Annotated in this window: 42 protein-coding genes, 1 tRNA gene and 2 pseudogenes; 9 read left to right on the plus strand and 36 right to left on the minus strand. The window is 38.1% G+C overall.

The features are described 5' to 3' along the window. The first annotated feature begins 178 nt into the window (after positions 1–178). A complete protein-coding gene (locus tag AB7942_RS12655; RefSeq protein ID WP_369447107.1) occupies positions 179–1,015 on the plus strand; it encodes an SDR family oxidoreductase in 837 nt (278 codons plus the stop codon). Here AB7942_RS12655 and AB7942_RS12660 read toward each other — a convergent pair. Beyond that, on the minus strand, positions 1,012–1,584 hold the full coding sequence (locus tag AB7942_RS12660) for a DUF2062 domain-containing protein (RefSeq protein WP_369447108.1): 573 nt from the start codon (positions 1,582–1,584) through the stop codon (positions 1,012–1,014). The genes AB7942_RS12655 and AB7942_RS12660 overlap by 4 nt on opposite strands. Before the next feature lie 248 nt (positions 1,585–1,832). Continuing rightward, the gene (locus AB7942_RS12665) at positions 1,833–2,471 is read right to left on the minus strand and encodes a hypothetical protein (RefSeq protein ID WP_369447109.1); all 639 of its coding nucleotides are present in this window, start codon (positions 2,469–2,471) and stop codon (positions 1,833–1,835) included. A gap of 182 nt (positions 2,472–2,653) precedes the next feature. Between AB7942_RS12665 and AB7942_RS12670 the strand changes: the two genes are divergently transcribed. Next, positions 2,654–4,249: an acetolactate synthase large subunit gene (locus tag AB7942_RS12670; protein ID WP_369447110.1), complete on the plus strand. Its 1,596-nt coding sequence runs from the start codon at positions 2,654–2,656 to the stop codon at positions 4,247–4,249. 142 nt (positions 4,250–4,391) lie between these two features. Here AB7942_RS12670 and AB7942_RS12675 read toward each other — a convergent pair whose 3' ends face one another. From AB7942_RS12675 to AB7942_RS12705, 7 genes and pseudogenes are all read right to left on the minus strand, one after another. Continuing rightward, entirely contained in the window at positions 4,392–4,952 is a 561-nt protein-coding gene (locus tag AB7942_RS12675; protein ID WP_369447111.1) for a hypothetical protein, read from the minus strand. A gap of 103 nt (positions 4,953–5,055) precedes the next feature. Further along, positions 5,056–5,358, minus strand: a pseudogene (locus AB7942_RS12680) (isocitrate/isopropylmalate family dehydrogenase); the annotation flags it as partial. 30 nt (positions 5,359–5,388) lie between these two features. Beyond that, entirely contained in the window at positions 5,389–7,329 is a 1,941-nt protein-coding gene (locus AB7942_RS12685; protein WP_369447112.1) for an FUSC family protein, read from the minus strand. Positions 7,330–7,401: 72 nt separating this feature from the next. Then, positions 7,402–8,112: a purine-nucleoside phosphorylase gene (gene deoD / locus AB7942_RS12690; RefSeq protein ID WP_369447273.1), complete on the minus strand. Its 711-nt coding sequence runs from the start codon at positions 8,110–8,112 to the stop codon at positions 7,402–7,404. Between the two features lie 128 nt (positions 8,113–8,240). Continuing rightward, complete coding sequence (locus tag AB7942_RS12695) at positions 8,241–10,424, minus strand: malate synthase G (protein ID WP_369447113.1); 2,184 nt, start codon at positions 10,422–10,424, stop codon at positions 8,241–8,243. Positions 10,425–10,707: 283 nt separating this feature from the next. Next, positions 10,708–10,881, minus strand: a complete 174-nt coding sequence (locus AB7942_RS12700; protein WP_168244294.1) for a hypothetical protein — start codon at positions 10,879–10,881, stop codon at positions 10,708–10,710. 139 nt (positions 10,882–11,020) lie between these two features. After that, complete coding sequence (locus AB7942_RS12705; RefSeq protein WP_369447114.1) at positions 11,021–11,743, minus strand: DUF2161 domain-containing phosphodiesterase; 723 nt, start codon at positions 11,741–11,743, stop codon at positions 11,021–11,023. Positions 11,744–11,961: 218 nt separating this feature from the next. Between AB7942_RS12705 and AB7942_RS12710 the strand changes: the two genes are divergently transcribed. Continuing rightward, complete coding sequence (locus AB7942_RS12710) at positions 11,962–12,474, plus strand: CBO0543 family protein (protein WP_369447115.1); 513 nt, start codon at positions 11,962–11,964, stop codon at positions 12,472–12,474. Positions 12,475–12,535: 61 nt separating this feature from the next. Here AB7942_RS12710 and AB7942_RS12715 read toward each other — a convergent pair whose 3' ends face one another. Further along, positions 12,536–13,045: a hypothetical protein gene (locus AB7942_RS12715; protein WP_369447116.1), complete on the minus strand. Its 510-nt coding sequence runs from the start codon at positions 13,043–13,045 to the stop codon at positions 12,536–12,538. 207 nt (positions 13,046–13,252) lie between these two features. Here AB7942_RS12715 and AB7942_RS12720 point away from each other — a divergent pair, with 207 nt between their 5' ends. Further along, entirely contained in the window at positions 13,253–13,546 is a 294-nt protein-coding gene (locus AB7942_RS12720) for a hypothetical protein (RefSeq protein ID WP_369447117.1), read from the plus strand. Positions 13,547–13,673: 127 nt separating this feature from the next. Here AB7942_RS12720 and AB7942_RS12725 read toward each other — a convergent pair whose 3' ends face one another. The 7 genes from AB7942_RS12725 to AB7942_RS12755 all read right to left on the minus strand — a co-directional run bounded on the left by AB7942_RS12725 (position 13,674) and on the right by AB7942_RS12755 (position 21,615). Continuing rightward, entirely contained in the window at positions 13,674–14,273 is a 600-nt protein-coding gene (locus tag AB7942_RS12725; protein WP_369447118.1) for a class I SAM-dependent methyltransferase, read from the minus strand. 250 nt (positions 14,274–14,523) lie between these two features. Beyond that, positions 14,524–15,846 carry an aspartate aminotransferase family protein gene (locus AB7942_RS12730; protein ID WP_369447119.1) on the minus strand — a complete coding sequence of 441 codons (1,323 nt, stop codon included), beginning with the start codon at positions 15,844–15,846 and terminating at the stop codon, positions 14,524–14,526. A gap of 78 nt (positions 15,847–15,924) precedes the next feature. After that, positions 15,925–16,782: an ABC transporter ATP-binding protein gene (locus AB7942_RS12735; protein WP_369447120.1), complete on the minus strand. Its 858-nt coding sequence runs from the start codon at positions 16,780–16,782 to the stop codon at positions 15,925–15,927. After that, positions 16,783–17,580 (minus strand): ABC transporter permease, encoded by a 798-nt coding sequence (locus AB7942_RS12740; protein WP_098934136.1) that lies wholly within the window; start codon positions 17,578–17,580, stop codon positions 16,783–16,785. Between the two features lie 125 nt (positions 17,581–17,705). Further along, positions 17,706–18,698, minus strand: a complete 993-nt coding sequence (locus tag AB7942_RS12745) for an aliphatic sulfonate ABC transporter substrate-binding protein (RefSeq protein ID WP_369447121.1) — start codon at positions 18,696–18,698, stop codon at positions 17,706–17,708. A 120-nt stretch (positions 18,699–18,818) separates the two neighbouring features. Next, positions 18,819–19,928, minus strand: a complete 1,110-nt coding sequence (locus AB7942_RS12750; protein ID WP_369447122.1) for an iron-containing alcohol dehydrogenase family protein — start codon at positions 19,926–19,928, stop codon at positions 18,819–18,821. A 307-nt stretch (positions 19,929–20,235) separates the two neighbouring features. Next, complete coding sequence (locus AB7942_RS12755; protein WP_369447123.1) at positions 20,236–21,615, minus strand: sigma-54 interaction domain-containing protein; 1,380 nt, start codon at positions 21,613–21,615, stop codon at positions 20,236–20,238. A gap of 271 nt (positions 21,616–21,886) precedes the next feature. Here AB7942_RS12755 and AB7942_RS12760 point away from each other — a divergent pair, with 271 nt between their 5' ends. Next, on the plus strand, positions 21,887–22,558 hold the full coding sequence (locus tag AB7942_RS12760) for a Dph6-related ATP pyrophosphatase (RefSeq protein ID WP_369447124.1): 672 nt from the start codon (positions 21,887–21,889) through the stop codon (positions 22,556–22,558). Positions 22,559–22,665: 107 nt separating this feature from the next. Here the strand turns inward: AB7942_RS12760 and AB7942_RS12765 are convergent, their stop codons facing one another. The 5 genes from AB7942_RS12765 to purU all read right to left on the minus strand — a co-directional run bounded on the left by AB7942_RS12765 (position 22,666) and on the right by purU (position 26,666). After that, positions 22,666–24,234, minus strand: a complete 1,569-nt coding sequence (locus AB7942_RS12765; RefSeq protein ID WP_369447125.1) for a catalase — start codon at positions 24,232–24,234, stop codon at positions 22,666–22,668. A gap of 145 nt (positions 24,235–24,379) precedes the next feature. Beyond that, positions 24,380–24,562, minus strand: a complete 183-nt coding sequence (locus AB7942_RS12770; protein ID WP_369447126.1) for a hypothetical protein — start codon at positions 24,560–24,562, stop codon at positions 24,380–24,382. Between the two features lie 161 nt (positions 24,563–24,723). Next, on the minus strand, positions 24,724–25,146 hold the full coding sequence (locus AB7942_RS12775) for an SRPBCC family protein (protein ID WP_369447127.1): 423 nt from the start codon (positions 25,144–25,146) through the stop codon (positions 24,724–24,726). Between the two features lie 259 nt (positions 25,147–25,405). Beyond that, positions 25,406–25,606 carry a CDGSH iron-sulfur domain-containing protein gene (locus tag AB7942_RS12780; protein ID WP_369447128.1) on the minus strand — a complete coding sequence of 67 codons (201 nt, stop codon included), beginning with the start codon at positions 25,604–25,606 and terminating at the stop codon, positions 25,406–25,408. A 160-nt stretch (positions 25,607–25,766) separates the two neighbouring features. After that, on the minus strand, positions 25,767–26,666 hold the full coding sequence (purU, locus tag AB7942_RS12785; RefSeq protein ID WP_369447129.1) for a formyltetrahydrofolate deformylase: 900 nt from the start codon (positions 26,664–26,666) through the stop codon (positions 25,767–25,769). Between the two features lie 162 nt (positions 26,667–26,828). Between purU and AB7942_RS12790 the strand changes: the two genes are divergently transcribed. Next, positions 26,829–26,915: transfer RNA gene (locus tag AB7942_RS12790), tRNA-OTHER, on the plus strand. A gap of 183 nt (positions 26,916–27,098) precedes the next feature. On the opposite strand, the gene AB7942_RS12795 is transcribed toward AB7942_RS12790, so the two are convergent. The 4 genes from AB7942_RS12795 to AB7942_RS12810 all read right to left on the minus strand — a co-directional run bounded on the left by AB7942_RS12795 (position 27,099) and on the right by AB7942_RS12810 (position 32,134). Then, positions 27,099–28,019, minus strand: a complete 921-nt coding sequence (locus AB7942_RS12795; protein WP_369447130.1) for a carbohydrate kinase family protein — start codon at positions 28,017–28,019, stop codon at positions 27,099–27,101. A gap of 112 nt (positions 28,020–28,131) precedes the next feature. Next, positions 28,132–29,694 (minus strand): acetate--CoA ligase, encoded by a 1,563-nt coding sequence (locus tag AB7942_RS12800; RefSeq protein WP_369447131.1) that lies wholly within the window; start codon positions 29,692–29,694, stop codon positions 28,132–28,134. Between the two features lie 271 nt (positions 29,695–29,965). Next, the gene (locus AB7942_RS12805) at positions 29,966–30,916 is read right to left on the minus strand and encodes a ribose-phosphate diphosphokinase (protein WP_369447132.1); all 951 of its coding nucleotides are present in this window, start codon (positions 30,914–30,916) and stop codon (positions 29,966–29,968) included. A 144-nt stretch (positions 30,917–31,060) separates the two neighbouring features. Next, on the minus strand, positions 31,061–32,134 hold the full coding sequence (locus tag AB7942_RS12810) for an NAD(P)H-dependent flavin oxidoreductase (RefSeq protein ID WP_369447133.1): 1,074 nt from the start codon (positions 32,132–32,134) through the stop codon (positions 31,061–31,063). 245 nt (positions 32,135–32,379) lie between these two features. Between AB7942_RS12810 and AB7942_RS12815 the strand changes: the two genes are divergently transcribed. Continuing rightward, positions 32,380–32,613: an ABC transporter gene (locus tag AB7942_RS12815; RefSeq protein WP_369447134.1), complete on the plus strand. Its 234-nt coding sequence runs from the start codon at positions 32,380–32,382 to the stop codon at positions 32,611–32,613. Between the two features lie 158 nt (positions 32,614–32,771). Here the strand turns inward: AB7942_RS12815 and glnA are convergent, their stop codons facing one another. Then, the gene (gene glnA / locus AB7942_RS12820; protein WP_369447135.1) at positions 32,772–34,136 is read right to left on the minus strand and encodes a type I glutamate--ammonia ligase; all 1,365 of its coding nucleotides are present in this window, start codon (positions 34,134–34,136) and stop codon (positions 32,772–32,774) included. A gap of 455 nt (positions 34,137–34,591) precedes the next feature. Between glnA and AB7942_RS12825 the strand changes: the two genes are divergently transcribed. Next, complete coding sequence (locus AB7942_RS12825) at positions 34,592–34,834, plus strand: glutaredoxin family protein (RefSeq protein WP_369447136.1); 243 nt, start codon at positions 34,592–34,594, stop codon at positions 34,832–34,834. A gap of 147 nt (positions 34,835–34,981) precedes the next feature. On the opposite strand, the gene AB7942_RS12830 is transcribed toward AB7942_RS12825, so the two are convergent. The 6 genes from AB7942_RS12830 to fdhF form a co-directional block, all read right to left on the minus strand. Continuing rightward, positions 34,982–35,986 carry an ABC transporter substrate-binding protein gene (locus tag AB7942_RS12830; RefSeq protein WP_369447137.1) on the minus strand — a complete coding sequence of 335 codons (1,005 nt, stop codon included), beginning with the start codon at positions 35,984–35,986 and terminating at the stop codon, positions 34,982–34,984. A 679-nt stretch (positions 35,987–36,665) separates the two neighbouring features. Beyond that, positions 36,666–37,454 carry a formate dehydrogenase accessory sulfurtransferase FdhD gene (gene fdhD / locus AB7942_RS12835; RefSeq protein ID WP_256942577.1) on the minus strand — a complete coding sequence of 263 codons (789 nt, stop codon included), beginning with the start codon at positions 37,452–37,454 and terminating at the stop codon, positions 36,666–36,668. Between the two features lie 11 nt (positions 37,455–37,465). Next, positions 37,466–37,813: a Na-translocating system protein MpsC family protein gene (locus tag AB7942_RS12840; RefSeq protein WP_088088177.1), complete on the minus strand. Its 348-nt coding sequence runs from the start codon at positions 37,811–37,813 to the stop codon at positions 37,466–37,468. Beyond that, complete coding sequence (locus AB7942_RS12845; RefSeq protein WP_369447138.1) at positions 37,785–38,303, minus strand: phosphate-starvation-inducible protein PsiE; 519 nt, start codon at positions 38,301–38,303, stop codon at positions 37,785–37,787. The genes AB7942_RS12840 and AB7942_RS12845 overlap by 29 nt, the downstream gene beginning before the upstream one ends. Beyond that, on the minus strand, positions 38,300–38,779 hold the full coding sequence (locus AB7942_RS12850) for a helical membrane plugin domain-containing protein (RefSeq protein WP_088088178.1): 480 nt from the start codon (positions 38,777–38,779) through the stop codon (positions 38,300–38,302). The genes AB7942_RS12845 and AB7942_RS12850 overlap by 4 nt, the downstream gene beginning before the upstream one ends. Before the next feature lie 15 nt (positions 38,780–38,794). After that, entirely contained in the window at positions 38,795–41,752 is a 2,958-nt protein-coding gene (gene fdhF / locus AB7942_RS12855; RefSeq protein WP_483310872.1) for a formate dehydrogenase subunit alpha, read from the minus strand. Between the two features lie 381 nt (positions 41,753–42,133). On the opposite strand from fdhF, the gene AB7942_RS12860 reads away from it, so the two are divergent. After that, positions 42,134–43,345: an MFS transporter gene (locus AB7942_RS12860; protein ID WP_369447139.1), complete on the plus strand. Its 1,212-nt coding sequence runs from the start codon at positions 42,134–42,136 to the stop codon at positions 43,343–43,345. Positions 43,346–43,544: 199 nt separating this feature from the next. Here the strand turns inward: AB7942_RS12860 and AB7942_RS12865 are convergent, their stop codons facing one another. From AB7942_RS12865 to AB7942_RS12875, 3 genes and pseudogenes are all read right to left on the minus strand, one after another. Then, positions 43,545–43,994 (minus strand): DinB family protein, encoded by a 450-nt coding sequence (locus AB7942_RS12865; RefSeq protein ID WP_369447140.1) that lies wholly within the window; start codon positions 43,992–43,994, stop codon positions 43,545–43,547. Positions 43,995–44,117: 123 nt separating this feature from the next. Next, positions 44,118–45,113, minus strand: a complete 996-nt coding sequence (locus AB7942_RS12870; RefSeq protein ID WP_369447141.1) for a hypothetical protein — start codon at positions 45,111–45,113, stop codon at positions 44,118–44,120. A gap of 791 nt (positions 45,114–45,904) precedes the next feature. Further along, a pseudogene (locus AB7942_RS12875) lies at positions 45,905–46,161 on the minus strand (hypothetical protein); the annotation flags it as partial.

A 46,161-nucleotide genomic window follows, 5' to 3' on the forward strand; every position in this document is an offset into this window, starting at 1 on the left:
GGCTAATGGTTCGCATATCCCAACGCCCATAGCGGACTTGCACCGCCTAGTTAATGAACATGCCTGGCACACAAAAAGGCTGTCCCAAGTATTTTGGGACAGCCTTTTTTCCATTTAAGCTATACAAACTTCTCTATTTTAAGTTTAAATAGAAGAAAAGGTAGGAAAGGAGAACATCATGACACAAAAAACAGCCATCGTTACAGGATCTTCTAGCGGCTTCGGATTATTAACCGTGATTGAACTGGCATTAAAAGGATTTACGGTGATTGCAACGATGAGAGATGTAAACAAAGCACAGCCCCTACTCGAACTTGCAAAAGAAAACCAGGTAGAAAATTTCATTCATGTCCTCCCACTTGATGTTACCTCCACGGAATCCATTCTTCTATTTCGAGGCAAACTAGAGGATTATCCCTCTATAGATGTGTTAGTCAACAATGCGGGTTATGCACTTGGAGGTTTTAGTGAAGAGCTCTCAATAGAGGATTATCGGCTTCAATTTGAAACCAACTTTTTCGGATTGATCGCCGTAACCCAGGCAGTCCTTCCATTGATGCGGGCAAAGAAACAGGGCAGGATTATTAATATGAGCAGTATCAGCGGAAAATTTGGATTCCCCGGATTGTCTGCATATGTCGCATCCAAGCACGCGCTTGAGGGCTATAGCGAGAGCTTACGACTGGAGCTGAAACCATTTGGGATTGATGTTTCTTTAATTGAGCCTGGATCTTTTTCAACCAATATTTGGGCAAGTGTTAATGGGATGGAGGTCAATGCTGAATCACCCTACTCAGCCTATATTGGTAGCTTACTAAATGAAATTGAAGGTGGAAAAGCCGGCCATGGCAATCCAATCGATGTAGCCAAACTGGCTGCACAAATTGCTTCGCAATCGAAATCACCTGACCTCCGGTATCCAATCGGGGCTGGTGTAAAGAATATGCTTACCATTAAAAATTTCCTGCCGTGGAAGCTTGTAGAATCAATCATCTTAAAGAAGCTAAAACCTTAGTTATTAGCAGCATCGATGATAACAAGAGGATTTTTTCGAGATGCTTGTTTATCACGAATTCTCGTAAGTCTTTTCGTTTTTTCTTTTTCGTAAAAATAATGAACAAAGAAATACGAGATGACACCAAGTATGATCCCAAAAATAGTCATTCCAATTAACACATGGACTCCGCCATGAAGAAGACTGACTACGCCACGGAAATCCCCTTGCAATAATTGTTCAAACGAAAATGGTGTCTTATGCCCGATTTGCCCGTTAAATGGATAGATTAGTTTACCAATTTTCTTGGCAAAAGGTAAGAGAAGAACAGGAAGAAAGGATAGTTTTCCAATGACATTTCCGATGATTGCTGCAGGTAATGAACCTTTAGCTATCCGAACCATCGGTAAAAACACAATATAAATAAGGGATGCAGACGATAGAACGACCATTTCCAAACCAAAGCCAATCGCAAATCCCAAGGAAACTTTTTTCGCTCCTCCGGGAGAACGTAACAGTTTGATAAAATTCAACTTAAAAGCTCGTCCAATTCGTTGAATAATATTATGCTTTTTATGTTTTAAGTTCATAGGAATACTTCCTTTTTTTTTCAGATTTTCATCCACAGCTTCCAAGTAATTCGAGGTCTCAATTCGTTAGTACCATTATCATTATCATAACACTAAAAACAGAATAATTAAGGTCTAAATTGTGAACTGTAAGCGAATTCACAATTTACCAAGGATAAATTTTCCTCTCCTAATCGTTAGGACATTTAAATGAATGTTCTTATTATTCCTTTCTTGATAAAAATAAGCCGTGAAAAGGGAAGAAAAAATCACCCTTCACGGCCTTTTAACAGAAGTGCCAATTCATGATCAGCGAATTGATCTTTAATGCCAGGTTTGCTTTGAAAATAAGCAACAATTTCTTCATTTGAATAATTTTTTGATAATCCCTTAATAATGGTTTTTAAATAGGCAGTGGAAGGCTTCTTCCACTCGACTTCATTAATATCCCATGGGGCTGTAAAGGTGTAAATGGGAAAGCCATTTTCATCTCCCAAATACAGTATATTTCCATACCAGGAATGGCGGTGGAATACTTTTGAACCCTTCTGTTTAACATCATTTAAATCAATCTCAAAATTCAGTCCATTATTTTCTTGTTTGACGACATCTAGAAACTGTTCGCCCGTAATTAGATATTTCTTACTATAGGTATGGTTTCCTTTGTCTTGGTTCAAACCGATAAAGGCTACTCCTTGAGATTCCCATCTAGCCGCTTCTTTGGCGAAGTAAAGGGGCAGGTCTATGGTGAAGATTGACTCGTCTACTGGAAGGGAAGGATCTTTACATCCTATCTCAATTTGTGCTGATCCCTCAGGTTGACCACCTTTTATATAACATAAGAATCGGTCGGCATTAATATTGGAACCATAACTTGCATACCAGACATATTGTTGTTTTTCATGCATTATTTATCACCTATTTACTTCCATTATTTTCTTCTCATTATAACTCTACCATAACCTAACGTCTGCTGCTTCTTTCTTTAGGCAATTTTCCAATCATCTACTATTAGCGGGAGGTTAAAAAATCCTATCAGCGGTAACCATAGAAAACATAGGATAAAAATCAAGTTTTTTTGGAGGATCAGATGAAAGTAACAGATGCACTCGTTCATTGTTTAGAAAACGAAGGTGTGGAATATGTGTTTGGGATCGTAGGCACGGAGACACTCGATCTTGCTGATTCATTATCAAAATCAACACAAATTCAGTATGTGAATGTCAGGCATGAGCAAGGGGCTGCTTTTATGGCCGATGTTTATGGTAGACTATCAAAAAAAGTCGGCGTTTGTTTATCGACGCTGGGTCCAGGAGCAACAAATTTATTAACTGGTATTGCCAGCGCTCAGCTCGATCATTCACCCGTGGTGGCATTAATTGGACAAGCTGGTGTGGAACGTCACCATAATGAATCACATCAATATATAGATATAGCTAAATTGTTTGAGCCGACAACAAAGTGGAGCACTCAAATCAAGGAATCCCAGACTGTACCCGCGATTATTCGAAAAGCATTCAGAGTGGCAAAAATGGAGAAACCGGGTTCGGTCGCTATTACGATACCGGAGAACTTTTCCGCTCAAATGATTCCTGGGAAGCCTTTGCCAGTAACATCTTTGCCTGAAAGTGTCCCAGTTAATGAGGCACTCGTAGCAGCAACCCAGCTTATAAAAAAACAACTAAAACCCTTTATTATCATTGGAAACGGAGTAATCAGGCAGGAGGCATACCCTGAGTTGCTGACCTTTATCAATACCATTCAATCTCCTGTTAGCCACAGTTTTATGGCAAAAGGTGTGCTTCCGAAGGAACACCCGCTGAATTTCTTTACGTTTGGATTTAATGAAAACGATGAAGTCTTACCAGGCATGGAGGAAGCAGATTTACTGATTGTTATCGGCTTCGACTTTGTTGAAAAACTGCCGAAAGACTGGAATCAAAAGAAACTTCCGGTTCTACATATCGATACTTTACCTGCCGAAATAAATGAATATTACCCTATCGGGGGTGAACTGGTCGGGAACATTAAGATGACACTCCAAATGCTTAATCAATCAGATCTCCCAACTAAATCCTGGGTACCTTCTGGGGGACTTAGAGAACAAATAAAGACCGTTTATCAAATCGACCAAGATCAGCCAGACCCCAGCACACTGCCCTATACAATTGAGAATGTTCTCCATTGTATTGAAAGTCTTACTTCAGAGAACACAATTGTGATTTCTGATGTCGGTTCCCATAAGGTTTCAATCGCCCGTACCTATCAGCCCAAAATACCAAACCAGTTAATCATCTCAAACGGTCTAGCTTCAATGGGAATTGCCATACCGGGTGCCATCGGAGCAAAACTGGCTTGTCCAGATGACGACGTTATTTGTATTACTGGTGATGGCGGCGCGCTCATGAATTTTGCAGAATTAGAGACGGCCAAACGTCTAGGACTCTCATTCCTCATTATTGTTTTAAATGACTCAATGTTAAAACTTGAGGTTCAGCAAATGAACAAAATGTTTGGGGAAAACTACGGAGTCACCTTCCAGAACCCGGATTTTGTTAATTTAGCTGCTAGCTTTGGTATTAAAGGAATAAGAGCCAGCACCCTTGGTGAATTTGAAAACATCCTCAAAGAGGAGCTGCAGTCCCTAAAGGAAATCGTTGTAATCGACGTTGCCATGCAAAATTGACCCCTAGACTGGAATATGGACAACTCCTATCTGAATAAGTAGATAGAAAGGCTTATTCCAGGGTGGATACGATGAAACGACCAGAAAAAATTGGGAACAAATATAGGGGCTGCTCCGAACACAGGTGTGATTTGGAGGGGTACTAGGTTAAAAACTTCTTAAACCTTTTTAAAAATGTTAACCCAATAACAACCCAAATCCAGTTATAAAAAAAAGAAAATAAAAAAATACTGCCTGTTGTTAGGATGGAAAAAGAACCAGAAACAGTTGGACCCAGGACTGGAAATTTGAAAACATATAAAAGGTTGATCATTCCAATTGTTAAAAAAGTAGCCCCAAAAGCAACGATGCTTATTCTTTTCTTGAGAAAATTGAAAGCGATTCCGGTCCCCAGCCCTAACAAACCAGTTGTAAATGGGAAGATAATTAATTCACTAGGTTGAAGGATTAATAGCAATAGATTGGTAAGGAAATAAGACATGGCGCCAAGTGGAAGGGAGAGGATCGAACAGAATAGAATAGGTGCGGTAGCAAAAGGGCTGATAAAATAGCCTATTCCAGGTAAAAAACCACCTGCTGCCTGGAGAACAGCTGAGATGCTAGCAAATAGTGCAGCTAGAACAAGACGTTTTGCTTTAGAATTTTGTTTGAAGACTAATTGCGCTAAAGGAATATCATCCGAAATTGATTTGAACAAATACATCGGCTCCACCTCGGTCTTTGCGTTTCTTTTCATACAATATATTATTATTTATTAGTGATGGAACCGATGCGCGATTTAAATTAGAAATTGAAACGATAACATATTAGTTTATTATTAACTTCCTAATAATCTCTTCTGTTACTTCTTCTGTTGTATGACTTCCTCCAAGGTCCGGTGTTAAGATGCCCGCATTGGTGACGTTTTCAATAGCATCTAATAATAAAATCCCTAGTTCCTCTTCTCCAAAATGGTCTAACATCATTTTGGCCGTCCAAATTTGACCAAGCGGATTTGCGATGCCCTTCCCAATAATATCAGGTGCAGACCCATGAACCGGTTCAAACATCGAAGGATATTTTCCATTTACATTAATGTTGGCGGCTGGCGCAACCCCGATACTTCCCATACTTGGCCCTTCTTTTACTTTTACAGAAACTCAACCTTCCATTTGAAGCGACTTTTGCAGGCTGATAATTTCACTTTGAATGCTAGGAAATGCTTCGATGTTAGGTACTGTTTTTAAAGAAGGCGAACGTTTTCGATCGGTGGCATTGGCCATCGCTTCACATATATAAAGCAATTGGGAGAGTGTTTCATCTGATAGAATTGGACGTTCTTCGGTTCTTGAACAATTTTCTAGTAAATATCCTAAATGCTCGATCGAAAAAATTACCGGCCAGTAGTATTCCACTGCTTTTTGATTAACCGGAATCTCGCCTGCAGCAGTAGTATATAGCGTAATTAAATTAATAATATTCGTACGCATTTTTCTTAATTCTCTACTCTCCGAAGCAATAAAACCTTCTCCTTGATCTGAAAAGAGGATGATCAAAAATTGAGCCTGACTTGAGATGGTTTTGGTGATTAAATGTGGCAGTCGACTAGAGGCTGATCGCCTCCCTACTAACCTTACACCGATGAGACCAATACTAATTCCGATCAACACATCGATTAATCTGGCCGAGGCAAAATAGAAAAAGCTAAAACTTCCCTGACTCGTGCTTTCTGCCATTAATAATGCATTCGGTGTAAAAAATAGGGCTGCCAATCCATAATTCTTTACAATAAAAAGTTCCGTAATAAACGTCAATAGTAAAACGAAAAAAGCAATAATGTAACCATCTGGGTGCATAGCAAGAATGAAACTAGCAATTAAAATACCAATGATGGTACCCAATCCTCTTTGAATGGCACGATGATAGGTCGCAACAATGGTAGAGCCTGACAAAACAGCTACACAGGATAAAGGGACCCAATAGGACCGTACAAATGCAAACTGAAAGGCAATAATTGCAGCAATAGTCGTAATAACGCCGAATCGTATCGCCGTAATAAAAACAATCGAGTGTTTATCAAAGGCACCCATAAAAATAGTCTTAAAGGAAGGTTTGGAAATTCGAAGCGTTTGATTTATTTTAGATGTTGGTTCATTCATGATGGCATCCGCATCATAAACGATTGTAAATAATTGAGCCACCTTTTCATCCATATCTGAAGGCTGAAGAATTTTTTTTGAAAAACTTTCTCCCTTTTTCTTATGGTCTAGTGAATGAGCCATTTCCCGGATAGTTTGACCCAATTCAGGTGGGAAGTTGGAATGACTATCTGAAAAATTTTCAAGAACATACAAAAATAGTTGATTGGCATGATTGTTTAATACGTATAAACGATTAAAGAGATCCGTTGTTCGCCAAGGGATATACCCTGCTGCCAATGTTTCTTCTGCTTCTTTCAAAACGGACATAACTCGATGTTTCGAAACAGAAAATTTATTTGTACCAACGGAATCGAGAAACGCAGCCAATTCCAAATAAACTCTTTGGACGACCCCTGTTTCTGGGCCATGTGGATTGAAGAACCAGCCAAACATGGCAATCATCCACGATAGGGTTCCTCCAAGAAAGACAAGAGCGGCGCGTAACGGGGCAAGCTCTGGTTGGATTGGCATCCCTGTAGTCATCGAAAAAACCAACACAAAAAAGATGGCAGAGGGTCCCGTTATTCGTAATGCACCAAATATAAAAATAGCAGCTGCTCCAATGATCCCCATTAAAATGGCGATAGCAAGTGGATATGGAGCAGATAGTGTCCCTAATACTGAGACCAAGCACATGCCAAGAATGACAAATACTAGCTTTTTTGCCCGCTGAGCATAGGGGATATTAAATACATAAAGATAGGTAAAGCCCCCCATCCCGGCTAACAATCCATATTCTAAATTACCAAATAATAATCCAATAATAACAGGGAGTGCTGCAGCAATACCTGCACAAAATGCCTTTAGCCAGGGAAATGGCTTCTTATTCACTGCCATCGATTGCTTTATAATAGTTAGGAATTTAGATTTAGAGGCTCCTGCTTTGTGGCTTTCTTCCATCCTGATCGCTTCTTTCCAACATTAGTAATTCACATGAATAATGAATTCCTTCATTGCCGAGTGATCTCTTATTCAGGCTAGTCCAAGGGCGATTTCCATCATATTAGTAAAAGCTATTTGTCTTTCTTCCGGTGTCGTTTGTTCATTCCTAATAATGTGGTCACTTACCGTCAAAATCGTAAGCGCGTTAACCCCGGCATATGCTGCATTCATATAAAGTCCTGCCGTCTCCATTTCCACAGATAGAATTCCCATTTTCCGCCACTTTTCGATGGCAGTGGGATCCGCATTATAAAAAATATCGCTGGTTAGAACATTTCCTACATGAACCGGAAGACCTTTTTGATCGGCACCTCTCTTCGCTTTTTCCAACAAACTAAACGAAGCAATATTGGAAAACTCTCCAGGAAGGTTGTATTGATGAACATAGCGAGAATCGGTCGAAGCCCCCATCGCCAATACAATATCATACAAATTCATATGATCTTGGATGGCACCACAAGTACCGATCCGGATTAAATTTTTTACACCAAATACATGAATCAGCTCCCATGAATAAAGACTCATACTGGGCATCCCCATACCTGTGCCCATAACTGAGACTTTCTTCCCTTGATAGGTTCCTGTATACCCAAACATGTTGCGGACAGAATTAAATTGTACCGAGTTTTCTAGATAGGTTTCAGCAATAAATTTTGCTCGTAATGGATCACCTGGTAAAAGAATCGTTTCTGCAATTTCTACCCCATTTGGCTTTATATGCGGCGTTTCCTTCTGTTCCATATTACTCATTCCTATTCACTCCTAAAAGGTAATGTATCTAAGGTATTTTTCCTTATGGTGACAGTTTCATTCATCAAAAAAAAGCAACTACATCTGTAACCATGTAGTTGCTTGTGATTTTGGCACTATTAATTGTGGTGCTCGACTCTCCATTTAGCTTTAGCTTCAATACGGCGACGATGCAAAATCGGCTCAGTGTAGCCGTTTGGCTGATCATAGCCTTTAAATACTAAGTCGGACGCTGCTTGAAATGCAACAGAGTGATCATAATCTACAGCCATCGGGCGATAGGCCGGGTCACCTTCATTTTGACGGTCCACTACTTTCGCCATCCGCTTTAACGTTTCTAGAACCTGTTCCTTCGTACAAATACCATGATGCAGCCAGTTAGCGATATGCTGGCTAGAAATCCTTAGCGTGGCACGGTCCTCCATCAAACCCACATGATTAATATCTAGTACTTTCGAACAGCCAACGCCCATTTCTACCCAACGAACGACATAGCCAAGTATGCCCTGGGCATTGTTATCAAGCTCCTGCTGAATTTCCTCACCGGACCAGTTGGTATTTTCGGCAGCCGGAATCGTTAAAATCTGATCTCTTAAATCCTGAATATCCTTTGCTAACTCATGCTGCACCTTTGAAACATCTAACTGATGATAATGAAGGGCATGCAGGGTTGCAGCGGTTGGTGAAGGAACCCATGCAGTCGTCCCGCCCGCTTGCAGGTGGCCGATTTTTTGCTTGAGCATTTCAGCCATCAGATCCGGCATCGCCCACATCCCTTTACCAATCTGGGCCCGACCTTTCAGACCAGCCGCAAGTCCGACATACACATTTGATTTTTCATAGCTTTGCAGCCAAGTCGAAAATTTCATTTCGTTTTTGCGAATAACCGCCCCGATTTCCATAGACGTATGAATTTCATCACCAGTCCGGTCCAAGAAACCAGTATTAATGAAGACAATTCGATCTTTTACTTCACGAATACAATTCTTCAGATTCAAAGACGTCCGGCGCTCTTCGTCCATCACACCAATCTTTAGCGTATTCCGTACAAGACCAAGCATGTCTTCCACACGATTAAACGTTTCGTTGGCAAACGCCGCTTCTTCGGACCCATGCATTTTCGGCTTTACGATATAGATTGATCCATTAGTCGAGTTTTGATATTTTCCATTCGCCAAAAGAGTATGCTTGGCAATTAAACTGGTAAGTACCGTATCCATTAACCCTTCTGGTACCTCGTTCCCATCCTTATCAAGAATGGCATGACTCTTCATTAAATGGCCGACAATACGGACAAACATAAGCGATCGCCCTTTTAAGGCGAATTCTTCACCTGATGGGGATGTATATTGTCGATCAGGCTGGAGAGATCGGGTGATCGTCTTTCCATTCTTAGTTAAAGCAGCTGTCAAGTCCCCCTTCATCAATCCGAGCCAATTTGAATAAACAAGCACCTTATCCTCTGCATCAACGGCAGCAACTGAATCTTCACAGTCCATAATCGTCGTTAATGCCGACTCTATGAAAATATCTTTAACACCAGCTAAGTCTGTTTTGCCAATTGGATGGCTGCGGTCGACTTGGATTTCAAAATAGAGTCCATTATTTTTAAACAAAATGGAGGAAGGTTCTTCTGGATCCCCCTGATACCCGAATAGTTTGGTTTCATCTGAAAGCCCTTTGGTTGAGCCATTGCGGAGTAAAACTGCTAATTTCCCATTCACAATCGAATATTTAACAGCTTCCTTATGGGAAAATTGGTTAAGTGGTATGGCTTGATCAAGAAACTCCCTTGCAAAAACAATTACTTTTTCCCCTCGAACTGGATTATAGCCAGCATTTCGCTGGGCTCCGCCTTCCTCACTTATTGCATCCGTTCCATATAATGCATCGTAAAGGCTTCCCCACCGGGCGTTAGCTGCGTTTAAGGCATAGCGGGCATTATCAACAGGAACGACAAGCTGCGGTCCTGCTTTTAAGGCTACTTCCTCATCGACATTTTCAGTAGTAATTTGAAAGTCTGCTGCTTCAGACTCTAAATAGCCAATTTCCTTTAAAAATGATTTATAATTTTCAAAGTGGAAGGATTTATTTATTCGGTGCCAGGCATTGATTTGATGTTGAATGTCATCCCTTCGAGCTAATAGCTGATTATTTTTCGGTGTCAAATCAGCAAAGAGTGTCTCGAAATCAGCCCAGAACTTTTCGCGTTCCAAGCCAGTTCCAGGTAAAGCGTCCTCGTTAATAAACTGATAAAGTACATCCGCTACTTGAAGATTACCTATTTTTACATAGTTTGACATCGTTCAATTTCCTCCTTATGTAGCTTAACTTTAACATCCACCTATTAATCTGTGATTCTCTTCAAAATGAAAAAATAAGAATCTTATTAAACCTTTCCCCATTTTCTCCTCTCCGCAAAAAATAATGAAGCGCTTCCTTTATTATACAACAATTGAAATAAGAAAAAACCTTGCAGTATGCAAGATTATCTTTTCCTTCAACATCCTTTAAAAATATGAATGATGGCAGCAACAATTACCGTCAGATGCTGCCAGAAGTCTATTTCACTTCAAAAATTTATGATTACTTAGCCGAAAGAATTTTGATTTCATTTTCTGCCTCAACCATTCTGCCAAATCGATATCCTTCAATCAGTACATGCCTCTCATGATCACTTAGTCGACGCTTCCATTTCGTTTCTAAAAAATAGATGACTTCGTTATAGAAGATTTCCTGGTATTCAAAAGGTTTATTCATAAATAAGTCTCCTTCCTATCTTAATCGCCCTCTGCTTAACAGTCTTTACAAATTGCAGAGAAATTAAAACTTGGTGAGCAAAAGTGATTATTCAATTAAAAAAAGGCTGTTCCGTGAAATTCGGACAGCCTTTAATAGCTTAGGTAACTTTCTCGTCGCCTAAACTAGTTATATAATAATTTACTAACTCTGGATATTCCTTGATTTCTTCTTTCCCCTTCTCAGTTATTACATAGATACCTCGTTTGATCCTTTCAAACCAACCATAATAGTTTTTAGTAAGGACCGAGGAAGTATTTTTTCCAGATCCCAATTGAATTAACTTTTTCGGGGATAATGGACCCAAATTTTCTAGGTAACACGCAATTTGGATGCAATTTTCTTTATAAGCTGTCATAATCTTGGTTCGATTACTGCCGCCCACATTATAGTCCGCACTACGGCCGTTAATTTCCTTCATAATAGAATCTCGCTTGCGTTTGTTTTTGCGGCGAATAAATGAAGTGGGCTCGAAAATAATTTCTGCCCTTCCCCGTTTTCCTGGGCTCGAAACAACAATCAATCCCAGCTCCAGCCTGCGAATTAAATGGCATTTTTCTGTCCACCGTTTAGAATTTAAACGATGCTTCGGTTTCGGTATCGCCACATAAACCTTATCCGTAATCCGCTGCCGTTTGGACGCCTGTATTAGTAAATCCACACTTAAGGTGAGTTTTAATTCAATGACAACTAACTCTTCATCTTTCACCGCAACAATATCGCAGTCCTTCACTTCCCCGTAAACCTCATACCCTTCACGTAAAAAATAAGTCTGAATGGGTTTATATAAATCTATCTCTTGCAGCTTTTTTGTTTCCGTCAAACGGTATCACCACCCAATGCCAACCTTTAGAATCATACTTACAAATGTAACCCATTTTTTCTTTTTGGAAAAGGATGTTTCACCGATGATAGAACTTAATTCTTTATATGATTTGTAGAATTTATAACTGAATTTAAAAATTTTATTATTACTCACCCATGGATGGTATATCTATTTTTGGGAAATATAGTATTTATTAACTTCTAGGAGTGTACCTCATGATTGCCATCATCTATTCGGTTATTTGGATAATTGTTGCCTCCAAGTTCGCTGATCGAAATTGGAAGGCCTATTATCCTACGATGCTTTTTGCTTCCCTCGGAGAGGCATTATATGAACTCCTTTGTTATAAATATCAACTTTGGCAAATGGAACCAAATGGGGTACAGTTTGCTATGATTCCGATTTTGTTATTAACTTTAATTGGAATGCCCCTCTCGACATGGGTTTACCTTTCTAAATATCCTTTTAGAAAAGGCGTCCTCTCTCAATCTCTTTACATTGCCTTTTTTACATGCGCCTATATTATTTTGGAATATGTAGCGGTGAAGGGCGGATCTATTACCTACCACCATCATTGGAATTTATTATGGTCCCTATTATTCGTAATTGTTATGTTCTTAATCATTCGAATCCATTTTAAAAGACCTATCCTCGCCCTTATCTTTTCAGCAATCTTTGCTATTTTTCTATGTTTAGTTTTTGATGTTTCCCTTGTCAAAATGAAGTAATTTTATAACGGCTTTCAGCACACTTCCGTCTGTCCTCTTTCAGACGGAAGTGTACCGATTTTCAAAATCCTTTCGATTCTTGTTTTTCCCAAAATTCATAGATCATTTCTTGAAAAATTTCATTTAAGCTTTTCTTTTTTTGCTTTTTTAACCACTCGACCTGGTCAATTGGCAAATTAAGTTTTAAACCAACATCCTCATTTGGCATTTCCACTTTTCTTATTTCTTCTATAGTAATGCCATCTTCTATATTCGGAAACCAAGAATCATTTTCGTTTACCCGATCAAAATCTTGATATTCTTGGATATCATCGAGCGCGCAGAATAAATTAAGTTGTGGCAAGCCGCCACTCAGAATTTTTACATGCATAATGGAATTTATGATTCTATCATCTTCAAATTCTATCTCAACTATTAGGTTTTCCACGTTTTTGTATTTTTTAACAACAACCTCACTGACAATCAGATTTAATTCTAAGGTAATACCCGAACTCGATTCAAAGATGTAGACCGCGTTTCTAAATACAAAGATACTCTCTCCATCGATTGTGACTGATTTTACAACTACCATAAACCTTTCCTCCATACATTTGTTTCATCTATTAGTTAATAGAAACTATGCCTAATTTATAGCGGTAATATTGATTCTCACTCTTTAAATTTACCATATAAATGAAGTGACAGTTGAATTTTTATTTAAACATTTAATACACAATAATTTATATGCCAATGGGGAATATTAGAAGAGGCAATATATTGGAAAGGGGTGAACGAGGAAATGAATCAAGATCTTACAATTGATCCTAACCAAATGCCTAAATTTAATAGTCATGAGGAAGCAAGAGGTTGGTTTAAAGAGCAATTTGGCGACCGATTTTTACTAAGGATGACGGATATGAAAGATGGAAAAAGAGTGAATTTTTATCATCTCGTCAAAGACCCTGAGGTGTACAAGCCTTACATGGAGAGCTTTGCCAGCGTCGTTCAACATGAAATCACCAACATGGACGTCTTCAAAAGCTATACAACCATCGAAATTGATGACAATGGGAATGTTGAAATCAAGGATTAAATTTTTTAGGGGTAACCCCATGAGCGTTAAATCAATAAAAGGTTAGAAAAAGAGACTGGCTGACTCAACAATGTTGTTTTTAAACAACATTAGAGCCAGCCTACCAATATGGAGACTCTTGAAAAATCTATGCTTTCTTATTATTTTTGGCTTCAGCAAAAACAAATAAATCACGATAATATTTTTGCACCTTTATTATTGAGATATCATGAGCCCTTAGTAAGTCTAAGGTATTCCGATTTAAACAGCATCCATCACAGATTTTTTTCCAAGCGGGAGTTAACCAGTCCTGGAGTGTTGATAAAAACCGATTTTGCATTTTTACATGTTCAAATAGGAGAATTTTACCTTCAGGCTTACATACTCGTTTCATCTCTAAAATGGCTTTTTCCGGATTTGGTATCGTACAAAATACAAGTGTTGCCACTATAGTATCAAAAGTATCCGCAGCAAAAGGCAGCTTTTCTGCACTTGCCTGAACAATTTCGATTGGGACTAGTGATTGCTTATGTTTCGATAAGGACCGCTCAATCATATGTTGACTCGGTTCAATCGCAGTCACTTTTTCTGAGGATTCATATAAAGGAAAATTAATTCCTGTACCAGATCCTAATTCTAGGACACTTCCTGTTGCCTTGGAAAGAAGCTCGTTCCGAATCCTCTTAAACTTCTTTTTCTCCAACGGATTCATAATAAAATCATACCAATTTGCAAATAAACGACTCAAAACTTTCAACTCCAAACAAGTAACCTCAAAGGAATACGATTTATTTATTTTACCACCCAATGCCAGATAAGGTTGCTACTAATAAAATAACAGGATATCATTTTTTAGGTAATATCCTTGTACAATTTTCTCTTCTTAAAATTTTATTAGTTTACATAATATATTTATAATAAACTATTTTGCTTATACAAGACAAAATAAAAAGCGATGAGAGAACAATCTCAACGCTTTTCATTCTGTTTGCTCATTATTATTTTACTGGCTGCATCAATGTCGCTTCATACTCCAATAATGCTTCATCAAGCATTTGCAGCCCTTCATCAATTTGTTCCATTGTGACAATTAAGGGTGGGATCATGCGAATGACTTCCCCATGATTTCCGCACAGATAGAATAAAACACCTTTTTCAAGCGCGAGGTCAAGAATTTTTAACAATCCTTCACCATTCGGTCCACCTGTAACAGGGTCAATGATTTCAATACCAATCATTAAGCCCACCGCACGGATGCTCCCAATAACAGGGTGTCGTTCCTTGATTTTTTCTAACTGTTGAACAGCATAATTCCCCATAATCCTAGTATTTTCGAGAAGGTTTTCCTCTTTCATTACTTCTAATGTAGCCAGACCAACGGAACAAGCAATCGGATTCCCGCCAAACGTTGTCCCGTGACTTCCGAGTGGCCATTGTTTCATTAATTCACTGGAAGAAACGGTGGCGCTAAGCGGAAGACCGTTGGCAATTCCTTTGGCAATTGCCATAATATCCGGGGTAACGTCAAATGTTTGTGCGGCGAACCATTGACCTGTGCGGCCAAATCCCGTTTGAACCTCATCAAAAATGAGTAAAATATTATGTTGATCACAAATTTCACGAACCTTTTTTAACCAGCCCTTCGGTGGAACAATATATCCACCTTCACCAAGAACAGGCTCTAAAATCACACAAGCGACTTCTTCCGGTGTTACTTGATGGCTAAATAAAGAGGCGAAATCTTTTTCTAATTTTTCGATGACATATGCTTCAGGGTCTAGACCTTCTGGGCATTCTTTAACATTTGCATAAGGAACCTGATAGGTAAGACCGGATGGCTGCATGAATTTTCGATATTTGCTTTTAGATGTAGTCACACTTAATGCGCCTAACGAACGGCCATGAAAACAACCAGTAAAGGAAATAACATACGGACGTTTCGTCACATATTTTGCTAGTTTAAGAGCTCCTTCGATTGCTTCCGTCCCACTATTGGCAAAGAAAAAGCAATCAAGGTCTCCGGGTAAAATTTCAGCAAGTTCATCGGCTAAACGTAAAATCGACTCATACATAATCACGCCAGAAGGACCATGCATCAATCCATCTGCTGCATCTTTTATGGCTTGCACCACCTTTGGATGACGATGACCAACATTTGTGACAGCAATCCCGGATGTAAAATCAAGATATTTCTTTCCATCCACTCCAAAGTAATAGCAGCCTTCTTCTTTCACAACTGGTAGATTTGGATGGTCCTTCGCCATGCTCGGTGCAAGTCGATTCGGCATATTTTTCACGAGGTGATCCCATTTGTTCTCCATACTTTGACCTCCATATTCGTAATCCTTTTCTCTCGAAATTACGGGTTTCTTCTATTATTATCAGTTTAGTGAAGTGAGTTATTTAATCGATTTTAAACTTTCATCTCGAATCAGCGACAATAATTCTTCTTTGTATTCGGCAAACTCGTGTGTAGCTTTTACACTAAAATCTCTAGGTCTCTCTAGTGTTATAGGGATCTTTTTCTTTAAACGACCTGGTCTTGCAGTCATCACATAAACGGAATCTGCTAAAAAGATCGATTCATCGACATCATGCGTAATAAATAGAATCGTCTTTTTGGACTCTTCCCATGCTTTCAAGAGCACTTCTTGCATAATGTTTCTAGTTTGGGCATCCAATGCTCCAAACGGCTCATCCATTAATAATATTTTCGGATCGTTTGCCAGCGCCCGTGCAATCGCAACACGTTGTTTCATCCCACCTGATAATTGAATCGGGAAATGCGATTCAAATCCTTCTAAACCGATTAATTGCAAGTAGTGTCTTGCAATATCGTCTCTTTCTTTTTGAGAAACACCCTTTAGCTTTAGTCCAAAGGTAATATTCTCTTTGACAGATAACCATGGAAATAAAGTGTATGATTGAAACACCATACCTCGATCAGGTCCAGGTCCATTGATTTCCTGCCCATCAAGAAGAACTTTTCCTGACGTTGCATCTTCTAAACCTGCGACAATCCGTAACACGGTGGATTTGCCACAACCTGAAGGTCCTAAAATGGTGACAAATTCCCCTTCTTCAATCGAAAAGGAGGTTTTTTCTAATGCGGTTGTTTCCCCGCTTTTAGTTTTAAAGACTTTTCCTACCTCTTTGATTTCTAACTTTGGTGTTCCTGTTATCGAAACAATCGATTCTCTACGTTTTGGTTCCGCTATTTTTTCGACCTCTTTAACTTTTAAACTAGGTGTGACCATCTAAAAACCATCCTTTCTCATCCAAGAAAACGAAGCCTTGTATATGGCTTTAAAAAGAATATCTGTAATCAACCCTAGTAAACCAATAATCAAGATTCCTACGATGATTTTATCTGGCTGAAGAAAACGTGATGCCTGCATGATCATATATCCTAAACCGCTAGAGGCACCGACAATTTCTGCGACCACTAAATAGGTCCAAGCCCATCCGAATGTGATCCGAAGTGTATCAACAATACCTGGTAATGAAGCAGGCAGAATTACCTTTGTGAACACCTGGACCTTCTTTGCCCCTAATGTGTAAGAAACATCGACTAAATCATTTTGAACATTTTTGGTTACGTCCATAATCATTAGTGTCAGCTGGAAAAACGTTCCTAAGAAAATGACACTCATTTTTTCGGTCTCTCCAAGTCCAATCCAAAGAATTAGTAAGGGAATGAAGGCGGATGCTGGCATATAGCGAATGAAGCCGATGATCGGTTCAAAAGCTCCTTCCATAATCCGCAGCGATCCCATTAAGATCCCTAGAGGTATGCCAATAATGGCAGCAGCTAGAAACCCAAAAAGAACCCTTGTAAAACTGATTCCAATATCCGAAAGAATCTCACCATTTATAAACATATCAACGGCTGTGGCTAATACAGCAGATGGAGTTGGTAGGAATAAAGGATTAACAAACTGCCCGTAACTAAGTACAGACCAAATCAATAGAAAAATAATAAATGTTAAGAATCCAGCCGAAGTATAAAACATTTTTGGAATTTCCTTATTAGGAGTAAACAATTTTGCTATCATTTTTTCTCACCTATTTTCTTATGCGTTTTATTTTGAAAAAAAGCCTAACTGATGAGGGATAAAAGAACAACTCATGAGTCAGGCAGATCAAAGTGAATCCAAAAATAATTTAGCAAGTAAATTTCTTACTTTTGGAAAGTTGGATTGATAACATCTTCTACTTTTGGCTCTGTTTTAAGTAGTTTTTGATCCTTGTAAAAAGAAATCGCATTTTCTGTTGATTGATAAATGGAACCTTTTGCGCTTTCTGTACCAAATAGTTTTACGTTATCCTCTTTTGAAAAGAATTTCAAACCAGTTACCGTTCCTTCAAATTCTTTTAGATCAATTTTTAAACCTTTCGCCATAATTTCGTTGGCTTCTTTTTCATGTTCTTTCCAGTAAGTCATTGCTTCGCCCATAGCTTTTACAAAAGCTTCCACATCTTTCGGACGATTTTTGATGACATCTTCTTTAAAGCTGACAGTATCAACAATAATTCCTGATAGATCTTTGGTTGTTAACAATACCTTACCGTTAGCTTGTGCTCCTTTTGATAACCAAGGCTCCCATGTTACGGCAGCATCCACTTTGCCAGCTGCAAAAGCAGCACCAGCATCGCCTGCAGACATTTGGACAACTTGCACATCTTTTTCAGTTAACCCGCCTTGTTTTAAGGCTTGTAGTGCTAGCATATGGCTTGTAGAACCAACTTCGAATGCTACTTGTTTCCCTTTTAAATCTTTCACACTTTTAATTCCTTTTTTTACAAGGATGCCATCTCCGCCGTATGAATCATCCAATAACCAAACAACTTGAACTGGGATTTCGGAGGCTGCTAATGAAACTTGCACATCCAGTGCTGTTGCCATCCCGTCAATCTTCCCGCTTGCTAACGCTTGTTTACGTTCACCTAATCCTTCAACAATGGAAAGATCCACATCAATACCATTCTTTTTGAAAAAGCCCTTTTCCTTTGCTAAAAATAATGGGCCATATCCTGTCCATGTCGGCAATGTCACTCTCAAAGGTTCAGACGACTTACCATTTTCTGCAGTACTTGCCGCGTCCTTTTTTCCACATGCCGCTAACGCGAATAACAACATCAACGAGCAAACAACTAATAACCATTTTTTCATCCTAAATTCCCCCTTGTTTGATTAAAAAATTATCTCTCTTTCGTGTAGCTAGCTTCATAAAATCAAGTTTTTTCAACCCTGTTGCTCTTTTTTAATGGACTGCCTACGAATAAAGAACAATTACTGTGCAGCAACACCAGTAGTTAACATCCCATTTCCTATTTCATCTGCTCGGCGGACAGCTTCAATCACCATTTCTGGTGTGACTTCAAATGGCATATTCGCCATATCTTCAATAGTAACGGTAATGTCACCAAGCCTTCTCCACTGACTATCTGATAAATTTGTTATCCCCAATTGCTGTAAAGTAAATGGAAGTCCTACTTCCTGGTAATAACTTATTAACGTTTTCAGTTCCTCATCGCTGGTATTCTCCATACACAACTGCGCAAGAATACCAAATGCAACAATTTCGCCATGATAGGTGTGGTGCACTTCAGGGAAAATCGTTAATCCGGAATAGATGGCATGCGCTCCAGCTGTCCGGCAATCATCCCCGCCGTACCCACTTACACTGCCACTGACTAAAATAACGGTATCTATCACATTTTCGAATTCTTTTGTCACTGTTTGTGCTCTTACAGCATTGACAGACTCTTTCCCTATTTGAAGCAACGTTTGGTACACCTGACCTGCTATCGCAATCGCCGTCTGATTTAAGGCTGTTGGTGTTGCTTTTTTCACAGAGGATTTCGTTTCGAAATATTTAGCCAATGTATCACCAATACCGGCTATTAAAAAACGAACGGGCGCCTCCATGATAATTTCCGAATCTACCAAGACTAAATCAGGAACTTTTGATTTCCGTTCAATCCCGATAAATTCACCTTCATCACTGTAAAGAATGGTAATCGGTGTGGCAGCGGCACAGGTTGCTGCGATTGTTGGGATGGCAACTAAAGGTTTGTTAAGCTGGTAAGCAACGGCTTTCACCGTATCAATTGCTTTCCCTCCACCTGCCACGATGAGGACATCGATTTTTTCATCCCTTAAGTCGGCTACTAAACTATCGATATTCGATTCGGAAGATTCTCCCCCATACCACAGGGAATGCTTCAATAAAATCCCATGCTCAGACAAACTCTTGCGTAATGAAACTTCTACAATTTCTTTACTTGTATTGCCTCCAATAAGGGCGGCAGAGTTTCCGAAGTTTTTTATGTAAGTTCCCGCTGCTTCTAATAAACCCTTATTTCTAATATATTGAGCTGGTCCTATTGTTACTTTCATAATCCACCTCTTCTCCACTAAAGTTATTTAAAAATGAATAATATTCTTTAAATATAAATATTTGTCTATTTTATGTCAATATATTTTCCTAATATTCTATTATCAATTGAATATACACAAATTGAAATAAAAATACACTTACAATGTTATTTGAGAATATTTACGTTTATTATTTCTGTATAAATATAAGCAATAAAGAATCGCTTTCCCTTCGTATCGCCCTCCTTATAAGGAATAGCCTTGCTAAGAAATCTCACTTGGATGGTCCACTCCATACTAAAAAATAGTGCAAGTTTCGTGCCACTCTTTATTCTATTTCGTATTTTCTGAGTTTTCTAAATACAGATGGTTGACTGATTCCTAATGCTTTAGCCATGTTAATCGTTGTTTTGTATTGTTTTCTAGCTTTTAATAACACTTGCTTTTCAACGCTTTCAAGAATTTCATTCAAGGAGCGATTGGTTTCTTCAACTGACGTCACATCAGGAAAAGGCTTTCGAAATTGATTAGGTAAGTTTTCTATTTCAATCAGCTGTTTAGGTGAGGTGACTACCAGTCTTTCAATTAAATTGATTAATTCCCGCACATTTCCCTTCCACTCTTGTGTTAACAACAGATGGATAACACCCTCATCAAAGCTGCGCTCCCGACTGTACTTTTTTGAAAAAAACGCTAAAAAGTATTCAATCAACGGAATTATATCAGTTGACCGCTTTCTTAATGGCGGTATGGTGATGGGTACCACATTTAAGCGAAAATAGAGGTCATGTCTAAATGTTTTTTCTTCTACTGCATTCTCTAAGTTTTTATTTGTCGCGGCTAGGATACGGAAATCAACGGTTCGAAGCCTCGTTCCACCAACACGATAAAATTGCTTTTCCTGAATAAATTTGAGGATTTTTACTTGATCTGCTAATGACAACTCACCAATTTCATCTAAAAATAATGTCCCACCTTCAGCAAGTTCCGCTAACCCTACCTTCCCTTTTGAATTTGCACCTGTAAATGCACCTGATTCATAACCAAAAAACTCTGCCTCAAAAAGGGATTCGGGTATGGCCCCACAGTTCACCTCGATAAAAGGTCCGTTCTTCCTCGAACTCTTCTTGTGAATAAATTTAGCAATATGTGATTTTCCCACTCCTGTTTCCCCCAGCAGTAACACATTGACATCGATTTCAGCTACCTGTAATGCGAGTTGGAGGACTTTTTTCATTTCTATACTGGTTGCTATCATCCCATCAGAATCAAACTGAAGATTTCTCAGCAATTCAAGCTCACTTTTTACTCGTTCCATTTCGTCTTCGATGTCAATTAAGTATTTTTTCATGTTAAGTAACTCTGTTACATCATGTGAATAACTGACAATTCGGACGAGCGTTTTGTTAGCATCGAATACAGGAATCCCCGTAACCAGTAACTTATCGCCATTATTAGTTGTTTGGACAAGGGTAATTTTCTTTTTTTCTTTAATGACCAACGGCGTCAAAATCGGTGTAAAAACCCCTTCTTTTTCAAGTTCATAAACGGATCGACCGATCATTTCATTTGTCTTCATATTATAAATACCTTCGGTTGCTTCACTAACCTTCAAAATAATGCCATCTGTATCGGTCACTAAAATATCGTCTTGCAATGAATGAAGAATGGCTTCATTTTCATTCCAAACTTTTATTTCATCATTCACAAATATCCCTCCCTTCTCGAATTCCAATCAATTTAAAATTTATTCATTTATGAATAATAAACGAGTAAAACTTCTTAATAATTCAGTTATATCAGATGATTGATAATTTTTATACTTTTTTGAATAAATTATTTAAAATTGTATAATGCAAACATGTATCACACAATCTTTTACCTAGGATGTTCATTACCGAAAACAGTATGTTTATCTTTATGATAAAATATCATTATTACAAACAATGAAAATGTGATTAATGGGGAGATGGGGAATTTTGAAAAAACAAATCGCTTTATCTTGGAGTGGCGGAAAGGATTGTTGCATGGCCTTGGATACTCTAATTTCGCAGGGATTTGAGGTTGTTTGCTTGGTTACAACTGTTCCAAAAGAACTTGGGCGAACATTTGGCCATGGAGAGCGAACAGAAATGATAAAACTACAAGGCGAGGCTTTAGACCTTCCTGTTCATTTTATCGAATGTACATACGAAAACTATACAAGTCAATTTGTCGAAGAAGTGCTTTCCTTGAAAAATCAATATAATGTAACGGGAATAGCCTACGGAGATCTATATTTAGATGAACACAGGGAATGGGGAGAAAAAGTCGCTATCGCTGCAGATGTCGATGCCCTGTATCCACTATGGATGAAAAAGGAAGCTTCTTTACAATCATTGGATAAGTTTGTCCATTCTGGCTATGAAGCAATCGTGATCCGTGTACGGGAAGATGTATTAGATGACACGTGGCTTGGTAGAATAATAGATGAATCGTTCCTACACGATGTTCAACAGACTACTATTTGTCCAATGGGAGAATCCGGTGAATATCATACCTTTGTATATGATGGACCACTATTTTCAAAGAGGATTCAATTGGAACATGGAGAATTCATTCAACTGGAAACCACAAAGAAACTTGAATTTAAGAGTTATCGACTTATTTAGTAATCTTATTAAGAAAATGAATTGGTGCTGGAGTTGGGATTATTGAAAATTACAGGCGGTGGTGACTACCCCCGCCTTCATTTTCTCATTCCGCCCATTTTTATTTTTTAATATGGGTCCGAAGGTTGTCCCATTTCCTCTGCTTGTTTCACTGCTTCTTGCATTTTTGAATCTGCAGTTTTTCCAGCCATTTTTATTCCTTCTGCAATTCTCTTTCCGTAATCGGGATCGCATTGTGTCAACATATCCACCATTCGGTCTTGAATTTCTTTTCGACAAGCAGCAAGTGCACCCGAGAGGTTGGAAATTAATTCATTCTTCTCCCAATCATTGAATCGCCGATAGGTTTCACCTGCTTGACCAAAATTATTTTCGCGAGAGATTCTTTCCCTCACTAGGTTTCCTTCTACATACGGCTGATGTTCTTTACCAGGGTTGTTTACTTCTTTTAATCCACCAATAAGGGATGGTTCATAATTTACATGCGGATTTTTTAACTTACCGAAATCCTGTCTATAATCCATTTGACCGCCATCTTGGTTTGTCGCAACATGAGTTTTTGGGCGATTTATTGGCAGCTGCAAGTAATTAGTTCCCACCCGGTACCGCTGGGTATCAGAGTATGAATATGTTCGACCCTGTAATAATTTATCATCTGAGAAATCCAGGCCATCCACGAGTACACCTGTTCCAAATGCAACTTGTTCCACTTCAGCAAAGTAATTTTCCGGATTTTTATTTAATACCATTCTCCCAACCTTATGCCATGGGAAATCTTCTTTATACCATAGCTTCGTTGGGTCGAGTGGATCGAAATCCAATTCGGGATGCTCACCATCTTCCATGATTTGAACATAAAGTTCCCATTCTGGATATTCTCCTTTTTCAATGGCTTCATATAAGTCTTGAGTGGCATGACTATAATTCATACTTTGAATTTCATCTGCCTCTTGTTGAGAAAGATTTTTTATTCCCTGTTTTGGCTCCCAATGATATTTTACGAGAACACCCTTACCTTCTTCATTCACCCATTTATAAGCATGAACACCTGATCCTTGCATTTGCCGGTAGTTGGCAGGAATCCCCCATGGTGAGAATACGAATGTCACCATATGCATAGATTCTGGGGTTTGACATAAGAAATCAAACATCCTCTCCGGATCCGACAGGTTTGTGACCGGACTAGGCTTAAACGAGTGCACCATATCAGGGAATTTTAATGGGTCTCTAATAAAGAATATCTTTAAATTGTTTCCTACTAAATCCCAGTTTCCATCCTCTGTATAAAACTTAATCGCGAACCCTCTTGGGTCACGTAACGTTTCTGGTGAATGACCGCCGTGTACGACTGAAGAAAAACGGACAAATACCGGTGTTTGTTTATCAGTGTTCGTAAACACCTTTGCCCTGGTATACTTCGAAATGGGTTCTCCATTAATGGTTCCATAAGACTCAAAATATCCGTGAGCACCAGCCCCCCGCGCATGAACAACACGTTCTGGAATTTTTTCGCGGTCAAAATGGCTAATTTTTTCTAAGAAATCATAATTCTCTAACGTCATAGGACCGCGGTTTCCTACGGTTCGAACATTTTGGTTATCTGTTATGGGGTGTCCCTGTCGATTTGTCAGTATTTCTTCAGAACCTTCATTCTCGCGATTGACTTGATTGTCCATATTACCATCCTCCTTTTTATCACCTTAGTAAGTATTTCCAGATGCAAACGGGATATGCAGAAAATTCCAGAACCAAAAAAAAGGAGAAAACCAGTCTTTAACTGTTTTTCTCCCTAATTCGATGCTAAAAGCTTCATCCACTAATCTATAAAATGGTGTCCCTATACTTTGTTGTTTTAGTCGAAGAAATCGTTGTCGATACTCCACTTAAAAGAAGTTTAGCTACGATGAAACCCATTACAATCGCAACAACGATTTTAACGATCGAACCGATCATCGCTACTTTCACCGTCATTAAAAATAGAATAGCTAGAGCCAACATTGTCATAATCGAAACAGAATTCCAAAAAACTCCCCCTTTGTTTTTAACTATCTAATTATATAGAAACTTTAGAGGGACGAAGGATAATTTTTAAAAAAATCACTTAATTTTCCTAAAAAAAATCCCTAGTAAAGGGATTCACTAAAAAAATCATCTTTTCAATTTGTTTATTGCTCCGAATATTTTTTAAAGTTATCTAAAATTGACTGCCATCCCGCTTGTTGCATCTCAATTGGATTGGTGGTTTCTGCATCAAAAGTTTCGATTACCTGGGTTTCATTTCCTTGACCTTTAAAAGTAATATTAACTTTTCTACCATCCCCCATGGTATAAGAAATAACCTCATTTAATTTCACTTCATCATAAATCCCACCAAAATCAAAGCCAAAACTGCCATCTTTTGCTTCCATTCTTGTAAGGAATTTCCCACCAACTGTTAAATCATTTTCAGCAATTGGCGTGTGCCAGTCTTCTGAGGCATTGTTCCATTTCGTTATATGTTTTGGCTCTGTCCAATATTCCCACACTTTCTCTACTGGTGCATGAACTGTTGCTTTTACTGTTATTTTCTCATTATTACCTGTTGCCATTTTAATTACCGCCTTTCATAATCACTTAGTTTAATATGTAGATAGTAATTTAAGCTGAATTACTTTGCTGGCATTCTATACTTCTTGATGACAAACATCTGGTAATATCTTATCAACTTTTCACCTTGTCCGCAATATACAGCCATGGATAAAGAAAAAATCAATAAAATAAAACAGCCAGGATCGGTTTGCCCATCCTGGCTGCCCTTACATTATTGAAAAGAGAACGAGTGGTGCCTGACACCATTTACATCCTACTTTATTCAGAGGCCCTAGGACTGCTTTCAAATCCGCCTTTCTTATGTGAACCGTCACAAAACGGCTTTTTGTTGGAAAGTCCACAACGGCACAGATACACTTTCGCCTTCTTTGGATATTCCTTTCCATCTGCATCGAAGATCTGGAAGTCACCACTTACCTGCAATGGACCATGATCGTTAATTTTAATTTGATTATCCATATTCCACATCCCCCTAGTTTTATAAATATATATTCACGATGCTTTCCAATAGTCCAAGTTTTTGATTGGAAAAAATGATTAAATCCATTTTTTAAAAATCTCACATAAATAGTCCAATCTAATGATTGGACAGAAAAAAAATCCCTATTAAAGGGATTCACTAGAAAACAATGGTTTTATTTTGATGAACGATAATACGGTCTTCAATATGCCATTTTACCGCTCGAGCCAATACGCTTCTTTCAATTCTACGGCCAATTTTCTTAAGGCTGTCCACATTGTCATGATGATCGACCCGACTGATATCCTGTTCGATAATAGGTCCCTCATCCAGATCATTGGTCACATAATGGGAGGTAGCTCCGATTAATTTGACGCCGCGGTCAAAAGCTCGTTCATAGGGTCTTGCACCCACAAAGGCTGGTAAAAAGGAGTGGTGAATATTAATAATTTTATTGGGATTTTCTTCGACAAATTTCGGTGACAAGATTTGCATATATCGGGCCAATACCACAAAATCAATGTCATACTCTTTTAGTAGCTTTAGTTGCGTTGCTTCGGCTTGTCCACGAATATCTTTATTGGCTGGAACGTAATAAAACGGGATGTTTAGTCCTTCGACAACCTCTCTTGCTGTTTCATGATTACTGATGACAAGGGCGATGTCAGCCATTAGGTCTCCACTTTGCCATTCCCACAAAAGCTCGAGCAAACAATGAAGTTCTTTTGATACAAAGATTGCCGCTTTTTTCACATGATAAACATGCGTAAAGCTCCATTCCATCGAAAACTCCTTAACAATTTCAGCAAACTGAGTCTCCATGTCCTTTGCTTTATCCTTTAAACCTGGACATTCAAATTCAATCCGAATAAAAAAAGTGCCTCCCTCAGGATTGGTGGAATACTGACTGGATTCAATAATATTTGCATTATAGGAAAACAAAAACTTTGATATCGCCGCTACTATGCCAGGTTGATCTGGGCAGCTAACTAATAGGCATCCACGATTCTGATTTTTTTCTTGAAACACTTCAATTTGATCTTTTATATATGAGTTCATGGTAATTCCTCTCTAACATTGTTGAAAATATTATACATTAGATGGACCTAATAGTTAATCATTATTTTGAAAATTGCTAACTGTGCAACATTAGAATAGTTTACTAAAAAATTTTGTTATAACTAAGGAATAATAACTTATTTTTGGTACATATTATAGCTAGGACTTGTAGCTCAATGAATAGAGCAACTTGCAGCCCTTACACAAAGGTTGCAATGTGTTTTGTGGGTTTAAATCCCACCAAGTCCTAATTAAATAAGCTCTATTGGATTCATTTTCTCCTCTTTTCATCAGAATATCGCCACCAATATTCCAATTATATCCTTTTTGCATATAAAGCTCATTAACACTGACATTTACCACTGTCCAACATTAAAAAACCTGAGTCCAAATCAATATCGGACTCAGGTTTTTTGAGTGGTATTGTACACTTCAAATTTTTTTATCAAAATTAGCAGACAGGGAGCCGATTTCTGTTGTTACTGCAGCGCCTACTCTATTTGCAAATTGGAGATACTCTTTAATTTGCGTAAAATTGGTCGGCATACCCTTTTCGTGAAAACAATACAAAAGGGCTGACATAAATGCATCACCTGCACCGGTGGTATCGATGGCATCTACTAACGGTGCAGGAACGAAAACTTTGTTACCATTAATAACAGAACATGCACCTTTGCTCCCCAGTGTTATAAACAGATAGGGAATCTTCCATTTAGATAACTTTTCTATTCCAGCCTCTAGTGAATTTGTTTCCGTTAAAAAATTTAACTCATCTTCAGCGAGTTTCACTATATGTGCATATTTAAGGAAGGAAGTAACAGTTTGTCGACAACTCTCCTCACTCACCCAGCGCTTTAGACGAAGATTGGCGTCAAAGGCGATCATGTTGCTTGAATCTTTGGCATATTTTAATGCAGCTTCTGATGTCTGCTTTGCTTTTTCATGAAAGAGAGTTCCTGATCCAAAATAAAAGATCTTCGCCTGCTGAAAAACTCCCCTTCGTAATTCGTCATTGGTTAATACTTCATCTGGAGTTTCGTTGACGTAAGCGTGGAAATACCGCTCTCCGCTTGTATTTATATGAACATATACACCACAAATTTTTTTACTCTCTGAGTGGACAGAAAATGATGTATCAATACTTTCTTTCCTAAATTCTTGTTCTACAAATTGACTAATTTCATCGGTCCCAAGTTTACATAAATAATAAGCAGGAATCCCAAGTCTCCTTGTCCCCACTGCTACGTTAACGGTAGCACCTCCCAACAGCTGCTTGTAGTGGTTATTGGTATGATCAATTGAAATAAAGTCTACAAATGCTTCTCCCAGCGAAATGACTCCTAGTTGATCCAAGAGGTGCCTCCTTCAAAGACGTAAAAAATAGTATGTTTACTATATTCCTTCTCATCTTAGCAGAAATTTATTAAAACTTGTCTGTCTGTATCGTCAATTGGCTAATTTTCTATTATCGCTGCGTTCGCAGTTCTACACGACGAATTTTTCCTGAATCTGTTTTAGGTAGTGCCTCGATATATTCAATCACCCGTGGATATTTATAAGGTGCTGTTAAATTTTTAACAAAGCCCTGCAATTCCTTGGTTAGTTCAATTGTGCCTGAAATCCCATCTTTCAATACCACAAATGCTTTGACAATGTTTCCTCTGATCGGGTCCGGTAAAGCGACTACCGCGCACTCTTTCACCGATTTATGTTTCATTAAAGCATCTTCCACTTCAAAAGGTCCAATCGTATAGCCAGAGCTGATGATTACATCATCTTTTCTTCCTTGGAACCAATAATAGTTATCCTCGTCTTTAAATGCCCTGTCACCCGTTAAAAAGTATTGATTATTATAGGAGGCCGCCGTTGTCTCGGGATTTTTATAATACTGTTTAAATAATGCTGGGAAATCGCTTCTAATCGCAATCGTCCCAACTTCCTTTATAGGAGCAGGTTGGCCATTTTCATCAACCACTTCAATAAATTCTGATAACAGTGGCTGCCCCATTGAGCCTAATTTTTTCTCATCTATATTTAAATTGGCAATCAGTAACGTACTTTCAGTCTGACCGTACCCATCCCGAATCAGAATGTTAAATTGATTTTTAAACACATCGATTACTTCACGATTAAGTGCCTCTCCTGCGGAAACAGCGGTATGTAATGGCGATAGATCGAAGTTTGAAAGGTCATCTAGTTTAGCCATCATCCGATATTCAGTAGGTGTGCAGCATAAAACATTTACTTTGTTATTTTGAAGAAGCCGTAAATATTTATGTGGATTGAACCTGCCATGATAGATATAACCTGTTGCTCCTGAACCCAATATCGATAAAAAAGGACTCCAGACCCATTTTTGCCACCCTGGGGAAGCTGTGGCCCAAACCAGATCCTCCTCACTAATATTCAGCCATTTTGAAGCGGCAATTCTTAAATGAGCATATCCCCATCCATGGCTATGGACCACACCTTTTGGCTGTCCGGTGGTCCCGGATGTATAAGCCAAAAAGGCATTATCCTCACTTAGCGTATCTACATCGATAAAGGTTTCTGATTCCTCTTCGATTAACGCTTCTAACGAGAGCCAATTGGGTACTTCTAGACCGAACGCGATTTTAAATTGTAAAAACGGTGTTTTCTCGTTAATATTTTCAAATTCTTTTACCAAATCAGAATATGAAATGACGGCTTTAGCTTCAGAATGATTTAAGCGATAAACTAAATCCTTTGCCCGAAGCAATTCTGAAGTAGGACTAATGACAAATCCTGCCTTTAAACATGCTAAATAGATGACATAAGATTCAATGAGACGAGTGGTCATTACGACAACCCGGTCCCCTTTCTCTAATCCTAATTTAGTTAACCCATTGGCAAGTTTATTTGCTTTCGTGATTAACTGAGCATAAGAGATTGTTTTTGTTTCCCCAAGGTCATTTTCCCAGCGCAAGGCGATTTTATCTGAGTCATGCTTTGAAATTTCACTTGCTAAATTAAAGTGTTCTGGTGCGATCAATGATTTCAATTCCAAAGTAGTTAACTCCAATCTTGATAGGATTTATGGGCTCCCTATGGAGCTTTGCCTGTAATAAATATACTAAGATTTTAGTATCTGGTATTAAAACAAGCCATTAAAATAATATTCACTCTTTTAATAATATCACTTTAATTAACATTGTAAATTATTTAGATTCCTAATTCCCACCCAACACCAGGGTTTATTATCTGGTCCTAATCCTTTTCTATATTCTCTAACAAATAAAAAAGCCAACAAAAAAAATTGTTGGCTTGGCACAATAAACTTATTCAAATAACGGACTTACTGCTTTTTCATTATGAATCCGATCGATTGCTTCTACAAGCAATGGAGCAACAGATATCGTTTTGATTTTGCTAATGACTTTATCATCAGGTAACTGAATGGTATTCGTCACCACTAATTCTTTAATTGGTGATGCTTCAATTTTCTCAATCGCTTTGTCTGTAAAAACAGGATGAGTACACCCGGCATAAATGGATTTTGCCCCATTTTCTGCAAGCGCCTTTGCTGCTAACACAATGGTTTCTCCTGTATCAATTAAATCGTCAATAATAATCACATTTTTTCCTTCTACATTACCAACTACATTAGTGGTTTCGACACCATTTTCTTCAAATCTTCTTTTATCGATTAGAGCAATAGGAGCATGTAATAGGTTGGCTACTTTCCTCGCTCTGCCGATGCTGCCGTTATGAGGCGCCACAATAACAATATCTTCCAATCCCTTTTCCTGAAAATACTGTCCAAGGATCGGAACACCATATAGATGTTCAACAGGGATATCAAAGAAACCTTGAATTTGTGAAGTATGGAGGTCCATTGTAAGAATTCTAGTCGCTCCAGTAGTTTCTAAAAGGTTAGCGACTAGTTTAGCCGTAATTGGCTCGCGCGAACGCGCCTTTCTGTCTTGCCGCCCATACCCATAGTATGGTATGACAACATTGATTACTCCAACTGATGCTCTTTTTAAGGCATCAATCATAATGAGGAGTTCCAAAATATTATCATTAACAGGGTAGGAAGTAGATTGAACGATATAAACTTCACTGCCTCGTACACTTTCTTCTATATGGATTTGAATCTCTCCATCACTAAAATGAGATACTGAACTTTTGCCTAACTCACAGCCCAATAGCTCTGCCATCTCTGCTGCTAGCTTTTGATTTGAATTCAATGAAAAAAGTTTAAATCTTTTGTTTTGTTGGTATGTCACCTTAGATCCTCCACACTATTTCTATTTCTATAGTTAATTTTTTTAATCCTCACTTATTTTACTATACTCAACGCTACAATGGTAGGAATTCGAAATTTCAATAATCTGTTTTCAACGTGTTTTAGAATCATGGTTTGTCCCAAACTATTTGAAAGATAGTAAACGTGTGGCACCTGTAACTATATCATGGATAATTTTACTAGCGGATACTTCGTTTTGTAATAGTCTTGTTGCCTGACCTGCCCATAATGACATATATTCGGGATTATTTTGCAAAGCTGCTTCTCTACGAATATCATTAGTCAGGGTATTTTGGGTTGGGAAATCAGCTGGAGAGATATTGGCGTCATGGTATGTTTGAATAAAAGCATTGTTGATTCCCCTCGCTGGACGGCCGGAAAATACTTTCGTTATTACCGTACTTTCTTCTGTACTGTTGATTAGTGATTGTTTATATACAGGATGTGCTCCCGACTCAAGGGTCGTTAAAAAAGCGGTTCCCATTTGAACCCCTTGTGCACCTAATGCTAATGAGGCAACTAGGCCGCGACTATCCATTATTCCCCCTGCAGCAACAACCGGCACCGAAACAGCATCCACGATTTGAGGGACAAGTGAAAAGGTTCCGATTGCTGCATCATGGGTATTTTTTCCAATTACAAAGGTTCCTCGATGACCACCTGCGTCACTCCCCTGGGCAATGATAATATCTACCCCATTTTCCTCGGCAATCAGTGCTTCTTGAACAGTTGTTACCATGGTAGTAATGATAATGTTATGTTGCTTTGCGACTATCATTTTATCTTTGGGAAGGATACCGAATGCAGTTGAAATGACAGGTACGTTTTCATCGATTAATACTTCAAACTGTTCCTCAAAGAAGTTGTTCGTTACGACTTGTTGCTCAGTGAATTCGATCCCTAATTTCCCTCTAATGTCATTAAGTACCTTCTGTGACTCTTCGACTCCTTCATAATGATCTTTCAAATTTGTACAAAACAAGTTCACGGCAAATGGCTTTGTTGTCCGATCCTTAATTTCTCTGATAGCTTTTCTTATTTCCTCCGGTTTCATATATGCCGCACCCAAAGTCCCTAACCCACCAGCGTTAGATACACTAGCAACAAGATCTACGGTTGTAGGACCTCCAGCCATTCCAGCTTGGATAATTGGATAGGCAATATCCAGTAGGTCACATAGTTTTGTGTTTAAATGCATAGAAATCTTCCTTTCTCCAAACAATCCATTTTATTGTTCGTTATGTATGAAGGGATAGTATTCATTCGGCCCAATCCCAATAACGTTTTCCTCTACTACTATATAAACACAATTAGTGCAAAAGTGTCAGAAACTTTTTATTAGCGCCTTTTTTGAGCCCGCTTTTCGTGTTTGCATAAACAAGTTGTCAAGCAACTGCATACATTAATATCGAACAACCATAAATAGACAGGAGGTGAAATCAGATGGGTCATAACCATTGTTCCTGTGGCATTTCTGGGATTTTCCTTGGATTTTTAACAGGTGTTATTTGGTTATTGTTTGTCGCATTCCACTGGGTGACTATGTTGCTTGGAATAATCGGCCTAAGTGGTCTAATTGTTACCGTAGTAAACTTCCTTATCGCTTTAATTGGCTTCCTTGCATTCCTTATCTTCGGATTATGCCTATTCAAGAAGGCGTGGCATCACTGTAAGTGAAATAGCATTCAGGATTAATCCAGCTTGGCATAATAAATTTTGCGCAATGGCCAAAAGTGGAGGACAATCTCTTATTAGAGGCTGTCCTTTAATTTATTTCTATACAAAAAAAGCGGGAAACAAGGGCTATTATCAGCACTGTTGTCCCGCTTTTTATATTAGAATTTTGTATGATAGTTATCGATTTCCCATGTGTGAACAGCTGTACGGTAGCTATCCCATTCTGCTTTCTTCATAGAGACATACTGGCTGTATACGTGCTCTCCTAGTGTTTTAGCAGCAATCTCACCTGATTCTAACGCTTTGATTGACTCTGCTAAACTACCAGGAAGGTTATCAATACCGAGGAATGCTCTTTCCTCTTCCGTCATATGGAAGATATCTTCATTAATTGGAGCTGGTGCTTCTAATCCTTGTTCAATTCCATCTAATCCTGCAGATGCAATAACAGCAAATGTTAAGTAAGGGTTTGCGGATGGATCTGGACAACGTAATTCTACACGTGTTGCCAAACCTTTTTTGGCTGGAATACGAATCAACGCTGAACGGTTAGAAGCAGACCAAGCGATGTAACAAGGTGCTTCATAGCCTGGCACTAAACGCTTGTAAGAGTTTACTAGCGGGTTTGTTACGGCCGTAAAGCTCTTGACGTTTTCTAGGACACCTGCAATAAATTGGTAGGCTTTGTCCGATAATTGTAACTCATCTGAAGGATCGAAGAATACATTTTCGCTTCCTTTAAAGAAAGACATATTGACATGCATACCAGAACCGTTGATTCCAAATACTGGTTTTGGCATAAATGTAGCGTACAATCCAAACTTCTTCGCAACGGTTTTCACGACCCATTTATAAGTAGTTGATAGGTCAGCCGCCGTTAATACATCCGCATACTTAAAGTTAATTTCATGTTGTCCTTCTGCAACTTCGTGGTGAGATGCTTCAATTGTAAAGCCCATTGCTTTTAAGGCACGGTAAATTTCTAAACGAACGCGCTCGCCAAGATCATGTGGAGATGGCTCGAAATAGCCTGCTTTATCACCAAGTTCTTGCGTTGCATACCCATTTTCATCCGTTTTAAAAAGGAAAAACTCTAACTCAGGACCAACTGAAATAGTGTAGCCTTGATCAGCAGCACGATCCACCGTTTTCTTCAGCACATTTCTTGTATCTCCTTCAAACAGTGTTCCGTCTGGGTTCTTAACAGAACATAAGAAACGTGCTTCTGAATACCCCTCTTCAACTGTCCAAGGAAGAACCGCAAAAGTAGTTAAATCTGGTTGAAGATAAAGGTCCGATTTATTAATAGGTGAAAAACCTTTAATCGAAGAACCATCAAACATCATTTTACCTTCTACGACATCTTCTAGTTGCTCAACTGTTACCGTAACGTGCTTTAAGATCCCTTCAATATCGACAAATTGCAAGTGTAATAGTTCAACACTTTTTTCGTTGATCGTTTCTTTAATTTGTTCAAAAGTTGTTGCAATTGCAGGTGCGTTTGAAATTAATGTTTTTGTCATGTTATATTACCTCGCAATTTCATGTTATATTATGTTACATCAATAAATAGATTATATTTGAAAAAACATAGTTTGACAATCCTTTTTAGTAAATTTTTTGAATATTTATGCTGTTTTTTTTAGTAAGCGTTTTCACGTTATAGGCGTTAAAAGGAAGTTTTTTCAATATGCATGGGTTTTTTGATTTATAAATATACAAAAATTTGTATAATAAGCATCACAAAAAGGTGTCTGACACGAGCTATTAGAGTTTGTAATAGGTTGACCATTTTTCTTAGAAAAGAAATAAGCCATATAATAAAGTGAAAACCCTCTATCCGCTGATAGAGGGTTTTCACTTTATTATGATGCTTTTTGTAAATGTAGATTCCGTTGAATATTGAACTAGAGAATATAAATTACACATGAAAAGAGAATTCAGTGTAGAATGACTATTATGAAGTGGAGGTCGTAAAATGAAAAAAGTGATTATTTATTCCCAAGAGACGTGCCCGCCTTGTCATGCGGAAAAACTATGGTTAAAAGAAAATGGGATTGAGTTTGAAGAAAAAGACATCCGTAAAAACGATCAATATCTTCAAGAACTTATTGAACTAGGTGCTTCTGCTACACCAGTAACTATTATCAAGGACGAAGATAGTGAAGAGTTCGTCCTAGGATTTGATCAAGCGAAATTCGCTGAACTATTTGGGGTATAATGTATGTCAAAAAGCTAAACTGTTAGAGATCTAGCTTTCATAATTTAGAAAAAAAAGCACTTGCTACTAACACGAGCAAGTGCTTTTTGAGTAATATAGTCAAAAATAACCTGCCATGTTTACGGCAGGTTACAAATAAATGTAGATTTATTCTCCTACTATCTTCGCGTTCTTTAGCATCTCCTCTGTTAAGGTGATTCCTTCCTCTTTAGCGGCTTTTTTGTTGATAAACAGCTCAAGGTTTTCTGGGAAGCCGACAGGAATTTCGTTTGGTTTTTTTCCTTTGAGAATTTCCACAGCCATTTTACCGGTAGAGTAGCCTAGATCGTGATAGTCAAATCCATAAGATGCGAAGGTTCCGCGTTTTACAGAATCGCCTTCACCTACAAAGGTTGGGATATCTTGGGCATTGGCTACAGTTATAACCGATTCTAGGGCAGATACGACGGTGTTGTCCTTAGGAATGTATAATACGTCCGCACGCCCTACCATTGACTCGGCTGCCTGCTTTACTTCGGTACTAGCAGTTATGGTAGTTTCAACCGCCTCCAGACCTGCTGCCTCTAAAGCTGACTTAGCATGTTTAACATTTACAACAGAGTTGGGTTCACCGTTGTTATATATGATCCCCACCTTCTTGGCATCGGGAATAAATGATTTAATTGCAGCAATCGTATTCTTTATCGCATCTGGGTGCGTATCAGATGTGCCTGTCGCATTCCCGCCTGGCTTTTCTAGGCTTTGGACAAGCTCAGCCCCGACCGGATCAGTAATAGCGGTAAACAATATTGGAATATCCTTCGTCTGCTTGACCACCGCCTGAGCGCTAGGCGTGGCGATAGCCAAAATAAGGTCATTCTTGTCTGCAACCAATTTTTGGGCAATGGACATATTATTGTTCATGTCTCCCTGGGCATTTTGGTAATCAAGCTTCAAGTTCTTTCCTTCTTCATAGCCGGCATCCTTCAGAGCCGCGATAAAACCCTCTCGTGCAGCATCAAGAGACGGATGCTCGACAATTTGCGTAATGCCTATTTTCACCACTTTCTCTTTTTTCTCCTTTTCCTCTCCGCCAGCTTCCTTACTTCCCGCTCCACATGCTGAAAGCAACAATAACACTCCACACAATAATAACGCTAAACTCTTTTTCATCTGTTAATCCTCCCCAAATTAAACCACTATTTATGTATTCTCCTGGTGAACAATAAAGGAAACAGTTTCCCTTACTATCGTAAATTATTATAAAAAAATTTATAATATTCAGATTTTATCACGTAAAGTAACTGTGGGACAATAGTAATTTTCAAGAATAAGATGTTTTATACTGATTTACATATTAATAACAAAGAAAAAGAACTATTTTATTTGGGGAAATTTGAGAAGATAGCCCTGCGAAGCATGTAAATTTGTATTGACCCACATTGGTGTACAGTAGTTTCTCGGATCATATAACCTAATTGGGAGACATATAAAGCTTTTACTAAATAGCGATCATTTATATTTAAATTTCCTTTAAAAGTTTTATCATAGCTACTTTGGCTATTGTCCTGAACCATTTCTTTGTATCGTTGTTAGTTTCTCCTTTTAATAGCTCCTAAATATAGATTTTACAAAGAAAAAGTGTAAGGTACTCTAATTGCTCTAATTGGTTCAACCAAAAACAATACCCTTAAATTCATACCGCCTCAAATAATCCATTGTTTCCTCAATTTCAAATTCGTTTGCAATATGCATTTTGACGTGCAGCATTCAAAAAAAAGCACAAGGCACAATCCAATTGCTGGTTGTGCCTCGCACTCTATTGCAAAAACTGGTGGTTACAATTACAACTCTATTCTTGTATTCTCCAATCATGCGTGTAGATATTAAAACTTTGGTTACGAATAAACCCAACCGTTGTAATACCAAGTTTGTTTGCCATCTCAAGGGCTAGTTCAGTCGGAGCGGCTTTCGATAGAACAACAGAGCATCCCATTTTAGATGCTTTTATTAAAATTTCACTTGAGATTCTTCCACTAAACACAAGAATTTTATCGTTAGTTGGAATGGAATCCTTAACACAAAAACCATACAATTTATCAAGGGCATTATGCCTGCCGATATCCATTCGCATGACCAACATCCCATTTTGGTCACACAATGCCGCATTATGAACCCCGCCTGTCCGCTTAAATGTCGCCGCTTCTTGCTGTAATGCCTTCATAAGCGAAATGCATTTATTAGGTGTGAGTGTCAATTTGATATGATGGAGTTTCTTAGCCGTTAACGCATCATTGACAAAATAGAATCCTTGCCTTGACATTCCGCAACAAGAGGTTACATAGCGTTTGGACCTTAATTTTTCGTATAAATCTGGCTGCTGTTTTACCGTAACATGCGCAAAGCCCCGGCCTTCTTCGATCCAAATATCTTCTATATCATCAAAGTGTTTAATCACATTTTCCGATGCCAAAAAACCAATAACCATCTCTTCTAGATATTCTGGCGTACACACCAGTGTCGCAAATTCTACTTGATTGAGTTTAATCGTGATGGGAAACTCGGTCACAATCGTATCATCTGTTCTAGATAATTCCCCATCCTTAAAACGAACAATCGAAAAACTAGTTTCATTCTGCAGTAACAAGTTCCTCACCCCTCAATCGGTTTTTCAAATAAAAAGACCGATATCGCAACATCTTCCTCAATATTGATGTCTGAGAATAGATTCAGTAATTTTGATTGAATGATGTCTTCCATCTCAACCGGCTTATGTTGTTTATAATGCTCTTGAATCATTTTTGTTCTTGCCCGGTGTACTTGTTCAAACCCTTCAGGACTGTGCATGATAAACTTCTCAACAGGAGTTAAATTACCTCTGAGAGTCGTAATCGCCATATTTTCACAGAATACTGTTTTAATGGATTCTGGACCTTTTCCAAATAAGTCTTTTCTTACCTTCCGGACAATTTCATTGAATTGATGTTCTTTTTTGCTCAATGCGCTGCCACCTCCTGTTCTTAAAATAACTTCGCAATTCATTCATAGATGGAGTTAACAAAAGATAACCAAAAATAAGCAATAGAATAACAAGCGTTAATAACAGGTTTTGCATCGCATCTGAACGATTAACGATAATGTAACGTACAGTTGCGGTAATTCCAATGTAAATTAAATAACGCAGTGAGAAATTTTCACGTTTTTCAAGGTAAATTACTATCATTGAGAAAAAGGAAAGATATAGAAAAAAGTTTAAAATTTGTTCTAATATCAAATGAACACTTTTTGAATCATAGATGGCATATATTCCAATATAGTAAGTTTGCCTCAGCATTAAATAGATCAAAAGGAACAGCAACGCAATTAAAGTAATGTTCTTAACTAACTGTGCAAACTTTATAATACATTGGGTTAAAATCTTTGATTCCACTATTTTTCCCGCTTTCTCTAAAAATAAATCGTTAGTAAAGGAAGGTTTAAGAGGATTCAATCCTTTAAACCTTCACCAATTCCTTTTAATAAATGAATCCCAAATAAAATGGTCCGATTGATATCAGGATCTTTCATCGCTTTAAAAAGATCCATCACTCCTGCCTTTTCTCCGTTTTTCACACTTTCTTCTGCGTTTTTCATACCAGTTGATACGCCATCGACTAGTTTTTTAGTAAAAGCAGGATCTAATTCCGTTAACGCCCCTGCTGCCGCCATCGCATTGTTAATAAGATTGGTTACAGGTGGCCGTACCATTTGATCAACAGCTATTTTCGCCACTTTCTCTTTTGCCTGGACAAGGGACACAAGCGCTTCTAGTATTCCACTTTCGTGAAGTTCATGCAGAAGGGCAATGGTTTGTTTTAATCCATCAGCATTTTGGATGACATGATCAACTAAATGGTCAATTTTCTCGAAATGAAGTTCTTCTTCTGACTTTTGTCTATTTGCAAAAGCAGTAATTGGTTTTGCCACGTTGATTCTCCCCTTTTATACCCCTGGTTTGATATATTCGTTTACTGACGCAATCGGCTGATAATCGTCCCGTTCCCATTTGCGGAATACCTCTACTCCATTTTGTGGCGTTCTTTTCGCATTCCGATGATTAAAGGCTGGAATCGGTGATTCGCCTCTTGCTTTGATCACTTCCATCCTCACTTGTGTTTGTTTATAAGCAGGAGTACGTGTATGCACATCACCAGCACTTCCTGTTAAAAGGTTAATGGCATTTTCATGACTGACAGAGTGCATTGGAACATATAATTCCTTTCCCTGTACGCGGCTAGTAATCGTTGCCCTTAACTTAATCGCTCCATAAGGGGAAATTAACCTGACCAATGCCCCTTCAGAAATTTCCCGTTCCGCTGCAAATTCCGGAGAGACTTCGACAAATACCTCTGGTAGCTTATATAGCAAACCTTTTGATTTGTTGGTTAAATTGCCTTCATGGAAATGTTCCAATAACCGTCCATTATTTAAAGTCAGATCAAATTCCTTTCCAAATCGGACTGGTGGAACATATTCCATTAATGAAAACACCGCTTTTTTATCAGGGAAATTGAAACCGTCTGTGAATAAAAGCGGTGTGCTTTCTCCTGTATGGCTGCCCCAGAAAAAGCTATTCCACCCTTCCAACATCTCATAACTCGCCCCTGCAAAAATCGGTGCAAGGCTGGCCATTTCTGCAAATATTTCACCTGGATGCTGGAAGCTCCAATCGGCCCCCATATGATTCGCTACTTGCTGAATAATCCACCAATCTGGTTTTGAATCTTCGTGTGGTTCGAGTACTTGATAAAGTCGTTGAACACGACGTTCTGTATTGGTGAAGGTTCCATCTTTTTCTAGTGAAGGTGCCGCTGGAAGAATCACATCAGCAAACTGCGCTGTTTTTGTAAAAAAGACATCCTGAACGACAAAAAAGTCTAGTTTTGATAGTGTTTCATGGACATGATTGGCATTAGCGTCAATCCAAGCCATATCTTCGCCGACTAGGTAAATGGCTTTTAAATCGCCCGTCTCGACTGATTCGAGCATTTGAATATTATCCTTACCTGGTTTATGGGAGATTTCCACTCCGTACACTTGTTCGAACTTTTGTCTTGCTTCATCATTTGAAATATGTTGATTTCCAGGAAGCCATCCGGGCAGAGTCCCCATATCACAAGCACCTTGGACGTTATTATGTCCACGAAGCGGATAAGCACCAGCACCTGGGCGCATATAGTTACCTGTCAGTAATAACAGATTTGAGATGGCTGCAGACGTATAACTGCCAGCAATATTTTGAGTAACACCCATTCCCCAAAGAATACAGGTTCCGTCTGCTTCAACTATCATTTTCGCCACTTCCATTAAGGACTCTTTTGCTATTCCTGTTTCCTTTTGGGCGTAATCTAACGTATATATTTCTAAGTGTTTTACAAATGCTTCATATTGATTAACATGTTGACGGATAAACTGCTTGTTTTCCCAGCCTTTGTCAATGATGTATTTTGCGACCGCACTAAGCCAAACAAAATCTGTTCCTTGGTTCGGATGAATGAAAAGATCTGAGCGTTCCGCCATTTCATGTTTACGTAAATCGGAAACAATTAATTTTTGACCATTTAGCTTATGAGCTCGTTTTACTCGGGTAGCTAAAACTGGGTGTCCTTCCGTTGGATTCGCGCCAATGATGATAACCAAACTAGCTTTGGCAATATCTTGGATCGTTCCAGAATCACCGCCGAAACCAACCGTTGACAATAACCCATCTGTTGCAGGAGATTGACAATATCGTGAGCAGTTATCTACATTATTGGTTCCAAACACTTGGCGGGCTAATTTTTGCATCAAATAGTTTTCCTCGTTGGTTATTTTAGAAGAAGAAACAAAACCAATCGAATCCTTGCCATAGGTTTGTTGAATGTTACCTAATTTATTAGAAATAAGTGTGAGTGCTTCATCCCAGCTTGCTGGAACAAATTCATCTCCTTTGCGAATCAGTGGAGTGGTTAATCGTTCTTCTGAATTCACAAAATCCCAGCCGAATTTACCTTTTACACAAGAAGAAATGCTGTTCACCGGTGATTGTTCAACTGGTTCTACTTTTAAGATTTCCCGGCCCTTTGTCCACACTTCAAAGGTGCAACCTACACCACAAAATGTACAAACGGTTTTGGTTTTCTTTGTTCTCGTATCCCGCATTGCTGCTTCCACTTCTGAAACAGCAAATATGCCACTGTAGCCTGGTTCCACAGCTTTGATAAGGTCGATCATCGGTGTAAGCAAATCATCTTTGATCCCCGACATGAATCCAGCTTCACCCAGCATGGATTTTTCCATTAAGGCATTACACGGACAAACAGTCACACACTGGCCGCACGACACACATGACGATTCATTAATCGACTTGCCGCCATCCCAGTTCACACGCGGCATCTTGCTTTCCCAATCAATTAATAGGGTTTCATTTACTTGAACATCCTGGCAGACCTCTACACATCTACCGCAAAGGATACATTGGTCCGGATCATAGCGGTAGAAAGGATGGGACATATCCACTTCATACCCTTTCGAACGAAATGGACGTGTTTGATGTTCAATTTCTAACAGTTCAGCCGTGTTATGTACGCGGCAGTTGCCATTATTGTTATCACAAACGGTGCAATACAGCATGTGATTTTCTAAAATTCGGTCCATTGCTTCTGTTTGTGCAGACTTTGCTAATTCTGAGTTTGTTTTTATCTCCATCCCACTAGTAAAAGTGGTAGAACAGACCCTCATTAATTTTCCATCTATCTCACACATACATGTATCACAGGTCTGAATAGGACCTGTATTTTCCGAATAACAGATGTGTGGATGTTCTATTCCTTGGTTATTTAAATAATCTAATATTCTTCCATTCTCTTCGACTACTTGCTTTACGCCATTAATCGATACAGTAACCATGTTGATTGCCATTCCCTATACCTCCAGAAAATAAAAAAATCCATCACAAAACAACTATGTAATAGTACATAGATCTTTTGTGATGGATGTATATCAAGCATTTTAAAATACTTTTTACCAATCCATTTACTTTTTAAAGTGGCATTCAAACATTGTGAACAAAATTCGAACACCACTTTGACAAGTTTAAGTGTTTTTAATAATTATGTCAATACGGTGAACATTAATAAGATGTCTGCACTACCCGTATTTAGCATTAACTCTTTATCTATTTATTTCTAGCATTGTTTCTTAAAAGGATTTTAATAGAACTTATGTAAAAGGAGGAGTATGATAAGTAGATATAAATAATAAAACCTTATTTTAAAACAACTAAAGGAGTATGCTTTAATAATGGGTTATATTCAGCGTGGGACACACACATTTAAAATGGTAAACATAGCTTTATTTGCAGGTGGTTTTAATACATTTGCCATCCTTTGGGGTACCCAACCATTACTACCTGAGATAGGGAAGGAATTTCATATTTCACCAGCCGTATCAAGTTTAAGCTTGTCCTCTACTACAATCGCTTTAGCCATAAGTATGTTGATTGCTGGTTCTTTATCAGAAGTATTTGGCCGGAAACCAGTCATGACTATTTCTTTATTTGCTTCATCGATTCTATCCATTTTAACAGCGTTTAGTCCGAGTTTTCATCTATTAATCTTATGTAGAATATTACAAGGGATTTCATTAGCTGGATTGCCTGCTGTAGCAATGGCCTACTTAGGAGAGGAGATTGAACCGAAAAGTTTAGGGATGGGAATGGGATTATACATAAGTGGGAACTCCATTGGTGGCATGGGTGGTCGAATAATTAGTGGAATTTTAACAGATCATTTTAATTGGCATGTAGCTTTAGCCGTAATTGGAATGATTAGTTTACTTGCTAGCCTTATTTTTTGGTTTATTTTACCGAAATCTACTCATTTCAAACCCCGAAAATTTGAAATAAAGAAGTTAGTAACCTCATTGTTTGTCCAATTTAAAGAACCAGGTCTCCTTTATCTATTTTTCACTGGATTTCTATTAATGGGATGCTTTGTATCTTTATATAACTATATTGGTTTTCAGCTCATAGTGCCACCCTATTCATTAAGTCAAACCTTAGTTGGATTTATATTTATAGTGTATATTGTTGGAACATTTAGCTCTACTTGGATGGGCATGTTAGCTGATCAATACGGTAAAAGAAAATTATTACTGATGTCATTATTCATTGTATTGTTAGGTGCATGTATAACGTTAGATTCGTCTTTATGGTTAAAAATTATCGGAATAGCCATCTTTACTTACGGATTTTTTGCTGGCCATTCGATTGCAAGTGGTTGGGTAGGACAACTTGCTACTCACGACAAAGCACAAGCAGCATCCCTATATTTGTTTTTCTATTATGCGGGTTCAAGTATTGGAGGAACGGCCAGTGGTACATTTTTTAGTAGTTTTGGCTGGCTTGGTGTTGTCTCTATGATTGTAGTTCTCGCTATTATTTCTATAATCATATCGATTCGATTAGGAACCATTTCTACAAGAAGAATACAGCATTCTCCACATAGACTATAAGAAAAAGAAGGCTTTACTCGAACCGTCGCACAAATCGACTTTGTATTATGTTTTTTTTAGGAATTTTATAATTGAATACAAAAAATAAAAGCTCTAGGACCAACCTAACGATTGGGTCTAGAGCTTTTCATTAACATTTATTATCTTAAATCATTATAAATCTTGCTTAATAACACCTATTGATACCAGATTCCTTCATCTATCTCCTAAATGTAATAAAATCAACATTAACAGGTTCGATTTCATTTGCTCTGAGAAGTAGATTGATCTGTCCTCGATGATATTGACCATGTAGTGCAACATGGGTCAAGATATCTCTTACCGAATTATTAAACTCATTGCCTTTACTATTTCTGTATGACACGATCTGATCGAGAGCAGGAATAGATAACCCAGAAAGAAATTCTTTAAAGTTTAGATTATTTTTGTTAACCATTTCTGTACAAGCACCTAAACTGACCTCTGCCCAGATAGGTATTTTTGAACTGTCTGACCCTATTAACCTAGTAAACCACACATGTTCTGCCAGAAGGATATGTGAGAATAGATTGTTAACCTGTTTGTTCTCCCCTTCCATATTTTGCAAGGTTTCAAGAATTCTTTGATTAGCCCAGTTTAAATGCTCAAACATATTTCGGATCGTTTCCACTTGACCACCTCCATGTACTTAATCAATATGTGTTAGCAAATAAAATTTAGAACGATTATATATTTAGACAAGATCATTAGTACTCAGTTTAAGTCTTTAAGAAAAATCTCACTACAAATGGCCTTATGCGAAACGATAGTAAATCAATAAAAAGGTTGCTAGCACAAAAATGAAGTTTAAAAATACAAAGATAAATTGATCTGTTTTAGTTTTATGCATTTTAATCGGCGGGTTATAGAATGAAACACCCTCAATAATGAAGATGATTAATACAATGTGAATCATGAAATGGCCGATGACTTCTGTCATTCCAAAGAGCATCGTGGTTGAGATAAAAATGCCTGTTACCACAAAACCTAACACACGATTTAAGATACCGACAACTAACAAATAACCCACGACAAACTCGATAAATGCCGCCATTACAACAAACAACTCTGGTGCGAAGCCAAATGTAGGCACATGATGGTTTGTGACAATATCTAATGCCATACCTGGATAAACCCATTTTTCAACGGCGACCCAGCTAAGTGATAACCCTGTCCCTAAATAGAGAAATGGGAACCCTGCCTTCTCCATCTTTGTATTTCCTACCAATAAAACACCGATGATAGCTACATAAAATCCGTAGTCTAACATATAAAAAATGCCATGATGGATTGTAACATAAATAAATAATCCTAATAAAACCGAAGCACCTATTTTTGTCGAGATATGATGCGGAATCAATAATAATCCAATGTTAATCCACGTCAATACAATAATATAATTACTACTAACATGAAACTCAGGTGCAAATAGCGTTCCATTTACCATTTGAATCATTAGTGCAACTGCTGTCCCGTATTTGAGTAGATATCGAGAATACTTTCTTAAACCAGAGAGTCCCTCCTCCATTTTCCTCACAGGTCCCCATTCAGTCATTTTGGGAATGATCAAAGTCAATGCGGCTAATACAATAGCTGCAATTAACGTTAAAAATATAAACATCGGTGATAATATATGTTCTATAGACTCCTTATGTGGCGCAACATTTGTGAACCATTTCACATGTGCTTGTGCAAAAAAAGGTGTCATAATAAGTCCTAAAGTTAGTATTATTTGAAATATCTTTTTCATTGGTAAACCCCCTAGTTATATAAACAACATGACTATAGTGATAATATACATGAAAAATCAATTCCATAGCTGTCCTATTATTGAACAATTTGTGAAATTGTTCACAAAAAATATTTTGTTGTGTGGAACTATCTTCAACACTCAAAACTTCATTCTACGAAAAATCCAATTTTTCTGCGAAAAAATCTAAAAATTGGTAACAATTAAAGGTTAATCGTACCTATTAACTTCTTCTTGCCGAGTTCGGTTGCTTAGACACTTAATAGGCGCCCCTTCTCTCTTCTTCTGACCGAATTCGGTCGCTTAGACGCTTCATAGGTGACCCTTCTCTCTTCTTCTAACCAAGATCGGTCGCATAAACGCTTTATAAGCGACCCTTCTCCCTTCTTCTGACCAAGATCAGTCGCATAGACGCTTTATAAGCGACCCTTCTCTCTTCTTCTGACCAAGATCGGTCGCTAAGAAGCCCTAAATTTTAAATAATGTGGGAGATTTTAGATTCATATTTTATTTTCACAATTGAGAAACAGCTTCTCCGCCAGCAAATAAAGCTGATGCAATGCAACGTGCTCTTAAAAATCTTAATTTTGAATGGTTATAATATAATTTCGTAATATCTTTTCCATAGTGGATAAGAGATCTGATTGATTACTTTCAGCATCTTCAATTGATGTTTTTGCGAAGTTACCTTTTTGCTACTTTTGGTCATATTTTTTTTGACTGTCACCGTTTGATTTTAAAGCTTTATGACGTGACTGTTGTTTTTCGGCTTCAGACTAATCAATTGTTACTCAATTACTAATATTTTTAATGTCGACCATGGAAAGGCGAACAATTTCCTTATTAATGACCAAAGAAACAATATCTTTACTTACATCACAGAGTACACCTTCTAACTTCTCAGGACCGCCACGATTAATTTTTACCCATTTTAATTTCAATGAGGCAAGCAGGTCATGGAAATTAGCCGCCTTTTTAAATTTTAAATCTTTAGGAACTTCAATGTTGAATTTCTTCTCCCTCTTCATATTATCTGTAAAACTTTTAA

Source organism: Neobacillus sp. BF23-41 (assembly GCF_041106275.1).

Coding starts and splice junctions, on each gene's coding strand:
- AB7942_RS12655 (WP_369447107.1), top strand. CDS start 179: ATGACACAAAAAACAGCCATCGTTACAGGATCTTCTAGCGGCTTCGGA.
- AB7942_RS12660 (WP_369447108.1), bottom strand. CDS start 1,584: ATGAACTTAAAACATAAAAAGCATAATATTATTCAACGAATTGGACGA.
- AB7942_RS12665 (WP_369447109.1), bottom strand. CDS start 2,471: ATGCATGAAAAACAACAATATGTCTGGTATGCAAGTTATGGTTCCAAT.
- AB7942_RS12670 (WP_369447110.1), top strand. CDS start 2,654: ATGAAAGTAACAGATGCACTCGTTCATTGTTTAGAAAACGAAGGTGTG.
- AB7942_RS12675 (WP_369447111.1), bottom strand. CDS start 4,952: ATGTATTTGTTCAAATCAATTTCGGATGATATTCCTTTAGCGCAATTA.
- AB7942_RS12685 (WP_369447112.1), bottom strand. CDS start 7,329: ATGGAAGAAAGCCACAAAGCAGGAGCCTCTAAATCTAAATTCCTAACT.
- deoD (WP_369447273.1), bottom strand. CDS start 8,112: ATGGAACAGAAGGAAACGCCGCATATAAAGCCAAATGGGGTAGAAATT.
- AB7942_RS12695 (WP_369447113.1), bottom strand. CDS start 10,424: ATGTCAAACTATGTAAAAATAGGTAATCTTCAAGTAGCGGATGTACTT.
- AB7942_RS12700 (WP_168244294.1), bottom strand. CDS start 10,881: ATGAATAAACCTTTTGAATACCAGGAAATCTTCTATAACGAAGTCATC.
- AB7942_RS12710 (WP_369447115.1), top strand. CDS start 11,962: ATGATTGCCATCATCTATTCGGTTATTTGGATAATTGTTGCCTCCAAG.
- AB7942_RS12715 (WP_369447116.1), bottom strand. CDS start 13,045: ATGGTAGTTGTAAAATCAGTCACAATCGATGGAGAGAGTATCTTTGTA.
- AB7942_RS12720 (WP_369447117.1), top strand. CDS start 13,253: ATGAATCAAGATCTTACAATTGATCCTAACCAAATGCCTAAATTTAAT.
- AB7942_RS12730 (WP_369447119.1), bottom strand. CDS start 15,846: ATGGAGAACAAATGGGATCACCTCGTGAAAAATATGCCGAATCGACTT.
- AB7942_RS12735 (WP_369447120.1), bottom strand. CDS start 16,782: ATGGTCACACCTAGTTTAAAAGTTAAAGAGGTCGAAAAAATAGCGGAA.
- AB7942_RS12740 (WP_098934136.1), bottom strand. CDS start 17,580: ATGATAGCAAAATTGTTTACTCCTAATAAGGAAATTCCAAAAATGTTT.
- AB7942_RS12745 (WP_369447121.1), bottom strand. CDS start 18,698: ATGAAAAAATGGTTATTAGTTGTTTGCTCGTTGATGTTGTTATTCGCG.
- AB7942_RS12750 (WP_369447122.1), bottom strand. CDS start 19,928: ATGAAAGTAACAATAGGACCAGCTCAATATATTAGAAATAAGGGTTTA.
- AB7942_RS12765 (WP_369447125.1), bottom strand. CDS start 24,234: ATGGACAATCAAGTCAATCGCGAGAATGAAGGTTCTGAAGAAATACTG.
- AB7942_RS12770 (WP_369447126.1), bottom strand. CDS start 24,562: ATGACAATGTTGGCTCTAGCTATTCTATTTTTAATGACGGTGAAAGTA.
- AB7942_RS12775 (WP_369447127.1), bottom strand. CDS start 25,146: ATGGCAACAGGTAATAATGAGAAAATAACAGTAAAAGCAACAGTTCAT.
- AB7942_RS12780 (WP_369447128.1), bottom strand. CDS start 25,606: ATGGATAATCAAATTAAAATTAACGATCATGGTCCATTGCAGGTAAGT.
- purU (WP_369447129.1), bottom strand. CDS start 26,666: ATGAACTCATATATAAAAGATCAAATTGAAGTGTTTCAAGAAAAAAAT.
- AB7942_RS12810 (WP_369447133.1), bottom strand. CDS start 32,134: ATGCATTTAAACACAAAACTATGTGACCTACTGGATATTGCCTATCCA.
- AB7942_RS12815 (WP_369447134.1), top strand. CDS start 32,380: ATGGGTCATAACCATTGTTCCTGTGGCATTTCTGGGATTTTCCTTGGA.
- glnA (WP_369447135.1), bottom strand. CDS start 34,136: ATGACAAAAACATTAATTTCAAACGCACCTGCAATTGCAACAACTTTT.
- AB7942_RS12825 (WP_369447136.1), top strand. CDS start 34,592: ATGAAAAAAGTGATTATTTATTCCCAAGAGACGTGCCCGCCTTGTCAT.
- AB7942_RS12830 (WP_369447137.1), bottom strand. CDS start 35,986: ATGAAAAAGAGTTTAGCGTTATTATTGTGTGGAGTGTTATTGTTGCTT.
- fdhF (WP_483310872.1), bottom strand. CDS start 41,752: ATGGCAATCAACATGGTTACTGTATCGATTAATGGCGTAAAGCAAGTA.
- AB7942_RS12860 (WP_369447139.1), top strand. CDS start 42,134: ATGGGTTATATTCAGCGTGGGACACACACATTTAAAATGGTAAACATA.
- AB7942_RS12870 (WP_369447141.1), bottom strand. CDS start 45,113: ATGAAAAAGATATTTCAAATAATACTAACTTTAGGACTTATTATGACA.